The organism is Actinophytocola sp. (genome assembly GCF_009379765.1).
Taxonomy (GTDB): Bacteria; Actinomycetota; Actinomycetes; order Mycobacteriales; family Pseudonocardiaceae; genus Actinophytocola.
Genome location: NZ_WHTD01000053.1, coordinates 1 through 45,576 on the forward strand (window position 1 = coordinate 1; position 45,576 = coordinate 45,576).

40 protein-coding genes and 1 pseudogene are annotated in these 45,576 nt (G+C 70.5%); 33 read left to right on the top strand and 8 right to left on the bottom strand.

Going from position 1 to position 45,576, the window contains the following annotated elements:
* The 14 genes and pseudogenes from GEV28_RS17750 to GEV28_RS17815 all read left to right on the top strand — a co-directional run.
* Nucleotides 1–212: pseudogene (locus tag GEV28_RS17750) on the top strand (beta-ketoacyl synthase); the annotation flags it as partial.
* 5 nt (nt 213–217) lie between these two features.
* Entirely contained in the window at nt 218–1,282 is a 1,065-nt protein-coding gene (gene hppD / locus GEV28_RS17755) for a 4-hydroxyphenylpyruvate dioxygenase (RefSeq protein ID WP_291413192.1), read from the top strand.
* 31 nt (nt 1,283–1,313) lie between these two features.
* Nucleotides 1,314–2,222: a phytanoyl-CoA dioxygenase family protein gene (locus GEV28_RS17760; RefSeq protein WP_291413193.1), complete on the top strand. Its 909-nt coding sequence runs from the start codon at nt 1,314–1,316 to the stop codon at nt 2,220–2,222.
* 54 nt (nt 2,223–2,276) lie between these two features.
* Entirely contained in the window at nt 2,277–3,074 is a 798-nt protein-coding gene (locus tag GEV28_RS17765) for a DUF3050 domain-containing protein (protein ID WP_291413194.1), read from the top strand.
* 25 nt (nt 3,075–3,099) lie between these two features.
* Nucleotides 3,100–4,122 carry a methyltransferase gene (locus tag GEV28_RS17770; protein WP_291413195.1) on the top strand — a complete coding sequence of 341 codons (1,023 nt, stop codon included), beginning with the start codon at nt 3,100–3,102 and terminating at the stop codon, nt 4,120–4,122.
* Nucleotides 4,123–4,139: 17 nt separating this feature from the next.
* Nucleotides 4,140–5,402 (top strand): cytochrome P450, encoded by a 1,263-nt coding sequence (locus GEV28_RS17775; protein ID WP_291413196.1) that lies wholly within the window; start codon nt 4,140–4,142, stop codon nt 5,400–5,402.
* Nucleotides 5,399–6,334: a 3-oxoacyl-[acyl-carrier-protein] synthase III C-terminal domain-containing protein gene (locus GEV28_RS17780; RefSeq protein WP_291413197.1), complete on the top strand. Its 936-nt coding sequence runs from the start codon at nt 5,399–5,401 to the stop codon at nt 6,332–6,334. Before GEV28_RS17775 ends, GEV28_RS17780 begins: the two co-directional genes overlap by 4 nt.
* 14 nt (nt 6,335–6,348) lie before the next feature.
* On the top strand, nt 6,349–6,627 hold the full coding sequence (locus GEV28_RS17785; protein ID WP_291413198.1) for an acyl carrier protein: 279 nt from the start codon (nt 6,349–6,351) through the stop codon (nt 6,625–6,627).
* A gap of 4 nt (nt 6,628–6,631) precedes the next feature.
* A complete protein-coding gene (locus GEV28_RS17790; protein WP_291413199.1) occupies nt 6,632–7,567 on the top strand; it encodes a hypothetical protein in 936 nt (311 codons plus the stop codon).
* 198 nt (nt 7,568–7,765) lie between these two features.
* Nucleotides 7,766–7,945, top strand: a complete 180-nt coding sequence (locus GEV28_RS17795; RefSeq protein ID WP_291413200.1) for a hypothetical protein — start codon at nt 7,766–7,768, stop codon at nt 7,943–7,945.
* 93 nt (nt 7,946–8,038) lie between these two features.
* A complete protein-coding gene (locus GEV28_RS17800) occupies nt 8,039–9,445 on the top strand; it encodes a condensation domain-containing protein (protein WP_291413201.1) in 1,407 nt (468 codons plus the stop codon).
* On the top strand, nt 9,442–10,440 hold the full coding sequence (locus GEV28_RS17805; protein ID WP_291413202.1) for a thiamine pyrophosphate-dependent dehydrogenase E1 component subunit alpha: 999 nt from the start codon (nt 9,442–9,444) through the stop codon (nt 10,438–10,440). The genes GEV28_RS17800 and GEV28_RS17805 overlap by 4 nt, the downstream gene beginning before the upstream one ends.
* A complete protein-coding gene (locus GEV28_RS17810; RefSeq protein WP_291413203.1) occupies nt 10,440–11,411 on the top strand; it encodes a transketolase C-terminal domain-containing protein in 972 nt (323 codons plus the stop codon). Before GEV28_RS17805 ends, GEV28_RS17810 begins: the two co-directional genes overlap by 1 nt.
* Nucleotides 11,412–11,413: 2 nt before the next feature.
* Nucleotides 11,414–12,757, top strand: coding sequence for a hypothetical protein (locus tag GEV28_RS17815; protein WP_291413204.1), 1,344 nt, complete (start codon nt 11,414–11,416; stop codon nt 12,755–12,757).
* Between the two features lie 151 nt (nt 12,758–12,908).
* On the opposite strand, the gene GEV28_RS17820 is transcribed toward GEV28_RS17815, so the two are convergent.
* Entirely contained in the window at nt 12,909–13,598 is a 690-nt protein-coding gene (locus tag GEV28_RS17820) for an SGNH/GDSL hydrolase family protein (RefSeq protein WP_291413205.1), read from the bottom strand.
* Between the two features lie 58 nt (nt 13,599–13,656).
* On the opposite strand from GEV28_RS17820, the gene GEV28_RS17825 reads away from it, so the two are divergent.
* The gene (locus GEV28_RS17825; protein WP_291413206.1) at nt 13,657–14,019 is read left to right on the top strand and encodes a maleylpyruvate isomerase N-terminal domain-containing protein; all 363 of its coding nucleotides are present in this window, start codon (nt 13,657–13,659) and stop codon (nt 14,017–14,019) included.
* Here the strand turns inward: GEV28_RS17825 and GEV28_RS17830 are convergent.
* Together GEV28_RS17830 and GEV28_RS17835 are read right to left on the bottom strand one after the other, a co-directional pair.
* A complete protein-coding gene (locus GEV28_RS17830) occupies nt 14,013–15,272 on the bottom strand; it encodes an MFS transporter (RefSeq protein WP_291413207.1) in 1,260 nt (419 codons plus the stop codon). The genes GEV28_RS17825 and GEV28_RS17830 overlap by 7 nt on opposite strands.
* Nucleotide 15,273: 1 nt before the next feature.
* Nucleotides 15,274–17,082 (bottom strand): AMP-binding protein, encoded by a 1,809-nt coding sequence (locus tag GEV28_RS17835; RefSeq protein WP_367115119.1) that lies wholly within the window; start codon nt 17,080–17,082, stop codon nt 15,274–15,276.
* A gap of 124 nt (nt 17,083–17,206) precedes the next feature.
* Here GEV28_RS17835 and GEV28_RS17840 point away from each other — a divergent pair, with 124 nt between their 5' ends.
* The 6 genes from GEV28_RS17840 (at nt 17,207) to GEV28_RS17865 (ending at nt 24,207) form a co-directional block, all read left to right on the top strand.
* Nucleotides 17,207–18,523, top strand: coding sequence for a GDSL-type esterase/lipase family protein (locus GEV28_RS17840; protein ID WP_291413209.1), 1,317 nt, complete (start codon nt 17,207–17,209; stop codon nt 18,521–18,523).
* 93 nt (nt 18,524–18,616) lie between these two features.
* On the top strand, nt 18,617–19,843 hold the full coding sequence (locus GEV28_RS17845; protein ID WP_291413210.1) for a cytochrome P450: 1,227 nt from the start codon (nt 18,617–18,619) through the stop codon (nt 19,841–19,843).
* Nucleotides 19,844–19,859: 16 nt separating this feature from the next.
* The gene (locus tag GEV28_RS17850) at nt 19,860–20,756 is read left to right on the top strand and encodes an alpha/beta hydrolase (protein WP_291413211.1); all 897 of its coding nucleotides are present in this window, start codon (nt 19,860–19,862) and stop codon (nt 20,754–20,756) included.
* Nucleotides 20,746–21,840: an alpha-hydroxy acid oxidase gene (locus GEV28_RS17855; protein ID WP_291413212.1), complete on the top strand. Its 1,095-nt coding sequence runs from the start codon at nt 20,746–20,748 to the stop codon at nt 21,838–21,840. Before GEV28_RS17850 ends, GEV28_RS17855 begins: the two co-directional genes overlap by 11 nt.
* Nucleotides 21,840–23,231 (top strand): PLP-dependent aminotransferase family protein, encoded by a 1,392-nt coding sequence (locus GEV28_RS17860; RefSeq protein ID WP_367115120.1) that lies wholly within the window; start codon nt 21,840–21,842, stop codon nt 23,229–23,231. Before GEV28_RS17855 ends, GEV28_RS17860 begins: the two co-directional genes overlap by 1 nt.
* Nucleotides 23,232–23,283: 52 nt before the next feature.
* Entirely contained in the window at nt 23,284–24,207 is a 924-nt protein-coding gene (locus GEV28_RS17865) for a hypothetical protein (protein ID WP_291413213.1), read from the top strand.
* Between the two features lie 44 nt (nt 24,208–24,251).
* Here GEV28_RS17865 and GEV28_RS17870 read toward each other — a convergent pair whose 3' ends face one another.
* Nucleotides 24,252–26,627 (bottom strand): CDP-alcohol phosphatidyltransferase family protein, encoded by a 2,376-nt coding sequence (locus GEV28_RS17870; RefSeq protein WP_291413214.1) that lies wholly within the window; start codon nt 26,625–26,627, stop codon nt 24,252–24,254.
* Nucleotides 26,628–26,816: 189 nt separating this feature from the next.
* Here GEV28_RS17870 and GEV28_RS17875 point away from each other — a divergent pair, with 189 nt between their 5' ends.
* The 11 genes from GEV28_RS17875 to GEV28_RS17925 all read left to right on the top strand — a co-directional run bounded on the left by GEV28_RS17875 (nt 26,817) and on the right by GEV28_RS17925 (nt 40,075).
* Nucleotides 26,817–27,608, top strand: a complete 792-nt coding sequence (locus GEV28_RS17875; protein ID WP_291413215.1) for a class I SAM-dependent methyltransferase — start codon at nt 26,817–26,819, stop codon at nt 27,606–27,608.
* Between the two features lie 199 nt (nt 27,609–27,807).
* A complete protein-coding gene (locus GEV28_RS17880; protein ID WP_291413216.1) occupies nt 27,808–28,863 on the top strand; it encodes a cupin domain-containing protein in 1,056 nt (351 codons plus the stop codon).
* Nucleotides 28,864–28,872: 9 nt separating this feature from the next.
* A complete protein-coding gene (locus GEV28_RS17885) occupies nt 28,873–30,006 on the top strand; it encodes an MFS transporter (RefSeq protein WP_291413217.1) in 1,134 nt (377 codons plus the stop codon).
* A gap of 884 nt (nt 30,007–30,890) precedes the next feature.
* Nucleotides 30,891–32,003 (top strand): thiolase family protein, encoded by a 1,113-nt coding sequence (locus GEV28_RS17890; protein ID WP_291413218.1) that lies wholly within the window; start codon nt 30,891–30,893, stop codon nt 32,001–32,003.
* A 2-nt stretch (nt 32,004–32,005) separates the two neighbouring features.
* Entirely contained in the window at nt 32,006–32,473 is a 468-nt protein-coding gene (locus GEV28_RS17895) for an OB-fold domain-containing protein (RefSeq protein ID WP_291413219.1), read from the top strand.
* A gap of 27 nt (nt 32,474–32,500) precedes the next feature.
* On the top strand, nt 32,501–33,631 hold the full coding sequence (locus tag GEV28_RS17900; RefSeq protein ID WP_291413220.1) for an extracellular solute-binding protein: 1,131 nt from the start codon (nt 32,501–32,503) through the stop codon (nt 33,629–33,631).
* Between the two features lie 7 nt (nt 33,632–33,638).
* Nucleotides 33,639–35,411 carry an iron ABC transporter permease gene (locus GEV28_RS17905; RefSeq protein ID WP_291413221.1) on the top strand — a complete coding sequence of 591 codons (1,773 nt, stop codon included), beginning with the start codon at nt 33,639–33,641 and terminating at the stop codon, nt 35,409–35,411.
* 23 nt (nt 35,412–35,434) lie between these two features.
* Complete coding sequence (locus GEV28_RS17910; protein ID WP_291413222.1) at nt 35,435–37,603, top strand: acetate--CoA ligase family protein; 2,169 nt, start codon at nt 35,435–35,437, stop codon at nt 37,601–37,603.
* Nucleotides 37,569–38,762 (top strand): thiolase family protein, encoded by a 1,194-nt coding sequence (locus GEV28_RS17915; protein ID WP_291413223.1) that lies wholly within the window; start codon nt 37,569–37,571, stop codon nt 38,760–38,762. Before GEV28_RS17910 ends, GEV28_RS17915 begins: the two co-directional genes overlap by 35 nt.
* A gap of 12 nt (nt 38,763–38,774) precedes the next feature.
* Nucleotides 38,775–39,209 carry a Zn-ribbon domain-containing OB-fold protein gene (locus tag GEV28_RS17920; RefSeq protein ID WP_291413224.1) on the top strand — a complete coding sequence of 145 codons (435 nt, stop codon included), beginning with the start codon at nt 38,775–38,777 and terminating at the stop codon, nt 39,207–39,209.
* Nucleotides 39,206–40,075: an NAD(P)-dependent oxidoreductase gene (locus GEV28_RS17925; protein ID WP_291413225.1), complete on the top strand. Its 870-nt coding sequence runs from the start codon at nt 39,206–39,208 to the stop codon at nt 40,073–40,075. The genes GEV28_RS17920 and GEV28_RS17925 overlap by 4 nt, the downstream gene beginning before the upstream one ends.
* 8 nt (nt 40,076–40,083) lie before the next feature.
* Here GEV28_RS17925 and GEV28_RS17930 read toward each other — a convergent pair whose 3' ends face one another.
* The 3 genes from GEV28_RS17930 to GEV28_RS17940 form a co-directional block, all read right to left on the bottom strand.
* Nucleotides 40,084–41,295, bottom strand: coding sequence for an MFS transporter (locus GEV28_RS17930; RefSeq protein ID WP_291413226.1), 1,212 nt, complete (start codon nt 41,293–41,295; stop codon nt 40,084–40,086).
* Nucleotides 41,296–41,383: 88 nt separating this feature from the next.
* Nucleotides 41,384–42,529: an ABC transporter ATP-binding protein gene (locus GEV28_RS17935; protein ID WP_291413227.1), complete on the bottom strand. Its 1,146-nt coding sequence runs from the start codon at nt 42,527–42,529 to the stop codon at nt 41,384–41,386.
* 39 nt (nt 42,530–42,568) lie between these two features.
* Nucleotides 42,569–43,204: a cupin domain-containing protein gene (locus GEV28_RS17940; protein WP_291413228.1), complete on the bottom strand. Its 636-nt coding sequence runs from the start codon at nt 43,202–43,204 to the stop codon at nt 42,569–42,571.
* 282 nt (nt 43,205–43,486) lie between these two features.
* Between GEV28_RS17940 and GEV28_RS17945 the strand changes: the two genes are divergently transcribed.
* A complete protein-coding gene (locus tag GEV28_RS17945) occupies nt 43,487–44,791 on the top strand; it encodes an MFS transporter (RefSeq protein WP_291413229.1) in 1,305 nt (434 codons plus the stop codon).
* Here GEV28_RS17945 and GEV28_RS17950 read toward each other — a convergent pair.
* Nucleotides 44,779–45,447, bottom strand: a complete 669-nt coding sequence (locus GEV28_RS17950; RefSeq protein ID WP_367115121.1) for a FadR/GntR family transcriptional regulator — start codon at nt 45,445–45,447, stop codon at nt 44,779–44,781. The genes GEV28_RS17945 and GEV28_RS17950 overlap by 13 nt on opposite strands.
* Between the last annotated feature and the right edge of the window lie 129 nt (nt 45,448–45,576).

The window sequence follows — 45,576 nt, forward strand, 5'->3', positions numbered from 1 at the left end:
CCGCCGCCAGCGCGCTCGCCGTCGCCCGTGGCGTGCTGCCGCCAACGTACAACCTGGACGAGGTCGATCCGGCCTGCCCAGCCACCCACATCCGTGCCACGCCACTCGAGACAGAGATCGAGCACGCGTTGACGAACTCCTTCGGCTTCGGGGGCCAGAACGTGAGCCTCGTGCTGAGCGGCGCAAGTACAGGGAAGAAGCGGAACGGTTAGGACTGATGAAACTTTCAGGGATAGATCACATCGAGCTGTACGTCGGGGACGCACGCCAGGCCGCGTTCTACTACTGCACCGCGTTCGGTTTCCAGGTCCATGGCCAGGGCGGCCCGGAGACCGGCCTGAAGGGCCAACGCTCGATCCTGCTCGGTCAGGGTGACATCCGGATGGTCCTCACCTCGCCGCTGGTCGCCGACCACCCGGCCGCCGAGTTCACCCGCAAGCACGGCGACGGCGTCGCGGTGATCGCGCTGGAGGTCGACGACGTCGAGACGGCCTACGAGGAGCTCGTGCGGCGCGGCGCGGCGTCGGTGTCGGCGCCGGCCAAGTACGCCGAAGGCGACGCGACGGTGGCGACCGCGGAGGTGTCCGGCTTCGCCGACGTCACCCACCGCCTGGTGGAGCGCGAGGGTCCGCGGGCGGAGTTCCTGCCCGGCGTGTTCCGGATGTCGGAGGTGGACACCGGCGCGGGCGGCGAGCTGCTGAACATCGACCACTTCGCGGTGTGCGTGCCGACCAGGACGCTGTCGCCGACGGTCTCCTACTACGAGGACGTGTTCGGCTTCTCCCAGATCTTCGAGGAGTACATCGAGGTCGGCGAGCAGGGCATGTACTCGAAGGTCGTGCAGAGCGACTCGAAGCTCGTCACGCTCACCCTGATCGAGCCGGACACCGCCCGCCAGCGCGGCCAGATCGACGACTTCGTCCAGTGGCACGGCGGCGCCGGTGTCCAGCACGTCGCGTTCACCGCCGACGGCATCACCGACGCGGTGCGCGCGCTGGCCGGGCGCGGCGTGCGGTTCGCGAGCACACCGCCGACCTACTACGACACGCTGGCCGAGCGGGTCGCCGACCTGGCCGTGCCGGTCGCCGAGCTGCGGGAGGTCGGCGTGCTCGTCGACCGCGACCACTGGGGCCAGCTGCTGCAGATCTTCACCGAGTCGATGCACGTCCGCAGGACGCTCTTCCTGGAGATCATCGAGCGCCGGGGCGCGCTCACCTTCGGCAGCGGCAACATCAAGGCCTTGTACGAGGCGAAGAACCGCGAGCTCTCGGGCATCGCGTGAGGACCGTCGAGACCCGAGCGGGAGGACTCCAGTGACCACGACAGAACAGTTCTCGCTGTCCGAGCAGGACAAGGCGCTGCTGCCCACGGACGAGGACGTGCGCTTCTACGCCGAGCACGGCTGGTACCTGACCAAGAAGCTGTTCACCGACGCCGAGGTGGACGAGCTGGTCGCGGCGAGCGAGCGGTACTACGCGGGTGAGCGGTCGCGCAGGCTGCCGGTGCGCCCGCCGCGGCTGGCCTACTGGGCGCCGGCCGACGGCGACGTGCAGCGGCACAACGACTACGTCCACTACGAGAGCGACGCGCTGGCCAAGCTCCTGCTCAAGCCGATCATCGGTGCGGTCGCCGCGCGGCTGGCCGGGGCGGCGGAGATCCGGGTGTTCCAGTCGACGCTCATCTTCAAGCCGCCGATCTCCGGCGAGCCGTCGAACGTCGTGCCGTGGCATTTCGACAAGCATTATTGGTCGTCGTCCTCGTCCGAGAACATGTTGACCGCATTCATCCCATTTCACGACTGCGCCGAGGAAATGGGCACGATCACCCACGTGGACGGCAGTAACCGGTGGGCCGAGATCGGTAACGAGGACAGCACCACGCGCCATTTCGCCGAACGCGACAAGTCCCAGCTCGAACAGATGCTGTCGACGAACGCGGCGCACAACGGTGTCGAGGTCACCAAGGTACCGATGGTGATTCCCAAGGGGCACATGAGCTTCCACCACTGCCGGACCTACCACGGCAGCGGCGCCAACGTCAGCAGTCGGCCCCGGCGCGCGGTCTCGTTGCACCTGCAGGACGGCGCCAACGAATTCCGGGAGTTCCCATTGTCGGACGGGAGCCGCGCGTTCTACAATCACGACAGCCTTGTCCGGAAAACTCCGGACGGCCGCCCGGACTACGCCGACCCGGATTACTGCCCCGTTCTCTGGCGCGACTGAGCACGTACTGCTGCGGCCGCGCCCTGCGCAAACGTCTCGCGAAGGAGAAACACATTGTCGAGATATGACTGGGGACAGACGCATCCGGGGATCGAGCGGCTGGAGAAAGCCGTCACCGAAGCCCGGGACCGCGTCGTCCAGCACCCGCTCTACGCCGGTCTGGACACCCACGACGCGATCGTCACCTTCATGGAGCACCACGTCTTCGCGGTGTGGGACTTCATGTCGCTGCTCACGTCGCTGCAGCGCGACCTGACCTGCGTCACCGTGCCGTGGATCCCCACCGGGCCGACGGGAAGCCGCCGGCTCATCAACGACATCGTGATGGTCGAGGAGTCCGACGAGCTCGGCGACGGCTTCATCAGCCACTTCGAGCTCTACGTCAGCGGCATGCGCGAGGCAGGCGCGGACACCACGGCCATCGACACGCTCATCGACCTGCTGCGCGGCGGCGCGAAGGTGCGGGACGCGCTGGTCGGGGCCGGCGTGCCGGCACCGTCGGTCAACTTCGCCGGGACCACCTGGGACATCATCGAGAACGCCCCGGTGCACTGCCAGGCCGCGGCGTTCGCGTTCGGCCGGGAGGACCTGATCCCGGACATGTTCACCCAGGTGGTCTCCATCAACGAGCGGAGCAAGAAGCTCGGCACGTTCATCGACTACCTCGAGCGCCACATCGAGGTCGACGGCGAGCAGCACACCCCCATGGCCATGCAGATGGTCACCGACCTGTGTGGGGACGACGAGCAGAAGTGGCAGGAGTGCGCCGACACGGTCAACACCGCGCTCGCCGCGCGCGCCCAGCTGTGGGACAGCATTCTCACGGTCATCAAGAATCGGTCCGACGGCTGACGACGGCCACGCGGTGGACACCACAGTGGACACATCGGTAGCGAGCGGGTTCGCCCGGCGCAAGCTGCTCGGCATCCTGTCGAGCAGCTGGGTCGCGCAGTGCTGCTACGCCGTGGCGAAGCTCGGCGTGCCGGACCTGCTGGCCGACGGCCCGCGCAGGGTGGACGACCTCGCCGAGGCGTGCGGTGCCGATCCCGATGCGCTGCACCGGTTGTTGCGCGGCATGGCGTCGATCGGCCTGTTCCGGCGGACGGCTCCGCAGACCTACGCGCTGACCTCGGTCACCGAGTGTCTCCGGTCGGACGTGCCGTTCTCGTTGCGGCAGATGGCGGTGCTGGACGGGGAGGAGGTCTTCCGGTCCTTCGCGGACATCCTGCACACGATGCGGACCGGGGAGCCCGCCTTCGACATGATCTACGGCGAGCCGTTCTACAGCTACCTGAACGGCAACCGGGGCGTCGCCGCCACCTTCGCCGAGGCGATGAACGCGAACCAGGTGCCGACGTCGCTGCCGGCGCCCGACTTCTCCGACGTCGGCACGCTGGTGGACGTCGGCGGGGGAAGCGGCGGGCTGCTCACCGAGGTGCTCACCGCGCACGCGGGGATGCGCGGGGTGCTTCTCGAGCTGCCGGAGGCCGTCCGCCAGGCCAGGACCACGCTCACCGACGCGGGTCTCGCCGGCCGGGCGGAGCTCGTCGAGGGCAGCTTCTTCGACGGCGTGCCACCCGGCGGCGACGCCTACGTGCTGGCCAGGGTGCTGCACAACTGGGCCGACGAGAAGGCCCAGCTGATCCTGCGCCGGGTCCGCGAGGCGATGGGTCCGGAGTCCCGGCTGGTCGTGTTCGAGCAGCTGCTGCCCGAGGAGGACAGCGACCCGGACGCGGCTTCCGGGATGGTCGACCTGCTGATGCTCGTCCTGCTCGAGGGCCACGACCGGACCGAGGAGGACTACCGCAAGCTCCTGGAGAACTCCGGGTTCTCCCTGCACACCGTGCACCGGGGCGCCGGCCCCGGCGCCGACAGCGCCCTGGTCGCCACCCCCGTCTGAGTCCGAGAGGAGCAGTGATGAACCAAGTACACAGTGGACCCGTGTCGCTCGGCCCGCTGCTCTCCAAGGAGGGCAGGCGGGACCCGAACCCGTTCTACGCCGACCTCCACGCCCGCGGCCCGGTGGGCCTGCTCACCGACCCGGCCGACCGGTTCGACGTCGTGGTGCACGGCTACGACGCGGTGCACCAGGCGCTGCGCGACCCGGCCCTGCACGTGATGACCGGCGACTACCCCGACCGCCGCGGCACCCGGCGCTGGCGGGCGCACGCCGCGCTCCAGGTCCTGGTCAAGTCGATCTTCTTCACCGAGGGTGGCGACCACACCCGGGTGCGGCGGCTGTTCAGCCAGGCGTTCAGCGCCCGGCGGGTCGCGGCGCTCGAACCCGCGATCGTGCGGATCATCGAGCGGCGCCTCGACCGGCTCGCCGAGCTGGGCACGGGCGGCGCCCCGGTCGACGTGCTGGCCGAGTTCGCGCTGCCGGTCCCCAGCGACGTCGTGGGGGAGCTCCTCGGCGTGCCCGAGGCCGACCGCGACTGGTTCCCCCAGCGGGTCCGCGCGTTCGGCGCGATCCTCGACCTCGGCGTCGGTGTGTGGCGGTTCCAGCAGGCGGCCGACGCCGCCGCCGAGGACCTCACCGGGTACTTCCGCGACCTCGTCGCCGCGCGCCGGGCCGAGCCGCGCGACGACCTCATCAGCGAGCTTGCGAGCGCATCATCAAACACAGGCGCGATCGTGCCCACCGACGCGGAGCTGCACGACGACGAGCTGGTCGCGAACCTGCTCACGATGTACAACGGCGGCTTCGTCACCACCACCCACCTCATCGGCAACGGGCTCACGCTGCTGCTCGACCGGCCCGAGGAGACGCAACGAGTGCTCGCCGACCCGGCGCGAGCGGCCGGCTTCGTGCAGGAGGTCCTGCGCCACGAGCCGCCGACGCACTTCTCGATCCGCTGGGCCGCCGAGGACACCGAGGTCGCCGGCGTGCCGGTGGCGCGGGACAGCCGGGTGCTCGTCCTGCTCGGCGCGGCCAACCGCGACCCGGCCCGCTTCCCCGACCCCGACGCGTTCGATCCCGGTCGCGACCAGGGCCAGCCGCTGTCGTTCGGCGCGGGTCCGCACTACTGTCTCGGCGCCGTGCTGTCCAAGATGGAGGGTCAGTTCGCGCTGCCGATGCTGCTGCGCCGCTTCCCGGACCTCGCGCTCGCCGGTGAGCCGGGGCCGCGGACCACCCTGATGCTGCGCGGCTACGAGACGCTCCCGGTGCGGCTGTCATGACCACGCTGGACGCGGTGGCCGCGCACCTCCCCGAGCTGCGCGTGTCGGTCGACGACCTCGGCGCCGAGCTGGGGCTCACCCCCACCCAGGTGCGGGTGCTGCGCCGGTTCAACGGGCTGTCCGAGGTGCGCCGGCAGCGGCCGGGGGAGACGCTGGTCGACCTGCTGGAGGGCGCCGCGCGGGCGCTACCGACGCTGCGCGGGCGCGAGCACCTGGTGCGGTACGTGCTGCACGCCCGCGGCGTGCCGGTGGTGACGCCGTACCCGGTGAACCCCGTGCACGAGCTGCGCGAGCGGCTCGGGCTCGACGGTGCCGCCGCGTTCGCGGTGACCCACCACGCGTGTGCCTCGGGCCTGCTCGCCATCGACATCGCCGGGCGGATGCTCGCCCGCGACGGCGAGCCGGGCGCGCTCGCTCTGGTGCTCGCCGGCGAGCAGGTGTTCACCCAGGACGAGCGGCTGGCCGCCGACCACCGGGTGTTCGGCGAGGCCGCGGGCGCCTGCCTGGTGTCCGCCGATGGCCCGCGCGACCGCCTGCTGTCCTATGTGGTCGGTCAGCGCGGCGACCTCGACCACTGGGGGCCGGACGGCCTGGCGGCGATGGACCGGTTCGCGCAGGACTACACCGAGCTGCTGAGCGAGGTGATCCTCGCCGCGGTCAAGCGGGCCGACCTGACCCTCGACGAGATCGGGCTGATCCTGCCGCACAACGTGAACGTCGTGTCGTGGCGGCGGATCTGCCACAGGCTCGGCATCCCGGTCGACCGGGTGCTGCTGGACAACGTGGCGTTGGTGGGGCACACGCCGTCGGCGGACACCTTCATCAACTACGCGACGGCACGCGAGCAGCGCCGGCTCGAGCCCGGCGGCAGGTACCTCGTGGCCGCGGCCGGGTTCGGCGCGGTCTTCTCGGCGATGATCTTCGAACACTAGGGACGGTCTCGATCATGGAGCACGCGGACGTCACCGAGCTGCGCAAGCGGGTCGTCGACAGCCTGGGAGTCCTCCTGGGCCGGATACTCGGCCGCGACCTGCCGGACGTGTCGGAGCAGACGAGGTTGTTCGACGAGCTCGGGCTCAGCTCGTCGAAGACGCTGGAGCTGCTGCTCGTGGTGGAGGAGGACCTCGAGATCCAGGTCGACATGGAGGACATCGAGCGCGGGGACCTCGCGTCGGTCGGTTCGCTGTCGGACTTCGTCGTCGCGCACGCGGACAGAGGCGAGTGACCCGATGGTCCGGACCGGCTCGCCGAGCGGCGACGGGATCTCGCCCAGCGGCCGTGGGATGTGGCTGCGTCGCGTCGAACACCGCACCTTCGACGGCGACTCCGCGCTGGCCACCCACCCGACCCTGCGGCCCTACCTCGCCGACCTCGCCGGCCCGCACGGCCTGGTCCTGCGAGAGGAGGTGTTCGACGCGGGCGCCGGTCAGGCCTACGCCGAGCTGGGGCGCCCGCTGGTCGAGGCCGTCACCACGGCGGAGGAACCGGTGGACCTGCTGGTGCTCGCCTACGGGGTGCACGACGTGCAGCCCGGCCGCAACGTCGCGCTGCACCTGAGCGACCGCTGCCCCGGGCGCCCGCTCGCGTTCGCGGTCTGCGACCAGGGCCCGGCCGCCGCGTTCACCGCGCTGCGCCTGATCGCCGACTACCCGGCACCGGGTGCGTGCGTTCGGGCGCTGCTGCTGGTGGCCGAGCAGACCGCGGTGCACTACCCGCTCGCGACACCCGCCCCGGTGCCGGACCGGCACGCGGCGGTGGCACTGCTGCTGGAGAGCGCCGCGGACGCGCCCGCCGCACTCGTGCGCCAGCACACCGGCGTGTCCGCCGAGGCGGCCGGCGCGCTGCTCGCGGCGGACATCATCGAGCTGAGCGGCGGGCGGAGCGACGTGACGCTCGTGGTGGGCGACGGAGTGCCGGTCGAGCCGGGGACGGCCGTGGCAGAGGTGCTCCGCGCGCCCGCCGGCCTGCCCTACACCGGCGTGTGGTCGCGCCTGTGCGCCGGGGACCAACCCGACCGGCTCGCGGTGCTCGCCGACCACGACCCGGCGCTCGGCTATCTGAGCGTGGCGGCCGTCGCGCTCGGCCCCAGAACGGTCGGCGCCAGCCCGACCACGGGTGCCGACATGGGAGGAGGTGTGGCCACCATGATCCTGGAGAAGCCCTGAACCAGTGACTGATCGACCTGACCGGACACCGGAACGGAAGGAGGTGTAGCCAGCACGGCGGAGAAGGCCTGAACCAGTCGCTCACGGAGCGAGACAACTGATGTCTAGACGCGGTCGCCGGCTCTTGGGGACCGCGGGCGTGCGGGGACGCATCACCCGTCCCCGCACGCCTCTCATCCTGCCAGTCGACCGTCGCCGGTGTGCACGGGAAGGGTTGGGCGATGCGAATACCAGGGGTTCGACGTCCTGCGCTACTTCTCCCGCGCGGAGATGGAGCGGATCGCCCGCAACATCGAGGAGGCGGCCGTGCAGGCGGCGGTCGAGCCGGAGGCGCCGACCCGGATCACCCGTCCGGTGACCGCGGGCGTGGTCCAATGAGCGGGAGCCATGTCCGGCGCCCCCCATGCCCTGAACGACGCGTTCAGGGCATGACGCGCGAGCGGGTGCGTCCTGAATGCGAGGTGCCGGCAGATGCGACGTTCTGACCTGCCGCGCGGAGAGGTCGTGGACCGGGTGCTCGTCGCGTTCGAGGGCGACGGGGCCGGGGAGGGTGAGCTGGCGTTCGGCCAGCTCGGTCTCTGGCAGGCGATCGAGGAGTCGGGCGAGTCGAAGACGGTCGCCTACGTCGCCGAGGTCGAGCCGGGCACGACCGTCGGCGACGTCGCCGACATGCTGGGGTTCATGGTGGGCAGGCACCAGGCGCTGCGTACCCACCTGCTGCTTCGGGCCGGCAGGCCACCGCGCCAGCGGGTGTCGAGCTCCGGCGAGGTCGCTCTCGTCGTCGTGGCCGCCGGAGCCGACGACCCGGCGGAGGTCGCCGAGGCCGTCTCGGCGCACTGGGAGGCCGTTCCCTTCGCCTACGACACGGAATGGCCGGTCCGCATGGCCGCGGTTCTCGCCGGCGGCGTGGTCACTCATGTGGTCACCGTCATCCTGCACACCTCGATCGACGCGTTCGGGCTGAGTGCGCTGGCGGCCGACATCGGCGCCCGGGACCCGCGGACGGGCGCGCCTGCCGGACCCGTGACCGCGTTGACGCCGCTCGACCAGGCCGCCCGGGAGGCCACGGCGGCCGGCCGGCGGCAGAACGAGATGTCGCTGCGACACCTGGAGCGGGTGTTGCGCACCGTTGCGGCCAGCCGATTCGGCGAGCCACCCCACGGCGGCGAGCCGCGGTACGAGATGCTTCGCTACCGCTCGCCCGCGATCCGCCTGGCGATCCAGGCGGTGGCGGTCCGGGAGAAGGTCGACGACTCGGCCGTGCTGCTGGCCTGCTTCGCCGTCGGCCTCGCCAGGTTCACCGGCGTCAACCCGGTGCTCGCGATGATGTTGGTGAGCAACCGGTTCCGCCCAGGGGTCGCCGACTCGGTCAGCGCGTTGATCAAGGTCAGCCCGTTCCTGGTCGACGTCGCCGAGACCACCGTGGGCGAGGTCGTCTCCCATGCCGCGGCCAAGGCGATCAACACGTTCAAGAACGCCTACTACGACGCCTACGAGCAGGTCGAGTTGATCGAGCGGGTCGAGCGGGAGCGCGGCGAGGCGGTCGACCTGTCCTGCTACTACAACGACCGGCGGCAGCGCGACCGGATGCACCTCGGCGTGGCACCGCCGACGGAGGACGACGTCCGGGCCGCGCTCGCGCGCGGCGAGGTCTCCTGGAAACAGCAGGTCAGTATCCCGCGGTACACGCTCTACCTGAGCGTCGACGACCCACCCGGGGCGGTCGAGCTGGTGCTGTCGGTGGACACGCGGTACTTCTCCCGCGCGGAGATGGAGCGGATCGCCCGCAACATCGAGGAGGCGGCCGTGCAGGCGGCGCTCGACCCAGGCGCGCCGACCCGGATCACCCGGCCGGTGACCGCGGGTGTGCTCCGGTGAGCGGGGCAAGCGCGGGAGCGGAGCGAACCATCAACACAGCTGGTCTCTATCGGACGGTCCGGCTCATCCGGCGGTTCGAGGAGCGGGCCGTCGAGCTGGTCCACTCCGGCGACATCGTCGGCGGCATCCACCCCTACCTCGGGCAGGAGGCGGTGGCCGCAGGGGTGTGCGCGGCGCTCGGGCCCGACGACATCATCACGAGCACCCACCGCGGCCACGGGCACGTGCTGGCCAAGGGCGCGGACCCGGCGCGGATGCTCGCCGAGCTCACCGGCCGGGTCACCGGGCTCAACCAGGGCCGGGGCGGCTCGATGCACGCCGCGGACTTCGGCATCGGCGTCTTCGGCGCCAACGCGATCGTCGGCGCGGCGGGTGCGATCGCCACCGGCGCGGCGTGGGCCCGGCGGCGGCTGGGCAAGCCGACCGTCGCGGTCAACTTCTTCGGCGACGGCGCGGTCAACGAGGGCATGCTGCTCGAGGCGTTCAACCTGGCCGCGCTGTGGGGGGTGCCGGTGGTGTTCGTGTGCGAGAACAACGGTTACGCCACCACGATGCGGGTCGACGACGCGGTGGCCGGCACCATCACCGGCCGGGCCGAGGCGTTCGGCATCCCTGCCTCCACTGTGGACGGTCAGGATCCGGAGGCGGTGCTCGCCGAGGCGCGGACCGCGGTGGCCAGGGCCAGGGCGGGTGACGGGCCGAGCTTCATCGAGTGCCGGACCCAGCGGTTCGACGCACACCACACCTTCGAGCACAAGGTGCGGCTGCGCTACCGGTCCGACGAGGAGCTCGAGCGGATCCGGTCCCGGGACCCGGTGGCCATCCAGGGCGCGCGACTCGACGCCGCCGACCGGGCGCGGATCGACGGCGAGGTCGACGCGGTCATCGCTCAGGCGGTCGCGTTCGCGCTGGAGAGTGCCTTCCCGGATCCGCTGACCGCGCTGGATCACTTGTACGCGAGCGGGTTGAGCCCGCGGCGGGGGAGTGATGTCTGATGCCGTGGCTCTCCTACCAGAAGGCGCTCAACCGGGCGCTGGCCGACGCGCTGGCCGCCGACGACACCGTCTTCGTGCTCGGTGAGGACGTCCGGGTCGCCGCGTCGAACGTGACGACGGGCCTCGCCAAGCGGTTCGGGCCGGACCGGGTGATCGACACCCCGCTGTCCGAGCAGGGGTTCACCAGCTTCGCCACCGGCGCGGCGCTCGCCGGGATGCGGCCGGTGATCGAGTTCCAGATCCCCGCGCTGCTGTTCCTGTCCTTCGAGCAGATCACCAACCACGCGCACAAGTTCTCGCTGATGACCGGCGGCCAGTGCGGCGTGCCGGTCACCTACGTCGTGCCGGGGTCCGGGTCGCGCACCGGCTGGGCCGGCCAGCACTCCGACCACCCGTACAGCCTCTTCGCGCACGTCGGGGTGAAGACGGTCGTGCCGGCCACGCCGACCGACGCCTACGGTCTCCTCCGGTCGTCCATCGAGGACGCCGACCCGGTCGTGGTGTTCGCCCCGGCCGGCGCGCTCGGCGTCCGCGAGGACGTGGACTTCGCCACGCTCGCGCCCGTCCCGCTGGGCGTGGGCCGGGTGCACCGGCGCGGCACCGACGTCACCGTCGTCGCGGTCGGGCACCTCGTGCACGACGCGCTCGCGGTGGCCGAGGACCTCGCCGACACGGTGTCGGTGGAGGTGTTCGACCCGCGCACGCTCTACCCGTTCGACTGGGACGGTCTCACCGAGTCGGTGCGCAGGACCGGGCGGCTGGTGGTGACCGACGACTCCAACCGCTCGTGCGGCATCGCCGGCGAGGTCATCGCGACGATGACCGAGCGGGTGCGCCTGTCCGCGCCGCCGGTGCGGGTGACCCGTCCGGACGGCGCGGTGCTGCCGTTCTCCCTCGAGCTCGACCGGGCGGTGCAACCGAGCCGCGAACAGCTCGTGGCCGCCATCAACCGCACAGTCAAGGAGAGGTGACCATGTCCGTGGTTTCGGGCGCCTGGGAAGAGCTGGCCGACGACGTTCGGTCCGCCATGGTCGCGTGCGGAAAGCAGACCTGGGCGGGGATCTACGAGGGCGTCGCCACCAAGAACAAGAAGTGGCGGCCGCTTCGGCCGCCGGTGATGACCCCCGAGCAGTACGGCGAGATCACCGGCCTCACCGAGCGGCTGGCCAAGCTGATCCTGGACGCGTGCCTGCGCCGCGCGTCGACCGTGGGGGAGCTGCGCGGGCTGCTGGGTGTCCCGGAAGGACAGATCGAGTTCCTCGACGAGACCGAGCCGCTCACCGAGGAGCTGCTCGTGGCCGTGCGGCCGGACGTGCTCATCTCGGACGGGGTGCCGAAGTTCGTCGAGTGCAACATCGACAGCGCGCTGGGTGGCGCGTACGACTCGGACGGGATCGCCCGCCGGTTCCTCGCCGCCTACCGCGAGCACGGCGTCCCCGAGTCGGTCCGGCTCCGGGCCCCGGAGTCCGCTGTGGACACCCGGTTCGAGGCCATGCGCGAGCAGCTCGACCTGCCCGACGGCGCGACCTCGGTGGTGCTGTTCCACATGGGCAGCGACTACCCGGACACCCAGGACGGCCACACGCTCATCAAGCTGCTGGAACCGGTCCGCGACCGCGGCCGGGAGGCGGGGCTGGACGTCGTGGTGCGCCCGCTGGAGTGGCTGACGCTGAACGGCGACGGCCGGCTGTGTGCCGGTGACGTCGTGCTCGAGTCGGTGCTGCGCATGTTCATCCCGCAGGAGGTGCCGCACGGCGCGGGCTACGACGCGCTGGCCACCGCGCTGCGCACCGGGACGGTGCGGATGTTCACCTCCTCGGCGACGTGGCTGCTCGGCAACAAGGCGATCTTCGCCTGGCTGTGGCAGGACATCGGGCGACTGTCCACAGTGGACGTCGAGGTGGTGCGCCGACACCTGCCGCGCACCGACCTGCTGGACGCCGCCGGCATCGGCCGCGCGGTGGCGCGTCAGCGGGACCTCGTCCTCAAGCCCACCGGGACCTCCGGCGGTGCTGGGGTCGTGGTCGGCCGGGAGGCCACCGCGCAGCGCTGGCGCGACGCACTCGACTCGGCCGTCGAGGCGGGTGGGCACATCGTCCAGGAGTATGTCCTGGCCGACCGGCTCGCCATGCACTTCGTCGAGATCGAGACCGGCGAGGTCCGGCAGGAGGCGGTGCCCTACTGCGTCGCGCCCTACCTGTTCGGCCGCCGTCCGGCCGGTGCCTACATGCGGTTCGCGGTGCCCGACTCCGCCGCGGGCTCGGTCGTGAACCTCGGCCAGGGCGCCCTGACCAGCGGCTTGCTATTAGTTGAATAGACTGGTCCGCCTCCCGGGGCTTGGCGCAAAGCCCTCGTGCCGACCAACGCAACCTCAGGGGACCGTGACGCAACCCAACCACCAACCACCGAAGATCCGCACCGTTCGCCGGAACGCAACCAACACTGTGAATCCCGGGGAGGCGGACCGGCTAGCCGGCGCGGCGGGCGGTGAGGAGGTGTGCGCCGAGCATCCGGACCGCCTCGCAGACCGCGATCGCGTCGCTGCGTGCGTTGCCGTGCCGGCCGTCGCTGCTGTACAGGTTCGGGTCGGTCACCGCGGGATGCGCGGTGAGGTTCATGTGCAGCGTGCCGAGCTCGGCGGCCACCGCGGCGGTGTGCTCGGACAGCGTCTGCATCCGCTTGCGCAGGCCGGGACGCAGCCACTCGGCGATGGCCGGGCTGTAGGAGACGTTGTAGAGCCCCACGGTGATCACGTCCGCACCCGCGTCCCGCAGCGCGGTGACCATCGCGGTCAGCTCGGTGTCGACCTCGGCGGGCCGGTAGGTCGCCGGGAAGGCGTCGTTGCCGCCGCAGACGACCAGCGCGAGGTCGGGCCGGAAGTCCAGGGCCGGCCGGAGCTGCCGCTCGCGGACCTCCCGCGCCCGAAGCCCGCGGTGGCCGAGGTTGAGGTACGCGAGCTTCGGGCCCGCGGTCGAGAGCTCCGCGGCGATCCGGTCGGCCAGCTGCAGCTCGCTGTAGCCGGCGACGGGCTCGGCGAGTCCTTCCGCGACACTGTCGCCGAGCACCACGAACCGGCGCCACGGGTGCCCGGCGAGCAGCCGCGCGCTTTCCCCCTCGCGGAGGCAGTGTGGGTCTTGCGACTCGGCGAAGGTGGACATGGTGAGAGACGATAACCCAGGTTCGACCCCGTCGAAGGTCGGGAATACGGTGTCATTCATGGACTTGCGGGAGCTCGACCGCCGCGTGCTCGCGGTCACCACCGGGATCGTCGGGCAGGTGCGGGTCGACCAGCTCGACGCGCCGACGCCGTGCACCGGCTGGACGCTGGGTGACCTGCTGCGCCACATGGTGGGCAACAACAACGGGTTCGCCGCCGCGGCGCTCGGCGAGGCCCCGGTCGCCGGCGTCTGGGACGGCGTGGACGTGGTCGACCCGATCGGCGAGAGCTGGCCGCCCGACTCGCCGGCGATCTGGGGTCCGGACGCCGCGTTCGGCTTCCGCGTCGAGGTGCCCGCCGGCGCGCCGGCGGCCGACCGGATGCCGGGTCTCCTCGGCCGGTCCCCGGCCTGGCCTCACTGAGCGTCACTCACCTGTGCGGCGGGCTCGGGCTCCTGCTCCGCCTCCCGCTCGGTGACCGGCCGGCGCGACCGCGACCACAGCCACGGCGCCGCGGTCATGACCAGGCACAACGTCCCCGCGACGAGGATCGCCGGGTTGAGGCCGAACCCGGCGACGGCGAGCCCGCCGAGCACGCCGCCGATCGGGATGCCGGTGAACGTGATCGCCGTGCACACGCCGAACGCCCTGGTCTGCAGCTCGGGTGGCACCCGCTCGTAGAGCATCGCGCCGATCACCGGGTTGACCGCGGCCATCGCGAGCCCGGACAGGAACGCGACCGTGCACACCAGCACCAGCTCGTGGGTGAGCCCGAGGACGAGCAGCCGGGGCGCGCCGCCGAGCAGCGCGCCGAGCATGAACGTCTGGTACATCGGCAGCTTCGGCGCGATCGCGGTGAACACGATGCTGCCGAGCACCGCGCCCGCGGCGAACGTGCCGAGCAGCAGACCGAGCGCCTCCGGTGAGTGGATCACCTCCGCCACCCAGATCGGGATGAACACCGCGATGCTCGCCTGGTTGAACATGTTGAGCGCGAACAGCATCACGATCATGCTGGGCAGCAGCCGGTCGTTCCACAGGATCCGGAACCCGCCCCGCAGAGCGACCACATAGGACTCCCGGGTTTCCGGGGCCTGCTTGGGGAACGCGTCCTCGGGCAGCGTCACGAGGGTGGCGACAACGAAGGCGCAGACCGCGAACGACGCGGCGTCCACCCAGATCGCGCCCAGCGGGCCGACCCACGCGATGAGCAGGCCGCCGGCCGCGCTGCCGAGCAGCATCGCGGTGCGCGAGAAGCCCTCGTAGGCCGAGGTCACCCGGATCACCTTGATCCCGGCCTCCTCCGCGAGCGGGCGGAGCATCACGTGCTTGACCCGGTCGCCGAGCCCTCGGGTCGCGCCGGCGATCGCGACCAGCACGAGCAGCCAGCCGAAGCCCAGCTGGGGCGCGGCGGCGATGCCGGCCATGGCCAGCGCGCTGGCGGCGTCGGTGACGATCGTGGTGCGGCGGATGCCGAACCGGTCCGCGAGCGGCGCGGCCAGCACCCCCGACACGACGTAGGGCAGCATCTCCGCACCGGCGACCAGCCCCATCTTGGTCGCGCTGCCGGTGGTGACCAGCACGAGCCACGGGATCGCGAGCATCGAGACCCGGCTGCCGAGCACCGAGATGACGTCGGCGACGAACAGCGCGACGAACCGCCCGCGCGCGTTCACCTTAACCGCCGATCTCGACAGGCGGGTGCGTGGCCGCGTACCGCGCGCGCAGTGCCTTCTTGTCGATCTTGTTCGCCCTGGTCAGTGGCAGCGCGTCGACGAACTCCACGGCACGCGGCTGCCACATGTCGTTGAGCTCGTCGCCCACCATGGCCGCCAGCTCCTCGCCGGTGACCGTGTGGCCCTCGACCGGCACGACGTAGGCGTGCACGACCTCGCCGATCACCGGGTCGGGTACGCCGATCACCGCGGCCGCCCGCACCTGCGGGTGCGCGGCGAGCACGTCCTCGATCGGCCGGCAGTAGATGTTCCACGACCGCCGGTGGGTGATGATCATGTCCGTCGTGCGGTCCACTATGTACAGGAAGCCGTGCTCGTCGAGGTGCCCGACGTCGCGAGTGCGCACCCATCCGTCGACGAGCGTCTCGGCGGTGAGCTCCGGCTGGCCCCAGTAGCCGGCGAAGTTCAGCCGGCTGGAGATCCAGATCTCGCCGTTCTCGCCGGTTTCGACCGGTTTTCCGTCCTCGTCGCGGATCTCCAGGCGCACGTCGCCGTACGGCGTGCCGGCCGACCGCAGCCGCTCCGGGTGCTCGGGGTCCTCGGTGAGCCCGGGGAGCGCCGTGGTCACGACCGACTCGGACAGCCCGTAGACGATGCGCAGCACCGGGCCCCAGAGCGTGATCGCCTGGCGCAGCCGCGAGGGGGCGGCCGGGCCGGCGCCGATGTTGAACATGAACATGGTGCTCATGTCGGTGGTGGCGGCGGCGGGGTGGTCGAGCACCTCGTACAGCATCGGCGGCGACATGAACGTCGAGTTGATCCGCTCGCGCTGGACCGTGGCCAGGAGCCTCTCGGCCGTCCAGGCGTCCTCGAGGAACAGCACGCCACCGGTGAACAGGTTGACGAAGGCGGTGATCTGCCCACTGACCAGCCACATCGGTGAGCTGGAGAGGTGCCGCAGCAGCGGCGCGCCGGCGTTGGTGAACTGCTGCTCGGCGATCGCGAGCACCTGCTGGAAGAACGTGTGGGGGAGGTGCACCAGCTTCGGTGTCCCGGTGGTGCCGGAGGTCTGGAACACCGCCTCGGGCTCGTGCCCCTCGTTGTCGATCTCCGGCTCGCCGCTCACCCGCGCGGTCAGCAGGTCGGGGCCTACCCCGCCGGACCCGAGGCAGAACACCGGCACCGATCCGAGCTCGGCGCTGAGCTCGGCGCCGAGCTCGCCCTGGGTGCGGGCGTCGTAGACGAACGCGTCGGCGTCGGAGAGCTGGACGTACTCGCGGATCTCGCGACGCGCGGTGACCGGCGCGACCCAGAACGACCGGCAGCCGAGCAGGTGGACGGCGAGCTGCAGAAGGGGCCCCTCGAGCGGGTTCGCGACCATTATCAGAACATTTGTGCCCGGCCTGACTCCGAACGCACGCAGGGCGGCGGCCATTTGGCGCACAAGGGCGCGAATTTCGTTATACGAAAGACGCCGGCCGCCGCCGACGAGACCCTCACGGTCAGCGAAATTGTCGAACAGCTCCAGAGCCCGCGTCACATACGTCGGCGCCCGACCGGTCGAAATATCCATGCCCACTCCGCTAGTCCATTCGCCGAAATAACGCATTGTGACGGGAGCCCCGATTCCGTCGAGCAGACTACCTGTCGGGTTGGGTCGGTGGTAGGGGTGATTTGCCCAGTATCGTTCGGGAAAGCTGACCTCAGGGGCGGTGTCGCCGGATGGCGTTCGGACGTAGCTGCACGCGATCGTCGAATCGCGCTCGGTTTCCATGTAGTGCGTATGGGCATAAATGGTTGGTCTGGTCATACGAACAAAGTGCGTCTATTCGCAAGCATGATTGACGTCGAATCGGCGGAGAGCTAGGTTCCGACCCCACCAACTCGTGGCCGGGCAGCACTCCGTGCTCAGGCGTTCCTGGAGGTTCCATCGAATGAACAACCCGAAGAAATGGCGATCGCTGATCGCCACGGGGCTGCTGGCCGCAGTCACCTCGACCGTATTGGTCGCGAGCGCGGGTGAGGCGGCCGAGCAGGAAGGCTGGGGGCATCGCTCGTCCTCGGAGTGGGTGGGCAGCTGGGCGGCCGCCGTCACCCGAGGCAACACCAGCGGCTCGACCTTCGTCGGCCTGGACAACCAGAGCGTGCGGATGATCGTGCACGGCTCGGTCGGCGGCTCGAAGATCAGGATCCGGCTCACCAACCTCCACGGCGAGAAGGCGGTCACGGTGGGACGCGCCACGGTCGCGGCGCCGAACACCGACACACCGGAGCTGTCCGACGTCGACGCCAGGACGGTGCGTGGGCTGACCTTCGGCGGCTCGTCCTCGTTCGTGATGCCGATGGGCGCCGAGCTGCTCAGCGACCCCGTCGACCTGCGGGTCGCCGACGACCAGGACCTGGTCGTGAGCGTCTTCTTCCCGACCTCGACCGGGTTGACCACCTTCCACTCGACGACCCGGCAGAGCAACTTCGTCGGCGACGGCGACCTCGTGGCCGATCCCGGCGGTGCGGGCTACACGACCGAGCGGACGTGCTGCTGGTTCTTCCTGTCCGGCGTCGACGTGCTCCGCACGGACGCGGCAGGCTCGGTGATCGTGTTCGCCGACTCGCTCGCCGACGGGCACGGCACCACGTTCAACGCCAACATGCGCTGGCCCGACCAGCTCTCCGACCGGCTGCAGCGCCGCGTCAGCGACGACGACGTGCCCGGCGTGCTGAACATCAGCCGCGGTGGCGCGAGGCTCACCCATGAGGGTGAGGAAGCCGGCGACGGCGGCTTCCCCGGGTTCCCCGAGCTCGGCGCGAACGCGTTCGCCCGGCTGAACGAGGACGTGTTCTCCGAGACCGGTGCGCACGCGGTCATCATGGACCTGGGCATCAACGACGTCTGGATGAACAACGACTCGCCGGAGACGATCATCGCGGCGATCCGCCAGCTCAACCAGCAGATCAAGCAGCGCGGTTACACCGTCCTGGTCGGCACGCTGGGGCCGTTCGAGGGCCTCAACGGCGGCACGGCGCTGGTGTGGACCCCGGAGAAGGAGGCGACCCGCCTGGCGGTCAACCAGTACCTGCTGGACCACCGGGGCGAGTTCGACGCGGTCGTCGACTTCGACGCGGTCCTCCGCGACCCGGCGAATCCGAGCAAGATCAAGCCGGAGTTCGACGCCGGCGACCACATCCACCCGAACGACCTCGGGTCCAAGGCGATGGCCGACGCCATCCCGCTGAGCCTGATCGTTCGCTGACCGGTCGCGGTCCCGGCGGCGCCTTCGTCCGCGCCACCGGGACCGCGTCGGTGCGAGCGTCGTTCATACCGGGATTGAGAGGACAGCGCAGACGTGGACGCCGACGCGATCGTGGCGGGTTTGTACACCGAGGAAGCCCGGCACGACCCCAACCCGTGGTACGCGAAGCTGCACGAGCTGGGGCCGGCCTCCGCGCTGGATCCCGAGGCGCGCGTGTACACCACCGTGGCCAACGGCTTCGACGCCGTCGACGAGGTGCTGCGCGATCCGCGCTTCATCAAGGTTCTCGGCCCGGTGGACAAGCTCGACCACCCCGTGCTGGCCACGCTCTCCCGCTCGATGATGTTCAGCCTCGAGCCGGACCACGGCCGGATGCGGCGGCTGTTCAACAAGATCTTCACCCCGCGCCGGGTGGCCGCGCTGGAGTCGGACCTGCTGGCGGCGATCGACGGCCTGCTCGACCGGATGGCCGAGCTCGGCGCGGGCGGGGCCGAGGTCGACTTCATCGCCGAGTTCGGCTACCAGTTCCCGACCAAGGTGATCGGGCTCCTGCTCGAGCTGCCGGAGTCGGACCTCGCCTGGTTCCGGGAGCGCGCGCAGCGCATCGACCGGTACCTCGACCTCGGCGGCAAGAGCGCGGAGAAGCTGCGAGCCGCCGACGACGCGGTGCTGGAGCTGACCGACTACTACCTGCGGCTCATCGCGGACCGGCGGGCCGATCCCGGCACCGACCTGGTGAGCGACCTGGTGGCGCTGATCGACTCCGGGGACGACCGGCTCAGCGACACCGAGCTGGTCGCGAACCTCGTCGTCCTGCTCAACGCGAGCTTCGTGACCACCATGAACCTGCTCGGCAACGGCCTGCTCCCGCTGCTCGCGCGGCCGGACCTGGTGGACCGGGTGCGGGCCGACGCCGACTTCGCGTCGCGGTGCGTCGAGGAGATCCTCCGCTACGACAGCCCGGTGCAGCTGCTGTCCAGGGTGGCCGCCGACGACACCGAGCTCGCCGGCGTGCCGGTGCCCAAGGACGGCGCGATCATGGTGCTGCTCGGCGCGGCCAACCGGGATCCGCGCAAGCACACCGATCCCGACACCTTCGATCCGGACCGGGCCGATGTCGGCCACCTCAGCTTCGGCGGTGGCGGCTACTTCTGCCTCGGCGCCGCACTGTCGCGTTTGGAGGGTCGGCTGGCGTTTCCCCGGCTGCTCCAGCGGTTCCCCGACCTGGCGATCGCGCGTGACCCGGTCCGCAGCGATGGGCTGCTCCTGCGCGGCTACGGCGTCATCCCGGTGACCACGGGGGGCCGCGGTGCCGCTTGACCCGCAGGTGTCGGCGATGCGGGCGGAGCGGATCGCCGCGAACGTCCGGCCCCTGTACGAGATGTCGCTCGCCGAGGCACGCGCCGCCGACCTGGCCGACATCCGGGCCGGCGGCGGCGACGTCGAGCCGGTGTCCCATGTGGAGAACCGGACCTTCCCCGGTCCGGACGGCGAGCTGCCCGTGCGGATCTACCGCCCGGACCATGATGGTCCACTCGGGACACTCGTGTACCTCTTCGGCGGCGGCTGGACGCTGGGCAGCATCGACACCTCGGACGGGGTGTGCCGGGCGCTGGCCAACGCGGCCGGCTGCCAGGTCGTGACCCCTGGCTACCGGCTGGCGCCCGAGCACAAGTTCCCCGCCGCGGTGCACGACTGCCTCGCGGCCGTCGAGTGGGTCGCCTCCTCGCTCGGCGCGTCCCGCATCGCGGTCGGCGGCGACAGCGCGGGCGGCAACCTCGCCGCCGCGACGACGCTGCTGGCGCGCGGGCGGGGTATGCCATTGGCGGCGCAGCTGCTGGTCTACCCGAACACCCGCTACCACGCTGACACCGGGTCGTTGCGGGACAACGTCGACCGGTGGATGTTCAACCGGAGCTCGGTGGACTGGTACTGGCGCAACTATCTGTCCACTCCGGACGACGGGGTCGACCCGCTGGTGTCCCCACTGCTCGCCGAGGACCTCGGCGGGCTGCCGCCGGCGCTGGTGATCACCGCCGAGTACGACCCGCTGCGCGACGAGGGCGAGCAGTACGCCGAGCGGCTGCGCGCCGCCGGGGTGCCCGTCGAGCTCACCCGCTACGCCGGGATGGCGCACGGGTTCTTCACCATGTCCGGCGTGCTCGACAGCGCGCGGCAGGCCGTCCGGCAGGCCGCGGAGTACCTGCGGAGGAACGTCTCCGATGACCGGTGACGGGCCGCTCACGGTCGCCGACGTGGCGAGGCTGGCCGAGGCTCGGCTGCCGAAGGAGCTGTGGGACTACGTGTCCGGCGGCAGCGGCGCGGAGACCACCCTCGCGGCGAACCGGGCGGCGCTCGACGCGGTGGCGCTGCTGCCGCGGGTGCTCGGCGGGTTCGACACCGTCTCCCCGGCCGTGCGGCTGCTGGGCACGGACGCGGCACTGCCGCTCGCGGTGGCGCCGATGGCCTACCAGCGGCTGCTGCACCCGGACGGGGAGCTCGCCGTCGCGGAGGCGGCCGGGGCGGCCGGCGTCCCGTACGTGGTGAGCACGTTGAGCAGCGTGCCGCTCGAGGAGATCGGCAAGGTCGGCGCGGACACGTGGTTCCAGCTGTACTGGCTGCGCGAACGGTCCCTCGTAGCGGACCTGGTCGAGCGTGCCGAGCAGGCGGGCTGCCAGGCGCTGATGGTCACCGTCGACGTACCGATCATGGGCCGGCGGCTGCGGGACGTCCGCAACTCGTTCGCGCTGCCCGACGACGTGGTCGCGGCCAACTTGGCGGAGGGGTCGACCAGCCGGGCGCACGACCTGGTGGCCGGCGAGTCGGCGATCGCCGCGCACACCGCGGCGGCGTTCGCGCCGAACCTCGGCTGGGCGGACCTGGCGTGGCTGCGCACGCGGACCCACCTCCCGTTGGTGGTCAAGGGGATCCTGGACCCACGGGACGCGGCGCGCGCGGTCGAGTCCGGTGTGGACGCGGTGGTCGTGTCCAACCACGGCGGCCGCCAGCTCGACGGCGCGGCGCCCAGCATCAGCGCGCTGCCCGCGGTCGTCGAGGCGGTGGCCGGGCACTGCTCGGTGTTGCTGGACAGCGGGATCCGCGGCGGCACCGACATCCTGCGGGCGCTCGCGCTCGGGGCCGCGGGCGTGCTCGTCGGCCGGCCGGTGCTCTACGGCCTCGCGGTCGACGGTGCCCGCGGCGTCGGCCAGGTGCTGTCCCTGCTGGCCGAGGAGCTCCGCGACGCCATGACCCTCGCGGGTTGCGCCGACGTCGCCGCGGCGCGGACAGTGTCCACCGTACGAACTGTGAGGACCTGATGAGTGTCGCCGACCTGCCTCCGGCCGACCTGCCTCCCGCCGACCTGGCGCCGGTCGTCGAGCTGCCGCCGGCCGCGACCCCGGTGCGGACCGACCTGCACACCGCGGAGCTGCACCCGTCGCTCGAGGACCCCGCGCTCAACTCGATGAACTTCCTCAACGAGGTGGCGAACCAGTACCCGGACGCGGTGTCGCTGGCGGCCGGCCGGCCGTTCGAGGAGTTCTGGGACGTCACCGAGCTGCCGAGGTACCTCGACACGTTCGGCGGCTACCTCCGCGACGACCTCGGGTACAGCGACGAGCAGGTGCGTCGCACGCTGTTCCAGTACGGCCGCACCAAGGGCATCGTGCACCGTCTCGTCGCCACGAACCTCGAGCTGGACGAAGGCATCTCGGTCGACCCGGAGTCCATCGTGGTCACCGTGGGCTGCCAGGAGGCGATGGTCCTCGCGCTGCGCGCGCTGCGGTCCGGCCCGAAGGACATCCTGCTGGCCGTGTCGCCGACCTACGTCGGCCTCACCGGCGCGGCGCGGCTGGTGGACATGCCGGTGCTCCCGGTGTCCAGCGGCAAGGCGGGCATCGACCTGGACGACCTGCTCGCCAAGGTCCAGGGCGCGCGGGAGGCCGGGCTGCGCCCGCGGGCGTGCTACGTGATGCCGGACTTCGCGAACCCGTCCGGGGTGAGCATGAACGTGTCGACCCGGCGAGCGCTGCTGTCCCTCGCGCGCGAGGAGGACTTCCTGCTGCTGGAGGACAACCCGTACGGCCTGTTCCACGGATCCGAGGAGCGGGTGCCGACGCTGAAGGCGTTGGACGAGCAGCGCCGGGTGGTGTACCTGGGCTCGTTCGCGAAGACGGTGCTGCCCGGTGCGCGGGTGGGCTACGTGGTGGCCGACCAGACGGTGACCGGTGCCGACGGAACGGTTCGGTTGTTCGCCGACGAGCTGTCGAAGATCAAGAGCATGCTGACGGTGAACACCCCGGCCCTGGCCCAGGCGATCGTGGGCGGGAAGCTCCTGGAACACGGCTGCAGCCTGGCGAAGGCCAACGTGCGCGAGCGGGAGGTCTACGCGGCCAACCGCACCCGGGTGGTCGAGGGCCTGGCGGACCGCTTCGGCCCGGACTCCCCGGTCCGCTGGAACGTCCCGGCCGGCGGCTTCTTCGTGGTGGTGACCGTGCCGTTCGTGGTCGACGACGCCCTGCTGGAACGGTCGGCCCGCGACTACGGCGTCCTGTGGACCCCGATGCACCACTTCTACGACACCGCGCTGGATGGCGGGGTGGGCGTCCGGGCGCTGCGCCTGGCCTGCAGCGTGGTGACCCCGGACCAGATAGACAGCGGCCTGGACCGCCTGGTCGCCTTGATCAACGACGTACTGGCCGCCCGGTAGGAGGATGATGCCCCGTATGCGGGCATCGACCAGCGAAGCCAGGTTCGCTTCCATGGCGGCCGGCTACGAGAGCTTCTACCTGCGCGCCTGCCGGCCCGAGGGTGGGCTCGGCGTCTGGGTCCGGTACACCGTGCACCGGCGGAAGGGGCACCCGCCGGTCGGGTCGTTGTGGTTCACCCTCTTCGACGCCGAGGCCGCCGGGCCCGTGGCCACCAAGGTCACCCTGCCCGGGCCGGTGGCCGAGGACTGGGTCCGCATCGGCGACGCGCGGTTCGGTCCGGGGCGGGCGGTCGGCAGCGCCAACGACGTCTCGTGGGATCTCCGGTTCACCGGGGCCGACCCGCTGCACCACCTGCCGCAGGGCTGGATGTACAAGTCGCCGCTGCCCAGGACCAAACCGGTGAGCCCGCACCCCGTCGCCCGGTTCGACGGCACGGTCACCGTCGGCGGGCGGGAGATCGCGCTCACCGGCTGGCCGGGCATGGTCGGGCACAACTGGGGCTCGCAGCACGCGGAGCGGTGGATCTGGTTGCACGGCATGGCTTTCGACGGCGCGGGCGACGACACCTGGCTCGACGTCACGATCGGGCGGCTCCGGCTCGCCGGCCGGACCTCGCCCTGGATCGCGGCCGGGGCGGTGTCGGTGGCGGGGGAGCGGCTCGCGCTCGGCGGGCCGGGTCGCCCCACCAGGGTGACCGAGTCACCCGACCGGCTGGAGTTCGCGCTCGCCGGCCGGGACGTCGTGGTGGCAGGCGTCGCGAGCGCGCCGCGCGAGCGGTTCGTCGGCTGGGTCTACGCCGACCCGGACGGCTCCGAGCACCACACGGTCAACTGCTCCATCGCCGACCTCCTGGTCCGGGTCGCCCGGCCGAACACGGACCCGGTGGAGCTGCGCGCGCCCGGCCGCGCCGCCTACGAGCTCGGCATGCGCGAGCGCGACCACGGCATCCCGATCCAGCCCTTCACCGACGGCTGAGAGCATGTGGCCCGACCGCTACCGGACGAGCGGGGTCACCGGGGCTACTGGGGCTTCGCGCCGGCCACGTGGGTCGACTGCGGCTCGGGGCCGAACGCACGCAGGAACTTGTTCCGGAAGTCGTCCATGCGGGTGACCGGCGCGCCGCTGCTCGGGTTGAGCCCTGCTTCCCAGCCCCACGAGGAGATCCGGTCCAGCACCGCCGGGTCGCGCGCGACGATCGTGATCGGCACGTCCCGGCTGGCGCCGGTACCCGACACGATCGGGGCCGGCTGGTGGTCGCCCAGGAAGACCAGCACCGTGTCGTCGTTGCCGTAGGTCTCCACGTAGGAGATGAGGCTCTCCAGCGAGTACTCGATGGACCGCCCGTACGCGGCGCTCACCTTGGTCGGGTCCGGCCAGATCTCGTCCGAGCGCGGGCCGCGCTCGGCCTGCGGGTCGAAGACCGAGCCGTCGCCGACGTCCTTCCAGTCGATCATCTCCGGCAGCGGCGCCCAGGGTGAGTGGCTCGAGGTGAGGTCGATCTCCGCCATCACCGGGGCGCGGTCGGCCCGCGCGAGCTCGGTGCGCTGGAAGAACGACAGGGTGTACTGGTCGGGCATCTTGGAGTAGGTGAACTGCGGGCCGCGGTAGCCGACGTCGTTGGCGCCGTACTGCTGGTCGTAGCCGAAGTAGTCGCCCTCCGGCCAGTCCTGGTTGATCTGCGGCGAGCTGCCGACCGTCCGCCAGCCCGCGCGCTTGAAGGCGCCGGTGAGGGTGAGCCGGTCGCTCTTGACGAGCAGGTCGTAGCGCTGCTGGTTGTCGATCCACAGGCCGGACTGCACCGTGGAGTGGGCGAACCAGCTGCCGCCGCCGAACGTCGACGAGGTGAGGAACCCGCTCCGGGAGTCGAACCCGGCCGCGCGCAGCCGGTCGGTTCCCGCGTCGAGCACCGCGTCGACCCCAGGCGCGGCGACCGTGCCCTCGACCGCGACGCGCCCGTAGCTCTCGACGAACGCGACGACGACGTCCTTGCCGCGCAGGCCGGTCAGCAGCTCGTCGCCAGGGGTGTACCGGTAGTCGTCGACGGCCGCCTCCTGGGCGAACCGCTGCGGGTCCAGCAGGTCCGAGCGCACCTGGCGCACCTCGTCGAAGACGTGGTTGGCGGCGCTGTTCGAGGCCACCGGCGAGTCGGGGGCGAGCTGCACGCCGAGCACGGCGAAGACGACCCAGACGACCCCGAACGCCGCGACGGTGCGGGTCGCCGTGGTGCGGTGCGCGACCGCGAGGCGGGTCAGGCGCAGGACCGCCAGCGTCATCAGGACCAGCAGGGCGACGATGAGCAGCACCGCCCCGACCACGGCGGCGATCGCCGCGAACCGCCCGATCGAGTCGCCGAGGAAGTCGATGCCCGGTCCGAAGAAGCTCCAGTCGAACACCGGGTTGAACGGTCGGTCGAGCGTTTCGTAGAAGCCCATGTCGACGAACTTCGTGACGGCCAGCAGCCCGAGACCCACGCCGACGACCGCCACCGTCACCCGCCGCGAGCGCAGCGGCAGGGCGAGCATGAGCCCGGCGACGACCAGCGCCTCCACGGGGATGCGCGCGAAGGCCTCCGGGGTGAGCTGGCCGAGCTGGTTGGGTCCGACGAGCGCGAACAGCACGAGCAGGCCGGCGAGGGCCGTGGTCACACCGGACAGGACCCGGCGGCGGGTCGACCGGGTCGCGGCCTCGGTCGCGTGGGTCCCGGTAGCCGACTCGGGCTCGGTGGCGCGGTGCCGGTACAGCCAGCCGATGTCGTAGCCGAACGACCAGACGAGCGCGGCGAGCGCGAGCCCGGTGACGACGACCGCGCCGGTGTGCGGGAGGAGTCCGGAGGCGGCGACGGTGAGCACGATGCCCTGTGCGGCGGCCACGGTCTTGCGGATCATGCTGTGCGGGAGCTCGGCCCGCAGCCAGGGGACGACGTGGCCGACCGCGACGAACGCGTACCGCATGACGCCGATCGCGAGTACCCACGGGCCGAGGACGGTGGCGAGGTAGGCGCTGAGCACCAGGATGAGGAAGGCGTCGACCTCCATGTCGAACCGCGCGCCGAACGCCGAGACGGTGCCGGTGCGCCGGGCGACCCGGCCGTCGACCGCGTCGGTGGCCAGCGCCACCGCGGCGAGGACCACCAGCGCGGTGGTGACCGGCTGGGGGCCGGTGTCCGCGACGAGCGCGGTGACGGCGCCGGTGAGCACGGCCCTGGCCAGGGTGACCCGGTCGGCCGGCCCGAACGACGCCTGGCCGAACCGGCGCAGCCCGGTGGTGAGCGCGGCCCAGCCGACGGCGGTGTAGGCGACGCCGGCCAGCAGCCCCGACGGCCCGAGGCCGACGGTCATGATCAGCCCGACGAGCAGGACTAACAGTGCGGCCGCTCCGGCGGTCGGTGTTCGCACCGGAGATGCTGTCTTGTCGGCCACGCGTCCTCCTGAGGTCTGGTCCCGCACTTCACTACGTCCAGCGGCTCCGGATGGTTCTATCGGGAGGAATATTGGGCCGCTGACCAGCGCGACCCGCCACGACGCTGAACTTCCCGGCGGCGCGGCGCGTAGTTCCGGTCGGGGAACCTACCGAATGGAGGCCGCGTGACCGAGTCCACCCAGTTCGCGCCGGAGTGGCTCGCGTTGCGTGAGACCGCCGACGCCGCGGCCCGCGCCGCTGACCTGCTGGAACCCCTGCGGGCGGTCCTGCCCGCGGGTGGGCTGGTGATCCGCGACCTCGGTTGTGGCACCGGTTCCATGGGCCGCTGGCTGGTGCCGCGGCTGCCCCGGGCCCAGCACTGGATCCTGACCGACCGCGACCCGATGCTGCTCGCGCGCGCGGCCGCGGGCCTGCCGCACCCGGCGACGGCGGTGCCCGACCAGCGGGACATCACCCGGCTGAGCGCCGCGGACCTGGCCGGCACGTCGCTGGTCACCGGGTCCGCGCTGCTGGACCTGCTCACGGCCGAGGAGGTCGCCGGCCTGGCCGCCGCCTGCGTCGAGGCCCGGTGCCCGGCGTTGCTGGCGCTGTCCGTCGTCGGCGTCGTGGAGCTCTCCCCGGTCGACCCGCTCGACGCCGAGCTCGCGGCGGCCTTCAACGCCCATCAACGCCGAACCGTCGACGGCCGCAGGCTCCTGGGCCCGGACGCGGCCGCCGCGGCCGCCGCGGCGTTCGCCGGTCTGGGTGCGGTGGTCCATCGCCGCCCCAGCCCCTGGCGGCTGGGCCCGCACCGGGCGGCGTTGACGGCCCAGTGGCTCCAGGGCTGGGTGGCGGCCGCGGTGGCCCAGGACCCGGCGCTGGCCCGCGACGGGTTCGCCTACCTCCGCCGCCGCCTCGACGCCGCCAACCTGAGAGCCGTCATCCACCACGAGGACCTGCTCGCTCTCCCGGTGTGACTCCGCCATCCGGGTGCCGAGCTGAGCCAGGTCGGGCCGAAGAACCACGCGCTATGGGCTGCGCCGGCTCGTCCACGTCGACGGCCATTGCTTTTGCTGGTAGAACGGTAATACCATTGGGCCTGTCGATCCTGGCTCGAGGAAGAGCACGGATACATCATCCGGGCCGCCTGGTCGTGCTCGATCATCGGAGGATGAGTTGGGAAAGAGCGGACGCGTCTTCGTACGTGGACTGACATCGGAGACCTACGGCCTCGGTGAGTTCCGGCGCCGCCAGCTCGACGTGGAACGGGTGCGGGACGACTCGGTCGTGGTCGACGACGCCAAGGTCGCGCACTCCGGCGACAGCGCGAAGAGCCGCACCTGGTGGCGGATCGGGCCCGGGGACGAGGACTTCCTCACCCAGACGGTGCAGGTCCACTTCGTCGAGCTGCCACCCGAGTCCTCCAACCACGGGCACGGCCACCAGAACGAGGCCGCGTTCTACATCCTGGAGGGCCGCGGCTACGAGATCCACGACGACCTGCGCTACGACTGGGCCAAGGACGACCTCGTCTTCGTGCACACCGACTCCGTGCACCGCCACTTCAACCCCTACGGCGAGAAGGCCGTCGCACTCGTCGTGAAGGCCAAGAGCACCTTCATGTTCATGGGCCTCATCCAGCAGGGCCGCAGCGGCCCGGTCGACCGCGAGGCCGAGTTCGGGCCGCGCGAGGACTGGTCGCGGGTCTGGACCCCCGGCGTGCTCGACCGGAAGAAGGTCATCTCGCCGGCGGACACCGTCTGGGCGGACACGCCGCTGGGCCGGACCCGGGTCATCGCCTCGGCCGAGCGGACCGACGCGCGGATCTTCAGCGTCGACGCCTTCGAGCTCGACATTCCCGCGGGCGGGCGCAGCGGCAAGTACTGGAAGATGGCCGACGAGGTCTACTACGTCCTCGACGGCGGCGGCTACGCGCTCCAGTGGGAGGTCGAGGCCGAGATCGCCGAGAAGTACTACGCGCGGATCGCGCTGGAGCCCCAGCGGTACGAGATCACCAAGGGCGACACGCTCTACGTTCCGCAGAACCACGTCTGCCAGCTCTTCGCCGCGGACGGGACGCCGCTTCGCCTGTTCAACGCGCAGAACCGGGTCTTCAAGCACCTCGGCTACGACGCGGTCCACTTCTTCGAGCCGGCGTCGGGCAGCGAGCCGGCCGCGGAAAGTGCACAGGACAGCGAACAGTCAGGGCAGCTCACCGACAGCAACGCCTGACGGCAGCCGGTGCGGCCGTCGCGTGACCAGGCCGCGTCGGCGGGCGGCGCGGCGCTCTTCTCGTGCTCGCTGGGCATCGCGAGCGTCGCGCTTCCCCTGCTGGCGCTGCGGACCGGCTACTCGGCGGCCGAGGTCGGCATCCTCACCGCGGTCTCGGCCATCGCGCAGATGGCCACCCGCCTCGTGCTCGGCGCGGTCATGCGGCGGATCGGCGACTGGGTGCTCATCGTCGGCGCCGGGCTCACCCTCGGCCTCTCCTCGGGGGTCGTCGCGATCTCCGCGGCGGTCGTGCCGTTCACGATCGCCGAGCTGCTGCAGGGCGTGGCCCGGGCATGCTTCTGGACCGGGAGCCAGACCCACGTGGTGCGCGGCGACCGGCGCGCGGTGGGCGCGCTGGCGGCGATCAACTTCGTGGCCAGCCTCGGGCTGCTCGGCGGGCCGGTGCTGGCCGGCGTGCTCGTGGAGAGCTCCGGACGCTTCGCGCTCGTCGTCGGCGCCGCGATCGCCTGCCTGGCGTTGCCGCCGGCGCTGCTGCTCGACCGGCTGCCGCCGTTCTCGCCGCCGGCCGAGCGGCCGCCCGGCGGGATCTGGCGGCGGCCGGGCGTCGGTGTCGGCTGCTGGGCCGGGGTCAGCGCCGGCGCGTGGCGCGGCCTGCTGTCCAGCTTCGTGCCGGTGGCGCTGGACGCGGCGGGCCAGACGGCCGCGGCCGTGGGCGTGCTCGTGTCGGTGGCCAACGGCGCGGCGCTACTCGGCGCCGCGGTCGTCGGGCGGGTGCGCGGCTCGTGGGTCGGCCGCGCGTTCCTGCTCGGCTCGGTCGCGGCCGGCGGCGGGACCGCGCTGGTGACCCTCGCCGCCGGGTCGGCGTGGTCGGCTGCGGCGCTGCTCGCGCTCTCCGGGCTAGGCGCGGGTGCGCTGCAGACGGTGGGGCCGGCGATCGCCACCGAGGCGGTCCACCCGCAGGAGCGCGGCGAGGCGATCGCCGCGGCGGGCACGTTCCGGGCGGCGGCCCTGTTCGGTGGGCCGATCGTGGTGTCCGGCGCGGTGGTGCTCGTGCCGCTCGCCGCGGCGATGGTTGCGGCCGGGGTGCTCATCGCAGCGACGGCCGCGGCGGTGCGGGGTCTTGTGCCGGCGGAGCGAACCTGAGACATTGATGACTAAAGGTAAGTCCATTAGAGTATCCAGTGGTTCGGACGACGACGGTGCCAGTCACTACCAGGTGCAGAAGAGCCGCCGGGTCAAGTGGGTGTGGACGGTGACCGTCCCACCAGGACGCTCGAACGAGTCAACCAGATCGTGCCCGCGGATGCTCTGAGATCCCGTCGATCCCGCGACCGACCCCGAGACTTGAGAGCTGGCTGCGTGTTTGGCGGAGCGGTCTGCCTATAGCTGCTGCCGCCAGCATCCTCGCAACGTGTCACGGAGTGGTCACCAGTGCATATCCGCGCCTGCGTCGCCGTCCACACCTGATCGATCAACTACGTTCCTGGTCCTGACTGGAAACCGCCTTCCCGAAGGAGTTAACGCCACGGTCCATCGAAGTAACAGAAGGGTAACAAAATGCATAATGGTTAGTCCATATGGCCTTCGAACGTGTTTACTGGATCAGCAGGTTGGCCCGTTGATGTGCCGGCCGAGCTCGCGAAGGACTTACTATGCGCACGTACTTGTGGGCCGCGCAACAGGGTCGGCTTGTCTACAAAGGTGCACGCTGTCGATCGCCGCAACGGCGAGCGAAGGCGCTGCCCCCGGGGTCACCCCAACGCCGATTCGTAGGCGCGGGCGCCGCGGAGGAGTGTGGACGGTCGGGACTCCCGGCCACGTCGGAGTCGCCGGTCGGCGAAGCAAACCTCGAGAAATAAGCGAAGAGGAGTCACGCGTGCGGTCAAGGTGAGGGTGCGACAGGGGGATTTTGCTGGCGACCTGCCAGTCCTGGCCGAAGGGAACCGCTAATGGTGGGTAACAAACGGATCTCTGTCGTCGGCGTCGGCTCCATACACGACGCTCCACGCGGAACAAGTCAACGCATGATGGCGGCAGAGGCGGCACGCCGGGCGATCGCCGACGCCGGTCTGTCCATCAGCGACATCGACGGCGCCCTGGACCTGCGCCGGTCCGGTGGCGGTGGTGACCGCGCGACGTACACCGATGTGTTCACCCGGGTCCTCGGGATCCCGGCGAACTTCTACTTCACGGTGGGCCGAGGCGGCACCCTCGCGGGGCTTGCGGTCGCGGTCGCGACGTCATTCCTCGACCACGGGCAGGCGAAATACATCCTGTGCGTGGGAGCGGTCGACGACCTGACCAAGGCCGAGCAGGCGAAGGCCCAGGGCCACCGCGGCATGAACCACGTCGAGAAAGAGGGCTACTGGGGTAAGGCGCTCGGCGATCTTCGAGCGGTCAGCCATCACAGCTGGATGGCCGCGCGCCACATGGCTGAGTTCGGCACGACCAGCCGTCAGCTCGGCGCCATCTCGGTAGCGGAGCGGGCCTGGGCGAACATGAACCCGGAAGCCAGGATGTATGGCCGCCCGATGACCATCGAGGACCACCAGAACTCGCCGTGGGTGGTCGAGCCATATCACCTGTTCGACATCAGTCTCATCTCCGACGGCGCGGTGGCGTTCATCCTGACCACCGAGGACCGAGCGAAAGACCGCCCGCATCGCCCGGTGCACGTACTTGGTCAAGGCTTCGCCGAACTGGCCGCCAAGATGTGGTGGAAAAAGACCAACTACATCCAGATGGCGGTGAAACCCGCTCGCGACATGGCATTCGAACAGGCCGGCATCCAGCTGAAGGACATCGACTGCGCCCAGCTCTACGACTGCTTCACCGGCGAGGTTCTCATCCAGCTCGAGGACTATGGCTGGTGCGAGAAGGGCGACGGCGGCCCGTTCGTCGAGGCTGGCAACACCGCGCCCGGAGGCACCATCCCGGTGAACACCGGCGGTGGCCTCCTGTCCAACAAGCATCTCGGAGACCTCGTCGGATTCACGGAGGCGGTGACACAGCTGCGTGGCACGGCGGGGGAGCGGCAGGTCCCCGACTGCGAGATCGCCATCACCACGGGCCACGGCGGAGAGCTCGTGTCGCCGGGCATGTGTTCCATCCATACGACAACGGTGCTTGGGACGGTGTGAGGATGACCATCGAGACAGCGCGGAAGACGAATGTCACCGCCGAGTGGAACCCGCAGAAGCCCAGGCCCAATATCGACGTCGACAATGTGGACTTCTGGGACGGCCTGCGTCGAGAAGAACTACTGCTGTGGACGTGTCGAACCTGTGGCGCGGCCTACTGGCCCAAGTGTTACTGCATCGAGCACGAGAACGAGCCGTTCGCGGCGAACATGTCCTGGGAGCCGTCTAGCGGTTTGGGTCGGATCTTCGCGATGAACCGCCATCACACCGCGTTCAACCCCGGGTTCGCCGATGAGATCCCGTACACCTACGCGCTGGTCGAGCTCGACGAAGGCCCGATGATCAGTTCCACGATCGTCGGGGATCCACCGAACGACCTGCTGGCAGTCGGCCTACGGGTCCGGGTCGTCTACAAGCACTATCCGGCGGAAGGGTTCACCCTCCCCCATTTCGAAGTAATCGGCGAATAAGACCTGCGGGGAGACTGGAGTAAGGCCATGCACGGCGGCAACACAGTGGTCCGCGCCAAATGGCGTAGGACGAGTCAGGTCCTCGGGTCGCTCGTTCTGGTCAGCCTGTGGTTGACCACGGCGTGCGGTGCTGCGGATGGCCCAGCGTCCCCTGTCGGTGACGAAGGCGGTCCCTTCACGTACTCCGCCAATGATCGGCAGGACAAGCTCGTCGAAGGAGCGAAGAAGGAAGGCGCTCTCACCTGGTACGCGTCGCCCTGGCCGGCGGACTTCCAGGAAGCGCTACTGTCGGCGTTCAACAAGAAGTACCCGTTCATCAAGGTCAAGGTCTTCAACGGGGACCAGGCCGCGATCTCGACGCGCGTCGTGCAGGAGACCGCCGCCGGCCGGCCGAGCGCCGACGTCGTGGAGATGACCCAGGACGGCGCCCAGATTCTCCGGGACCAGGGTCTGCTCGCGCCGTTCTACTCGCCGCTCGCCACGAAGATGTCGGACACCTTCAAGGACCCGGCCGAGGACAAGAACCAGGTGTGGATGGCGTCCGACCGGGTCTCGCTCATCTCGTTCGCCTACAACACCGACATCCTCGACGCCGACAAGGTGCCGACCACCCTGGACGACCTGCTGGCGCCGGAGCTGTCCGGCAAGCTCGCCATCACGTCGAGCACGACCGGGGTGCGGTGGATCGGCGCGGTCTTCGACAAGCTGGGCGAGGACAAGGCCAAGGAGTTCTTCAACAACCTCCGTGGCCAGCACGTGCGGGTCGAGGGAATCTCCGGGGCGGCGCTGATGGGCCTCATGGCCCGCGGTGAGGTCGTCGCGTCCCCGGCCGTGTTCAAGGCACACGCCCAGCAGGAGACGGCCAAGGGCGCGCACGTCAAGTGGGCCCCGCTGGACGACCTGCCGGTGGTGGTGAACTCCGGCGAGGCGTTCGTGAGCAAGGAGGCCGCGAACCCGAACTCCGCGATGCTCTTCGTCGACTTCCTGCTGGGTCCCGACGGCGCGAAGGTGTTCAAGCAGTACAACTACGACCTGCCGGCCGACGTCGACGCGCTCAACCTGAACCTCTGGGTGCCGGACACGTCGTTCGACACGTCGGACGACTACAACACCGCGTACAAGAGCTGGCAGGTCGTCCTCGACAGCCTGCGCGGGTGACCGTCGAATGCTGACGGCCAGCCCACCAACCGCGCCCTCGTCGCCGAGCCCGGACGTCCGGGAGCCGAGACCCCGCTCCTGGCGGCCCCGGCTCGGCGGCGGTGGCGGTGCCATCGCACCCGGTCTGCTGCTCATCTCGGTCGTGCTGATCGGGCCGCCGTTGTTCTTCCTGATCTGGACCAGTCTCACGCCTGGCCCGGGCATCAGATTGATCCGGCCGTTTTCGTTCGACGCGTACCTGAAGCTGTTCGGCAGTGACGCGACCTTCTTCCAGTCGCTGTGGCAGACCGCGGTGTTCGCGCTGGGCAGCTCCGCCGGCGCGCTGGTCCTCGGCTCGGTGCTGGCCTGGCTCGTCGCGCGCACCGACGTCAAGGGCAAGTGGCTGGTCTACCTCGCCGTCTTCCTGTCCTTCGCCATCCCGGGAATGATCGAGGTCATCGGCTGGATCCTGCTGCTGGGTCGCGGCGCGGGGCAGGTCAACGTCCTGCTGCACGATCTGTTCGGGGTCGGCGTCACGTTCCCGATCCAGTCGATCGAGGGCATGATCTTCGTCCAGTCGCTGTCCCTCGCGCCCGTGGTCTTCCTGCTCCTCGTGGGTCCGCTGCGGATGATGGACAAGTCGCTGGAGGAGTCGGCGGTCATGTGCGGCGCGTCGCGGCTGCGCTGCTTCCGCCGGATCACCCTCCCGCTCCTGCTGCCGAGCCTCCTGTCGGTGCTGATCCTGGTGATCATCCGGGCGGTCCAGGCCTTCGAGGTGCCGCTGTTCCTCGGCCAGCCGGCCGGGGTCCGGACCCTCACCACCGAGGTCTACAACGGACTCCACGAGTCGTTCATCCCCGACTACTCGCGATCCGCGGCCTTCGGCGTGATCCTCATGGTCGCCCTCCTCTTCGCGATCTGGTACTACCAGCGGGCCACGCGGGACGCGCTGAAGTTCGTGACGGTGACCTCGCGGGGCTTCCGGCCGCAGTCGATCGCGCTGGGCCGCCTCGGGTGGCTCGGCACGGTGCTGATCGCGCTCGTCACGCTGTTCTACGTCGCGCCCGTCCTCGCGGTGCTGCTGGAGTCGTTCCGCTCCGGCGTGCGCCAGCCCGGCCAGTCCCTGCTGTCCGGGCTGTCCCTGGAGAACTACCGGGCGATGTGGCGGCAGCCGGACCTGCTGGGCGCCGTGACCAACAGCGCCGTCATCGGCCTGCTCAGCGCGACGCTGGTCGTCGTCCTCTGCCTGGCCGCCGCGTGGGCGATCGGCCGGACGAAGTCGCGCGGGCGGGCGGCGCTCAGCCACGTGCTGTCGCTGCCGCTGGCGATTCCCGGCACGGTGCTGGGGCTGGCCGTCCTGGTCACGTTCGTGTATCTGCCGATTCCGGTGTACGGGACGGTCGCGATCTTCGTCATCGCGTACGTCGTGCACTTCGCGCCGTACGGGCTGCGCTACGTGCAGCCGGCCCTCGCGCAGATCCATCCGCACCTAGAGGAGTCCGCCCAGGTGTCCGGTGCGCGCATGGGTGCCGTCTTCTGGCGGATCCTGACCCCGCTGCTCATCCCCGCCCTGCTCGGGTCGTGGCTGTACGTCTTCTTCCACAGCTTCAGGGATCTCTCGGTCGCCGCGATGCTCTACACGGCCGACACGAACGTGGTGTCCACGCTGGTGATGAGCATGTGGCAGGAAGGAAGTCTCAACGTACTCAGCTCGTTCGGCGTGCTGATCTCGATGCTGAGCATCGCGGTCGCCGCCGGCGCGTACACGTACGGGCGCCGGCTGGGCGTCACGGTCGAGTAGCACCACCACGGAGGTTCGACGTAGTGACATACCGGGACCTGAGCGGCCTCTTCGCCCCTCGTGAGATCGCGATCATCGGCGCCTCGGACCGTGCCCCCTACACCCGCAGCGTGTTCGCCAACCTGCGGGACTTCGGGTTTCCCCTGGAGCGCGTCCACCTGGTGAACCGCAAGCAGACCACGGTGTTCGGCCGCGCGGCGGTGCCCTCGCTCGCCGACATCGGCTCCCCGGTGGACGTCGCGTACGTCGGCAGCGGCGCGGGCAGCGTGCTCGACGTCGTCGACCAGTGCGGCAAGCTCGGGGTCAAGGGCTGCGTCGTGCTTACCGACGGGTTCAGTGAGAGCGGCGCGGAGGGCGGCGCGCTGCAGCGCCGGGTCATCGATCTCGCCCGCAGCAACGGAACCCTCCTCTGCGGTCCGAACACGCTGGGCTTCGCCTCGATCGGCCGCGGCGTGCCGCTCTGGGGCCGCCCGCTGCCCGAGGTCGTCGCGGGGAACGTGAGCGGCGTGTTCCAGAGCGGGGGCGTCGGGGGCGGCTTCCTCGAGCTCGCCAGCGGCCGCGGTTTGGGCATGAACACGATCGTCGCCACCGGCAACCAGGCCGACCTCGACTCGGTGGAGTACATCAACCACCTCGTCGACGACCCGGGGACGGACGTGATCGCCGCGCACGTGGAGAGCCTGGAGCGGGTGGTGGAGATGGCCGCGGTGGTCCGGCGGGCGTCGCTGGCCAGCAAGCCCGTCGTCCTCCTGCTCGTGGGGACCTCCGAGGTCGGCCGGCGCAACGCCGCCGCGCACACCGGCGTGCTGTCGGCTCCGGGGCCCGTCATGCGAATGCTCCTGGAGGACGCCGGCGCGATCGTCGTCGACGACATCGACGAGCTGTGCGAGACCGTGGCGCTGCTCGGACACGTCGCCTCGAGCCGGGCGGTCGACTGCCTGCGCGGCGCCGACTCCGGCGTCGGGCTGGTCACGGTGTCCGGCGGCGAGTGCACGCTGCTCGCGGACGCGGCGGGCCGGTCGGGGACGCCGCTGACGGCGATCACCGTGGACGAGCGGACCGCGGTCCGGGAGGCGCTCGGCCGGCCGAGCGTGGTGGGAAACCCCATGGACGTGGGGAACTCGCCGCGGAAGAACCCGGAGGGCTTTGAGCGCGGGGTACGGATGATGGCGAAGTTGCCCAACACGGCGCTGCTGGCCAGCCGCCTGCCGATGAGCGACCCGCCGGAGCCCTGGCTCATGGACGCCTACCGGGCGGTGGCGCGGATCGCGCGGGAGGAGGGCAAGCCGGCAGTCTTCCTCAGCCGGACCATCACCGCCGTCCCGCCCCAGCTGGACGAGTTCTTCCGAACCGAGCCCGGCGTCGTGCTGCTGCGGTCCTACCACTTCGGCATGCGGGCGATGGCCGGGCTTCGGAGGTTCGGCCGGTGGCTGGACGAGCAGCACGGCGAGAGCCCGTGGCCGGCCGCCGTGGCCGCGGCCGCCCACCCGCCGGCGACCCCGCCGCCCACGGTCGTTCCCTATCAGACGGTTCGGCGGCTGCTGTCGGACTACGGGGTCGCGGTGCCGGCGGAGGAGTACGCGCGCACCGGTCCGGAGGCCGCCGCGGCCGCCGAGCGGCTGGGCTTCCCGGTCGTCGTGAAGATCGACTCGGTCGACCTGCCACACAAGACGGAGGTCGGCGGCGTCGCCGTCGGTCTCGAGTGCGCGGCCGACGTGCTGGCGGCCTGCGAGCGCCAGCAGGCGGACGTGGCGCGCCTCGCGCCGCACGCGCGGCTGGCCGGCTGGGTGGTGCAGAAGATGGTCGGCGGGGTCGCCGAGGTGCTGGTCGGCGCGACCACGGTGGCCAAGGTCGGCAAGGTGCTGACGATCGGCAGCGGCGGGGTGCTGACCGAGCTCGCGGAGGACGTGCGGTTCCTGCTGGCGCCCGCGTCGCCGGCGGAGGTGCGCCGCGCACTGTCCAAACTGGGCGCCGCCGCGCTGCTGCGCGGGTACCGCGGCGCCGAACCGGCCGATGTGGACAGTCTGGTGGCGCTGGTTGTCGCTTTCGGTCGGCTGGTCCACGAACACAGTGACGAGCTGGATGTCGCCGAGCTGAATCCGGTGATCGTCGGCGAGGCGGGAAGTGGCGCGGTCGCTGTCGACGCGCTGCTGATCCGTGCGGGTTCCGGAAGAGAGGGTAGGGATGAATAGACACCTGTCGAACAAGTACGCCATCGCCGGGTTGGGAGTGACACCGGTGGGCAAGACCGGCATGTCGAGCGACATGCTTGCCGCGGAGGCGGTTCGCCTTGCCGCCGATGACGCCGGCCTCTCGGTCGACGACCTGGACGGCTTCATCACCCACAACGCCGGGATGCACGGCTACGGCCGCGCCACCGGCGACGTTCCGCGACGGGCGGGCATGCGCAACGCGAAGATGATCTGGTCGATGTATGCCGGTGGCGGCACCGCGATGGCGCAGGTCATGACCGCGATCGGCGCGCTCGAGACCGGGATGTGCAGCGCGGTGGTATGTGTTCTGGCCAGCGACGAGGGCACCCGGCACGACCTACGCGCGTCGATCATCCGGCCCGCGAGCACCGCGGGTGCGTACGGGATGTTCACTCCCGGTGCGATACACGCGATGATGTTCCGGCGTCACATGCACGACTACGGAACCACGCCCGAGCAACTCGGCATGATCGCGGTGACCCAGCGGGCGTACGCGAACAAGCGTCCGGACGCGATCATGCACGGTCGCACGATGACGATCGACGACTACCTGGACTCGCCCCCCGTGGTGGAGCCGCTGCGGCGGTTCGACTACTGCCTGGTCTCCGACCACGGCGTTGCCTTCATCGTGACCTCCGCCGAACGCGCTCGCGACCTGAAGACGCAGCCCGTCCACATCTCCGGGGTCGGCATGAGCCACCAACTGAAGCTCAGCCCCAAGGAGCAGTACTCCATGTTGGACATCACCGAGGCGAAGGAGCAGGCGTTTTCGATGGCCGGCATCACGATGCGGGACATTGACGTGGCGCAACTCTACGACTGCTGGACTGTGACCGTCCTGTACGAGCTGGAGGGATATGGGTTTTGCGCGCGGGGTGAGGGCGGCGCCTACGCCGCCGACGGGATGCTCGGCCCGGACGGCCCGATCCCGGTGAACACGCAGGGTGGCGGTCTGTCCTGGACGCACGCCCGAGGCCACACCCAGATATCGGAGGCGGTTCGCCAACTTCGCGGCGAGGCCGGCGGAACGCAGGTGAAGGACGCGGAGGTCGCGCTGTGTGCCGGTCATGGCGGCGATACGAGCTACTACGACCAAACCCCGTGCTACCAGCACCTCACAGTTGTTCTTCAGAAGTAAGGAGTAGTGACCGTGAGCGCACCTACGGCCGAGCAGACCGGCTGGAACAAGCCCTTTCCCGGGCTGGACGCCGACACCAAGCGATTCTGGGACGCCTGCAAGCGGCATGAGCTCAGCGTGCAGCGCTGCCGTGACTGTGGCGCCTATGAGTGGCCCCCGGCGCACTGCGGCAGCTGCGGCTCGGCGAACATGGAGTGGGCAGAGGTCAGCGGCGAGGGAACCGTGTTCAGCTTTGTGGTGTTCCACAAGCTGTACCATCCCGGCTTCGCGGACGAGATCCCTTACAACGTCGCGATCATCGAGCTCGCCGAGGGGCCGTTGCTGCAGAGCAACATCGTCGACTGCCCGAACGACGAGATCCACGTCGGGATGCCGGTGTCGGTCGTGTACGAGGACATCTCGGATGAGTTCACGCTTCACCGCTTCCGTCGGAGTGATACCACGTGACCGAGCAGCGTGCGGATGCGACGCGGCTGCTGGTCGGTTCGCTGGGTCTGGGTGCCATGGGCGGGCCGATCGCAGGCCACCTCTTGGACGCTGGCTTTCCCGTCGTGGTTCACGATCTGGACCGGGCCGCGGTCGAGGAGGCCACCGCGCGTGGGGCGACCGGCGCGGGCAGTGCGGTCGAGCTCGGCGCGCGCAGCGACGTCGTGGTCGTCATCGTGCCGAGTGACGACGACGTTCTCGTGGCCTGCACCGGCGATGACGGCGTGCTCAGCGGAATGCGCTCGGGTGGTGTCCTGCTGATCAGTGCGTCGGTGCGGCCGGAGACCTGCGAAAAGGTCGCGGCGGCCGCCCCGGACGATGTCACGGTCCTGGACGCGGCGCTCACCGGCGGTGTGCGCGGTGCGCAGGAGGGCAGCATCAACCTGCTGGTGGGCGGCGACGCGGCGGCATTGGATCGAGTCCGCCCGGCGCTCGCGCCGTGGACGTCGAGCGTGCATCACCTGGGCACGCTCGGCGCCGGCCAGGTCGGGAAGACGGTCAACAACCTGGTGCACTGGGCGCAGATCAGCGTACTCGCCGAGGCGCTGGAACTGGGACGGCGTTGGGGCGTGTCGGTTCCAGCAATGCGGCGAGCCCTGATGGACGGCCCGACGGACAGCCGGACGCTGCGCGAGCTCGAGCGGATGCGGCTCACCTGGCATGCCAAGGACCTGGCGAACGCCATGTCGATGGCCGAGGCCGTCGACTGGGCCCTGCCGATCGGGCGGACCTCCCAGGAGGTAATGACCTCGATAACGGTGTCGCGACTGGTCAGGCTCCTGCACGACGGGCCGCTGCGCGACGCGGACGGCGGCCAGTCGACGTAACCGCGGAGTCACGCGTGGTCGTCGCTGACCATCCCGCTGTAGGAGCGGACCACGTTGTCGTTGACGGAGAACCCGGCGGCCACCGCGATCGTCGCCACCGCGCCCACGCTCAGCGCCACCACCGGACCCACCAGACCCGCGAACGCGCCGACCACCACGTCGCCGAGGGCGGGGCCGCCTCGGGAGGACATCTGGTAGAACGCGGTCACCCGGCCACGGATCTCGTCCGGTGTGTCGATCTGGACCGCGGCGTGCCGAATGGTCGTCGCCATCGCGTCGAAGCCGCCCAGCAGCAACGCGGCCACGATCGCCATCGCGAACACGGGCGAGAACGCCAGCAGGATGGCCGCGACACCGTAGAGCGCGGTCGCGGCCAGCAGCACCTTGCCCTGCCGGGTGCTCCGCTCCACCGTGCGGAACACCGAGTAGGTCGCGAGCAGCGCGCCGGCCGACGGTGCGGCGGACAGGATCCCGTACCCGGTCGACCCTACCTGCAACACGTCGACGGCGAGCGCGGGCAGCAGCACCCGGTACGCGCTGAACACCGTCGCCGCGAGGTCGAGGCTCATCAGCGTGTAGATCAGCGGCCGGTGCCCGATGTACCGCGCACCCTCCATGATGGACTGGACGACGGTACGTCTCTCCTCCGGCCGCGGCAGCGGAGGCGTTCGCAGCAGCGCGAGGATCACCACGAGCAGCGCGTAGGTCGCGGTGTCCACGGCGTACATCAACCCCGGCCCGTCGACGGTGATCAGCAGGCCGGACATCAGCGGCCCGAGCAGGATCGCGAGCTCCCGGGAGGGGTTGAGCAACGCGATAGCCTGCGCGATCTGGTTGCGCGGCACCAGCGCGGGGATCAACGCCTGGCGGGCCGGCTGGTCGAAGGTGGCCGCCGCGGTGGTGAGCACGACGGACAGGACGACATGCCAGGCGAGCGCGTTGCCGGTGAGCGTCAGCCAGGCGAGCAGCCCCGCCACCAGCAGCGCCACCGTCTGGGCGCCCTGCAGCAGCCGCCGCCGGTCGACCCGGTCGGCGAGCGCGCCGCCGAGCGGGCTGAGCACCACCAGGGCCACCGCCTGCGCCGCGCCGACCAGCCCGGTGTAGGCGATCGAGCCGGTGAGGTCGTAGACCTGGAAGAAGTTGGCGGCGACCGTGCCGCGGGTGCCGATCTGCGAGGCCACCACGCCGGCCCAATACAGGTTGAAGTCGCGGTTCCGCATAACCTCCGGTAGCGCTACGCGGCCGAACATAGCGTGTAGCTCACCCCCGTATCGTTGTCAGCTCGTGGCTGCCTTCGAACTATGTTCGTCAGTCCACCGGCACGAGGGTCAGCTTGGCCGGGTCCATCCGGACGAATACGTCGGTGCCCGGTTGGATGGAGACCGACGGGTTCCCGCGGGCCCGGATCTCGTGCTCTCCCACCCGGATCACGTGCTCGACGGCCTCGCCGAGGAAGGCGCGATTCACCACCGTGCCCTTCCACTCGTTCGGTACCTCGCTGGCCCGGCTGTCGACGTCGATCTCCACGGCCTCCGGCCGTATCGAGACGACGACGTCCCGGTTCGGCGCGATGTCCACAGCGGAGTCGAGCGCGAGCGGCCCGTCGACGGTGAGCACCGTGTATCGGTCACCTGCCTTCGCCTCGACGGTTGCGGTGAGCATGTTCGTCGTGCCGATGAACTCCGCGACGAACCTGCTGTTGGGGTTCTCGTAGATCTCCCGTGGCCGGCCGAGCTGAATGATGTTGCCGTGCTTCATTACCGCGACCGTCGTACTCAGCACCAATGCCTCGGTCTGGTCGTGGGTGACGTAGACCGAAGTGATGCCGAGGTCGCGCTGCAGGCGCTTCAGCTCGTAGCGCAACGACTCCCGCAACTTGGCGTCCAAGTTGGACAGCGGCTCGTCGAGGAGCAGCAGCGACGGCTCGACTACCAACGCGCGAGCCAGCGCAAGCCGCTGCTGCTGGCCGCCGGAGAGCTTGGTCGCCGGCCGGGAGGCGAAATCGTCGAGCTCCATCGTGTTCAGCACCCGGTGCACCTGATCGGCGATCTTGGTTTTGCTTGGCCGCGCGCCGCGCCTCTTGACCTGCAAGGGAAACGCGACGTTCGCGAACACCGACATGTGCGGCCAGATCGCGTAGGACTGGAACACCATGCCGAGCCCGCGCTCATTGGCCGGGACGCTGCGCGGCTTGCGCCCGTCCCGACCCTCGAACAACACCCGGCCGTCGACCTCGATCACCCCCGCGTCGGGGTGCTCGAGCCCCGCGATGGAGCGCAGAGTGGTCGTCTTGCCGCAGCCCGACGGCCCGAGCAGGGTGAACATCTCACCCTCACGTACGTCGAAGCTGATGCCGTTGACCGCGAACACTCGGTCCGTCCCGTTCCCGGTCTTGGCTCGGCGCCGGCGCACCTCTCCCTCGAACGACTTGGCCAGGTTCTCCACGCGAAGCACAGTGACCTCCTGATCTGGACCCGCGTCCGGTCTGGCTGATCAGCTGGCGTTCGGGTCGCGGACCGGCTCGACGACCGTGCCGTCGCCCTGACCGGCGACCTGGCCGTGTCCACCGTGGACGGTTCCCTGGGTGACCGCGGCACGCATCAGCTCGGCCCCCTCCTCCATCGACAGCTGGACCGGGTGGCGTTCGATGTTGTGCAGCTTCATCGTGCGCAGCAGTCCGGTGTCCTGGATGGCGAGATACCGCGAGGTGTCGTTCTCGTCCAGGTTGAAGTGCTCGTGCCAGGCCCAGCGCGGGGGTGCGAACAAGGTGCCCTCGGACCACTCGACGACCTCGACCGGCTCGTCGTCGTAGTTGATGAGCGAGTAGCCGTTGCCCTTCACCACGTAGAGATAGGCCTCGGTCGTGTGCCGGTGGCGCACGGAGGCCGAGCCGGGCTTGAGCTCCGCGAGGTGGGCGTTGAGCACCTCGTAGTCGGCGAGGTCGAACCAGTGGCCGCGGTTGTTGCGCCACTTCCGTTCCGGCAGGTCCATCTTGCGCAGGTCGTGCGGGACGACGAGACCCTTGATGGGCGGGTGCTGCCGGTTGAACTCGTCCCGGGCGGCAATCTCCGACGTGTCGCGATTCTTCTTCTCGCTGGCAAGTACGCCTTTTCCGTAGTCGTCGCGCACTCTTCACTCCTTCGGGTCGAGTACAGATGAGTACACTCCAGCGGTGGACTAAAGGTCTAACCCTTTTCGGGACAGTTACGGAAAAGTTATCCTAGGCGCCCGTCGCTCCGCGCGGGGTCGTGCGGCGGTCCGCCGGCGAGTGGCGCACCCCGGGGAACTCCATGGCGCCGAGTCTCATCATCGCCACCGTCGCTGCCATAGCCTCCTGTGGCGGAGTTCGCGCGGTCCATTCACAGCTGAGATAAACATTATACCATTGGGCCAATAATGAGGAGGGTCTCGTTGCGGCGACCGGTGGCGGTCATGGCGGCGCGCGCGCGTGGTGGCGCGGGGCGGATCTTCCGCTCCCTGGCGGTGCCCAACTACCGGTTGTACTTCATGGGCCAGGCGGTCAGCGTCGTGGGCACCTGGATGCAGCGGGTCGCCCAGGACTGGCTGGTGCTCGACCTGTCCGACTCGGCGGTGGCGCTCGGCATCGCGACCGCGCTGCAGTTCCTGCCGACGCTGCTGTTCGGGCTGTGGGGCGGCGTGCTGGTGGACCGGCTCGACCGGCGCCGCACGATCATGGCCACCCAGGCGGTGAGCGGGGTGCTGGCCGCGGTGCTCGCCGTTGCGGTGCTCACCGGCGTGGCGCAGCTGTGGATGGTCTACCTGCTCGCGCTGTGCCTCGGCTTCGTCACCGTGGTCGACGTGCCGGCGCGGCAGGCGTTCGTCACCGAGGTCGTCGGGCCCGCGGACTACGTCAACGCCCAGTCACTGAACTCGACGGTCAACAACGCGGGCCGGCTCGTCGGGCCCGCGGTCGCCGGCATCCTCATCGCGGCGGTCGACATCGGCATGGCGTTCGCGGTCAACGCGGTGTCCTTCGCGGCCGTCCTGCTCGGACTGGCCAGGATGAACACCGCCGCGTTGCGCCGGGTGCCACGCGCGTCACGGGTGTCCGGCGGCGCCAGGGAGGGGCTGCGCTACGTCTGGGGCCACCCGGAGCTGCGGGCGTGCATGCTGCTGGTGGCCGTGGTCGGGCTCGCCGGCCAGAACTTCCGGGTCGTCCTGCCGCTGCTGGCCAGGGACACCCTCGACGGCGGCCCCGAGGTCTACGGGTGGCTCACCTCCGCGCTCGGCATCGGCGCGGTGCTCGGCGGGCTCGTGAGCGCGGGCCGCCGGGCGGTGACGTCGTGGTCGCTGCTGCGCTGGACGTGGATCTTCGGCGGGGTGAACGTGATCGCGGCGTTCGTGCCCGGCCTGGCCCTGGCGCTGGGCATGATGGTGGCGCTGGGGGTCGCGAACGTCTCGTTCAACACGCTGGCCCGCACCATGCTGCAGATCAACACCGAGCCGGCGATGCAGGGCCGGGTGATCGCCCTGCACAGCCTCGTGTTCCTCGGCAGCACCCCGATCGGCGGCCCGCTCACCGGATGGCTGTGCGAGCACTGGGGCGCCGGTGCCGGGCTGCTGCTCGCCGGGGTGTCGGCGGGGCTCGCCGCCCTCGCTCTGACGCCGATGCTGCGCCGCTTGCGCGCGGCGAGCGCCGCCACCGCCCGGGACGCCACCGGGAGCGCGGTCCGGGACCCCGCTCAGGACGTCTGAGCCACCCGGTCCGCGGTGCGCTGCAGGTGCTCGCGCATGATCGCGGCGTCGACGTCGCCGTCGGCGACCGCGTCGACGAACTTGGCGTGCTCGCCCGCGCCTTTGCGGCCCATCAGCGGCGCGCGCGTCTTGGCTTCCTTCAACGACATCAGCATCGGCCCGTGGAAGCTCTCCACCAGCATCTCGATGGCCACGTTGTGCGTGCACGCGGCGACTCTGGTGTGGAACTCGGCGGACAGCGACATCGAGTACGTGTCGTCCTTGAGCGCGGCCTTCTGCCGCTCGCAGATCTCGCGCAGCGCGGTGATGTCCTGCTCGGTGGCGCGCGCGACCACCATCGGGACGATGCCGAGCTCGAAGACCATCCGCGCCTCGGTGACCTCCGAGGCGGTGAGCGGGCTCAACCGCAGCAGGTCGGCGAGCCCCTCGCCGAGCCGCGCGTTGGTCGGGGTGGTGACGAACGCGCCGCCGTGCGCGCCGACCCGGATGTCGACCAGGCCACCCGCCTCGAGCACCCGCAACGCCTCGCGTACGGTGACCCGGCTGACCCCGAACCTGCTGCAGAGCTCGCGCTCGCTCGGCAGCCGGTCGCCGGGCTTGAGCTTGCCCTGGTGGATGAGCATCCGGATCTGGTCGACGATGACCTGAGCCTGGATCCACCGCGCGGATTGTCACCGGGAGTGTGTCGTGACAGCAGAAGTGCCCTTTGACCTGGGAGAATCGGAGTTGCTGATACCCCGATACCCATAGCCGAAAGGGCACTTCGTAGATGCGATTGTTGCATA

What these genes read in the sequence shown, in the direction of transcription:
- hppD (WP_291413192.1), top strand. Translation starts at nt 218, where the DNA reads ATGAAACTTTCAGGGATAGATCACATCGAGCTGTACGTCGGGGACGCA.
- GEV28_RS17775 (WP_291413196.1), top strand. Translation starts at nt 4,140, where the DNA reads ATGAACCAAGTACACAGTGGACCCGTGTCGCTCGGCCCGCTGCTCTCC.
- GEV28_RS17780 (WP_291413197.1), top strand. Translation starts at nt 5,399, where the DNA reads ATGACCACGCTGGACGCGGTGGCCGCGCACCTCCCCGAGCTGCGCGTG.
- GEV28_RS17785 (WP_291413198.1), top strand. Translation starts at nt 6,349, where the DNA reads ATGGAGCACGCGGACGTCACCGAGCTGCGCAAGCGGGTCGTCGACAGC.
- GEV28_RS17790 (WP_291413199.1), top strand. Translation starts at nt 6,632, where the DNA reads ATGGTCCGGACCGGCTCGCCGAGCGGCGACGGGATCTCGCCCAGCGGC.
- GEV28_RS17800 (WP_291413201.1), top strand. Translation starts at nt 8,039, where the DNA reads ATGCGACGTTCTGACCTGCCGCGCGGAGAGGTCGTGGACCGGGTGCTC.
- GEV28_RS17810 (WP_291413203.1), top strand. Translation starts at nt 10,440, where the DNA reads ATGCCGTGGCTCTCCTACCAGAAGGCGCTCAACCGGGCGCTGGCCGAC.
- GEV28_RS17815 (WP_291413204.1), top strand. Translation starts at nt 11,414, where the DNA reads ATGTCCGTGGTTTCGGGCGCCTGGGAAGAGCTGGCCGACGACGTTCGG.
- GEV28_RS17820 (WP_291413205.1), bottom strand. Translation starts at nt 13,598, where the DNA reads ATGTCCACCTTCGCCGAGTCGCAAGACCCACACTGCCTCCGCGAGGGG.
- GEV28_RS17825 (WP_291413206.1), top strand. Translation starts at nt 13,657, where the DNA reads ATGGACTTGCGGGAGCTCGACCGCCGCGTGCTCGCGGTCACCACCGGG.
- GEV28_RS17835 (WP_367115119.1), bottom strand. Translation starts at nt 17,082, where the DNA reads ATGACCAGACCAACCATTTATGCCCATACGCACTACATGGAAACCGAG.
- GEV28_RS17840 (WP_291413209.1), top strand. Translation starts at nt 17,207, where the DNA reads ATGAACAACCCGAAGAAATGGCGATCGCTGATCGCCACGGGGCTGCTG.
- GEV28_RS17850 (WP_291413211.1), top strand. Translation starts at nt 19,860, where the DNA reads ATGCGGGCGGAGCGGATCGCCGCGAACGTCCGGCCCCTGTACGAGATG.
- GEV28_RS17855 (WP_291413212.1), top strand. Translation starts at nt 20,746, where the DNA reads ATGACCGGTGACGGGCCGCTCACGGTCGCCGACGTGGCGAGGCTGGCC.
- GEV28_RS17860 (WP_367115120.1), top strand. Translation starts at nt 21,840, where the DNA reads ATGAGTGTCGCCGACCTGCCTCCGGCCGACCTGCCTCCCGCCGACCTG.
- GEV28_RS17865 (WP_291413213.1), top strand. Translation starts at nt 23,284, where the DNA reads ATGGCGGCCGGCTACGAGAGCTTCTACCTGCGCGCCTGCCGGCCCGAG.
- GEV28_RS17890 (WP_291413218.1), top strand. Translation starts at nt 30,891, where the DNA reads ATGGCGGCAGAGGCGGCACGCCGGGCGATCGCCGACGCCGGTCTGTCC.
- GEV28_RS17895 (WP_291413219.1), top strand. Translation starts at nt 32,006, where the DNA reads ATGACCATCGAGACAGCGCGGAAGACGAATGTCACCGCCGAGTGGAAC.
- GEV28_RS17900 (WP_291413220.1), top strand. Translation starts at nt 32,501, where the DNA reads ATGCACGGCGGCAACACAGTGGTCCGCGCCAAATGGCGTAGGACGAGT.
- GEV28_RS17905 (WP_291413221.1), top strand. Translation starts at nt 33,639, where the DNA reads ATGCTGACGGCCAGCCCACCAACCGCGCCCTCGTCGCCGAGCCCGGAC.
- GEV28_RS17930 (WP_291413226.1), bottom strand. Translation starts at nt 41,295, where the DNA reads ATGCGGAACCGCGACTTCAACCTGTATTGGGCCGGCGTGGTGGCCTCG.